A 57194-nucleotide genomic window follows, 5' to 3' on the forward strand; every position below is an offset into this window, starting at 1 on the left:
GCCGCGCTTGGTGTCGTGTGTGGAGAGGGCGGTCATCGCATGCGGCCACGACGCCTGGCGATCCGCGCGCGCCGCGTGGAACTGTGCGGCCGACAGCGAGAACACCGAAGGGTCGCCGCCGACCTCGGTGAGCGACCCGAGCCGGCTGTAGCGGTAGAACGCGGTGTCCTCGACGCCCTTCGCCATCACGGGGCCGGTCGTCTGCTGGAACCGCCGCGACACCTCGGTGTCGGCGTCCTTCAGGACGGACAGCAAGCCCCCGATCGCCGCGGCGAGATCAGGGCGGCGAGCGGATGCGGTCCGCGCTGCCGCATCGAGATGCTCTTCGCCGGCGGGAAGGTACGAGCGGTACACCGGGAAGCCGGCGAGGAGCTCCGAGAACGCGTCTGCTGCGCCATCGACCGACTGCGGCAGGGCACGGACCAGTCTCTGGACCTCGGCAGCCTGCGTCGTATCGGCGACGGCGCGCTTCGTGTCGTGGATGAGGTCACCCCATTCGAGTGGTCCACCGCGCAGCTGTGCATCCAGATCTCCCAGAGGCAGGTCCCCTGCGGGATCCACCAGCACGCGGTCGATCTCAGCGAGCGCGTCGTAGCCGGTGGTGCCATCGGTCTCCCACCATGCGGGCAGCACTTCGCCGTGCTCCAGGATCTTCTCCACCACGACGTAGGCTCCCCCGGTTGCCGCCGCGAGCTGCTCGAGGTAGCCCCCGGGGTCCAGGAGGCCGTCCGGATGGTCGACCCTGAGTCCGTCAGCGAGACCCTCGCGCACCCAGCGCAGGATCTCGACATGGGTCTCGGCGAAGACCTCCGGCTCCTCGACGCGCACGCCCGCGAGTGTCGTGACGGTGAAGAAGCGGCGGTAGTTCAGCTCCGCCGCCTCACGGCGCCAGAACACGGCCTCGTAGTGCTGTCGATCGAGCACCGTGCGCGCATCTGCCCCGTCATCCGCCGACCCGGGCGCGAGCGGCAGCACATGGTCGAAGAACCGCAGTGTTCCGTACGGGGCGGCTGCAGTCGCTTCCGCTTCGATGCGGATGTCGCCGATCACCTCGTCGAGCGTTCCGCCCAGGATCGGCAGCCGCACCTTGCCGCCCCCGAAGTCCCAATCGATGTCGAAGGCGGCGGCGTAGCGCGACGAACGGCCATGGGTGAGAACGTCCCACCACCAGGGATTGGCAGCGGGCACCCCCACGCCCGTGTGGTTCGGAACGATGTCGATCAGTATGCCGAGCCCGGCCGTTCGCGCGGCCGCGGCGAACCGATCCAGCCCCTCCTTGCCACCCCGAGCCGGGTCCACCGTGCTCGGATCCACGACGTCATACCCGTGATCCGACCCCGCGCCAGCCTTCAGCAGCGGCGACAGGTAGGCCCACGACACTCCGAGATCGCGCAGGTAGGACGTCACCGCAGCTGCGGCATCCAGGTCGAAGTCCTGCCGGATCTGCAGACGGTACGTCGACAGAGGGCGGCTGGTCATCGCCCGAGCTCAGGTTTCGGTGCCTTCGAAGGGAGGTCGTCGGGGTGCGTCGGCGCTGCCTGAGAGGTGAGGGATGCCGCAACCGAGTGGTCGCCGTCGGACTCGGGCACATTGTGTTCGGACAGCAGAACCAGTGACTTCGCCGCCAGCGAGATCGTCGCGCCCGGTTCCACGGGGGCATCGTCGGTCAGCAGTCCCGCCGTGTCGACGAGCACGTCCCACTCGGGGCTGAATCGCGGCGCCGGGAGGTGGAAGTCTTCAGGTTCGTCGCCCGCATTGAACAGGATGAGGAAGTGCAGATCTTCGATGGGCACGCCCCGGCGATCGCGTTGGCGGATCCCGCCACCGTTCAGAAACACGCCGATCGCGCGGCCGAAGCCGGAGCCCCAGTCCTCGGGCTGCATGACGGTGCCGTCGGGGCGCAGCCATACGATGTCGGGGATCGGCGCGCCCTCCTCCATCTTCACGGGTCGACCATCGAAGAACCGGCTCCGGCGGAAGGTCGGATGCGTCTTTCGAAGTCGCGCCAGCGCCGCAGTGAACTCCACGAGCGGTTGATCTACGGTGCTCCAGTCGACCCAGGTCGTCTCATTGTCCTGCGCGTACCCGTTGTTGTTGCCCTTCTGGGTCCTGCCCAGCTCGTCCCCGTGCACCAGCATCGGCACGCCCTGCGACAGCAGCAGCGTCGCGATGAAATTCCGCTGCTGACGAGCCCGAAGAGTAAGGATCTTCTGGTCGTCCGTCGGGCCCTCAGCACCGAAGTTCGACGACCTGTTGTGCGATTCGCCGTCCTTGTTGTCCTCGCCGTTGGCCTCGTTGTGCTTTTCGTTGTACGACACCAGGTCACGCAGTGTGAAGCCGTCGTGGGCCGTGACGAAGTTGATGGATGCCACGGGACGGCGACCTGAGTGCTCATAGAGATCGCTGGACCCTGTCAGTCGGGAGGCGAATTCACCGAGTGACTGCGCTTCGCCGCGCCAGAAGTCCCGCACCGTGTCGCGGTACTTGCCGTTCCACTCGGTCCACTGCGGCGGGAAGTTGCCGACCTGGTACCCCCCGGGACCCACATCCCACGGCTCGGCGATCAGCTTGACCTGAGAGACCACGGGGTCCTGCTGCACGAGCTCGAAGAAGGTCGCGAGTCGGTCCACCTCGTAGAACTCGCGCGCGAGCGTCGAGGCGAGATCGAACCGGAAGCCGTCGACGTGCATCTCGAGCACCCAGTACCGGAGGGAGTCCATGATGAGCTGCAGGGTGTGCGGATGGCGCACGTTGAGGCTGTTTCCGGTGCCCGTGTAGTCGGTGTAGTACCTGGGGTCGTCGTCTTCGAGGTGGTAGTAGGCCGCGTTGTCGATGCCGCGCATCGACAGCGTGGGGCCGAGATGGTTGCCTTCGGCGGTGTGGTTGTAGACGACATCCAGGATCACTTCGATGCCGGCCGCGTGCAGCGCCCGCACCATTCCCTTGAACTCCTGCACCTGCTGACCGCGCTGGCCCGTCGACGAGTAGGTGTTCTGCGGTGCGAGGAACGCGATCGTGTTGTAGCCCCAGTAGTTCGAGAGCCCCTTGTCCTGAAGGGTCGCATCGTTGACGAACTGGTGCACCGGCATGAGCTCGATCGCCGTCACGCCGAGTCTCGTGAGGTGGTCGATCACAGCCGGATGAGCGACTCCGCTGTAGGTGCCACGGAGTTCTTCGGGAACGTCCGGGTGAAGCTCGGTCAGCCCTTTCACGTGCGCTTCGTAGATGAAGGACTCCGAGTACGGCGTCTTCGGCTGCCTGTCTCCGGACCAGTCGAAGAACGGGCTGACGACGACGGCCTTCATCATGCGTGCGGCAGAATCCTCGTCGTTGCGCGAGTCGGGGCTCCCGAAGTTGTAGCCGAAGACGGGCTGCCCCCACTTGACCTGACCTTCGACAGCCTTCGCGTAGGGATCGAGCAGGAGTTTGTTGGGATTGAACCTCAGTCCCTTGGCGGGGTTGTTCTCGCCGTGCACGCGGTACCCGTAGCGCTGGCCCGGCTGGACGTTGGGAAGATACGCATGCCACACGAACGCGTCGATGTCGACGAGGTCGACACGGGTCTCCCGGCCACGGTCCCCGAACAGGCAGAGTTCCACGCGCTGAGCGCCTTCGCTGAACAGTGCGAAGTTGGTGCCGCTTCCGTCGTACGTCGCTCCCAGGGGGTACGTCGATCCTGGCCAGCTTTCCATGAGACTCCATTCAGCGAGGGACTTTCACGATAGCGGGCGCGCGAAGAGCACCCTTCACCGCAAGAAGGGGTTGACAATCGCGCCATTCACCCGGTCGTCACAGCGACGGCAGCCCGCACCGCCTCGACCGCGCGGTCGACGTCATCCGTGGAGTTGTACAGGTAGAAGCTCAATCGGCAGCTGGCAGGCGGATCGAGGCCGAGATCGTGGTGAGCGAGGGTCGCGCAGTGGCATCCTGCGCGGGACTCGACGCCGCGGGTGTTGAGCGCGGCTGCGATCGCGAACGGGCTGAGTCCCTCGACGGTGAACGCCACCAGCGGGGCGCGGACCTCACCTTGTGGCACCCCGAAGACCCGCAGTCGGGGAATCGTCGAGAGCGATGCGATCGCGCGCTGGGTGAGGCTCGTGGTGTGTGCGGCGATCCGGGCCATCGCCGCACCCGAAATCGCTCGCGGGATGCGGTCTGCCGACCGGAACCACGTGCGCCCTGGATCGGCACCGGTCAGGTCGATGGTGAGCCGCAGCGCCTCGGCCGATGCGACCACGCCGAGGATGTTCGGCGTTCCTGCGGAGAACTTCCACGGTAGCGCGTTGTACTCCACGCGGTCCGGCGTGACGCGTCCCTCGGCGATCATGTCGCCTCCGTACAGGAACGGAAGCGACCCTCGGCGCAGGTGCTCCTTCGCGTACAGCACGCCCACCCCGAGCGGGGCGAGGAACTTGTGGAACGAGAAGGCCAGGAACTCGACATCCAGCGCCTCGACGTCGACGAGAGCGCTCGGCACGAGTTGAGCGCCGTCGACCAGAAGCCACGACCGCCGTTCGCCGTTCGGCTGCGGGTAACCGCTCGAGTCCGCGATCCGGCGCACTTCTGGGAGCGGGGGTTTCGTGCCGAGAAAGTTCGACGCGCCCGTGCAGCACACGAGCTTGGTGCGGTCGTCGACCAGCTCAGCCAGATCGTCGAGGTCCAGCGCACCTGTTTCATGGTCGAAGCGCGCGATGCGGCATTCGACTCGACGACCGAAGCGCGGAAGGATCTCGTGGCAGAGGGCGTACCAGGGGACGTAGTCCGAGTTGTGCTCCATCATGGTCGTGACGACGTTGTCGCCGTCGCGGAACTCGGTCAGCAGCGTGTACATGACGAGGTTGATCGCCTCGGTCGTGTTGCGATGGATGGAGATGGTGCGACGGCTCGGTGCCCCGATCCAGTCGGCGATCGTGTCGAATGCCGCTTCGAATCGTGCCGTCATCCGGACCGAGGCATCCGACTGTCCGCGGTGCACGTTCTCGTACTGCGGCACCAGCTCGCCGTAGAGCTGCAGAAGCTCGCGCGGCAGCTGCGTGCTGGCCGCATTGTTGGTCGCGACCCGGCCCTGCCCCACGAAATCGAATGACGACCGGACACGCTCCACATCGAACGGCGGAGTCCCGTCCATGAGCTCTCCTCGTGCATGTCCCCACATGCTCGACTCACCAGTCTCCTCCTTCCCGTCGCGCACCTCAATGCACGCGCAACCCCGAGACGAGAGCGGGGAGCGTAGCCGGCCGGAGCCGCGGAGCCCCGACCTCACATCGCCTGCCACCCCGGTGTGAGGGGAAAGTTCGCTGGCCTTAACCGAATGCGGCCGGGCGGCGAAACACCGCGCTCGTAGCGTTTCCGGCATCGAGAGCTCACCGATCGAGCAGGAGCCGTCATGACCGAGGCAACGCCCCGTGTTCCGAAGAAGCCGCGCCGCCGTACTGTCGAGAGCCCGAAACACGGCGCTGACTCGGACGCAACATCGCCCGCGTACCGTGACGACATGAGCGCCTCAGACGCCGCCCGGCCCCACGTGGTGGTCGTCGGCGCCGGAATGGTGGCGCATCGTTTCGCCGAGAGTCTGCTCAGTCGCGCCGACGCCGGCTGGCGCGTCACCGTCGTCGGCGAGGAGGACCGGCATCCGTACGATCGCGTCGGGCTCACCGGATTCTTCGGGGGTGCGACGCCCGCTGACCTCGAACTCGATCGGTCCGTCTTCGATGACGAAAGAGTGAGGTTCCTCCGCGGCGACGCCGTGGCTCGCATCGACCGCGCGGCGCGGCGGGTCACGACCAGGCGGGGGCTCAGTGTCGCCTACGACCGTCTGGTGCTCGCCACCGGCTCGTATGCAGCCCGCCTCGCCGTCGACGGATTCGGTCTCGACGGCTGCTTCGTGTATCGCACCCTCGACGACGTCGAGCGCCTCCGTGAGTTCGTCGCGGCCCGCGCCGCGGAGCTGGGGCGACCGCTCACCGGGACGGTGATCGGCGGTGGGCTCCTCGGCCTCGAAGCTGCCGGCGCCCTGCAGGGACTCGAGGTCGCGTGCACGGTGGTGCAGTCTTCCGACCGGCTCATGTCGGCGCAGCTCGACCTGAGCGGTGCGAATGCTCTCAAGCGTCTGATCGAGGCCCGCGGCATCCGGGTCCGAACGGGAACGAGCACGACGAGACTCGATCCGGACCGGTCGGGACAGGTCGCGGGCCTCGAATTCCGCGACGGGTCTTACGAAGGCACCGATGTCGTCGTCTTCACCGTCGGCGTACGTCCGCGTGACGAACTCGCCCGCACGGCCGAGATCGAGGTCCACCCTCGCGGCGGCGTGCTGATAGATGCGGGCTGCACGACATCGGATCCCCGGATCATGGCGATCGGCGAGGTCGCCAACTTCGACGACCTCTGCGTCGGCCTCGTCGCTCCCGGCTACGCGATGGCCGAGGTTGCGGCGACGCGGCTCCTCGGCGGCGAGGCGTCCTTCCCCGGCTACGATCTGTCGACCAAGCTCAAGCTTTCGGGCGTGGATGTGGCGAGCTTCGGCGATGCGTTCGCAACGACGCCCGGCGCGCTCGATGTCGTGTACGCCGACCCGGTCGCGGGCGTGTACAAGAAGCTGGTGCTCTCGGACGACGCCAAGACCCTCCTGGGCGGAATCCTCGTGGGCGACGCGTCGGCCTACGGCTCGCTCCGTCCGCTCGTGGGCGGTGCACTCGGTGGCGACCCCGCGGCATACCTCATGCCCGATGGGGGCGTCACGGCACCGACCGGCGATCTTCCCGATGACGCACTCGTGTGCTCGTGCAACAGCGTGACGGCGGGCACCATCCGCCACGCGGTCCACGAAGAGGGGTGTGCTGACGTCGCAGCCGTCAAGTCGTGCACGAAGGCCGGCGCGGCCTGCGGCTCATGCGTGATGATGGTCAAGAAGATCGTCGGCACGGAGCTTGCGAAGTCCGGTGCGGCACTGAGCAATGCGCTGTGCGAGCACTTCGACATGTCGCGGCGCCAGCTGTTCGACGCGGTCCGCGTGTCGGGGCTCACGACCTTCACCACGGTCATCGAGCGATTCGGAACCGGGCGCGGCTGCGATATCTGCAAGCCCGCGCTTGCCAGCATCCTGTCGACGCTGGTGGGCGCGCACGTGCTGGACGGCGAGAACGCGACGCTGCAGGACACGAACGACCACGTGATGGCCAACCTGCAGAAGGACGGCAGCTACTCTGTCGTTCCGCGCATCCCGGGCGGCGAAGTGACGCCAGAAGGTCTGCTGGCGATCGGGCAGGTGGCGAAGGACTTCGCCCTGTACACCAAGATCACCGGCGGGCAGCGGATCGACATGTTCGGTGCGCGCCTGGAGCAGCTGCCCGAGATCTGGCAACGCCTCGTCGAGGCCGGGTTCGAGTCCGGTCATGCGTACGGCAAGTCGCTGCGTACCGTGAAGTCGTGCGTCGGGTCGACGTGGTGCCGATACGGCGTGCAGGATTCGGTGGGCATGGCGGTCGAGCTCGAGCTGCGCTACCGCGGGCTGCGGTCGCCGCACAAGCTCAAGCTCGGAGTGTCGGGCTGTGCCCGTGAGTGCGCCGAGGCGCGCGGCAAGGATGTCGGGGTCATCGCCACTGAAGCGGGCTGGAACATGTACGTCGGGGGCAACGGCGGGTTCACGCCCCGGCACGCGGTGCTGCTCGCCGAGGGGCTGAGCGACGCGGAGCTGCTCACTGCCATCGACCGGTTCCTGATGTACTACATCTTCACGGCCGACCGTCTGCAGCGCACGGCACCCTGGTTCGAAGACCTCGAGGGCGGCATCGAAGGACTCAGGGCGGTCATCTTCGACGACAGCCTCGGCATCTGCGCAGACCTCGACGCCGCGATGGCGACCCATGTCGGCTCCTATCAGGACGAGTGGAAGGCGACTCTGGACGACCCCGAGAAGCTCCGTCGCTTCGCGTCCTTCGTGAACGCGCCGACGACCCCCGACCCGTCCCTCGCCTACGTCGGAGAACGCGGCCAGCCCCGTCCGGCGACCGATTCCGAGCGCTCCGATGCGGCCGTGCTCATCGCGGGGACAACCCTGGAGGTGCGCAGATGACCATTGTCGATCGCGCCCCCACCGAGGCCCTCCGGCTGCCGACGGGCTGGGTGCGCGTGTGCGCAGTCGCCGATCTCGAGGTGGAGCGAGGCCGGGCGGCTCTCCTCGGTGCCACGCAACTCGCACTCTTCCTGCTCCACAGCGGTCGAATTCACGCCGTGTCGAATCTCGACCCCTACAGCGGTGCGCACGTGATCTCACGCGGCATCGTCGGCACACGGCAGGACGCACCGACGGTCGCCTCGCCGATGTACAAGCAGGTCTTCGACCTCCGCACGGGACTCTGTCTCGACACCCAGGGCAAAGAGCCCAAGAGCCTCGAGGTCTGGCCCGCGACAGTCGCCGACGACCAGGTCTACGTGCGCTGGGAGGGCGACTCATGACGACGATGCTCGGAGTCTCGCTCACCGGACGCACCGTGGTGATGGTGGGCGGTGGCGACGTCACAGCCCGTCGTCTCGAACGCTTCCTGAGCGAGGGCGCTCTGGTGCGCCTCATCGCGCCCGAGCTGTCGGGTGCGGTCGCAGCCTTGGTCGATGCGCAGCGCGTGGAGTGGATCCCGCGGCGTGCGCGGCGGAGCGATCTCGCGGGCGCATGGCTCGTCCACACCGCGACAGGCGACCCGCGAGTCGACACCGACATCGCCGCAGCGTGCGAGCGTAGACGCATCCTGTGCGTGAACGCGTCGGACGGCGCGCACGGCTCGGCGCGGCTTGCGGCCGAGACGCACGCCGGCGATGTGGTGGTCGGCGTCGTCTCGGATGCCGGAGTCGACCCACGCCGCGCAGGACGCCTGCGTGACGCCGTCGCCGCATTGATCCGCGACGGCTCTCTGCCGCTTCGCCGCCAGCGGCCCACACGCTCCGGTCGCGTCGATCTGGTCGGCGGCGGACCGGGGCCTTCCGATCTCATCACGGTGCGGGGGCGGCGCCTCCTGGCCGAGGCCGACGTCGTGATCGCCGACCGGCTCGGACCGACAGACGTCTTGTCGGAGCTGGATCCCGACGTCGAGGTGATCGATGTCGGAAAACGCCCAGGACATCATCCCGTTCCGCAGGATGAGATCAACGCGCTGCTCGTCGCACACGCGCAGGCGGGACGACGGGTGGTCCGGCTCAAGGGCGGCGATCCGTTCGTCTATGGCCGCGGCGGCGAAGAGGTCGCGGCCTGCCTGGCGGCGGGTGTGCCGGTCGAGGTCGTGCCCGGCCTCACGAGCGTCGTCTCGGTGCCCCAGGCGGCCGGCATCCCGATCACACACCGCGGCAGCGCGGCATCCGTGCACGTGGTCAACGGTCAGGCGGACACATCGGAGTCCACACTCGCGGCGCTCGCCGACGACACCGTCACCACCGTGGTCCTGATGGGTGTGGCGGGGCTCCCCCGTCTCATGGCAGCGGCCGCCGCCGCGGGCGTGCCCGCCGACCGCCCGGTGGCGATCATCGAGCGCGGACACACTCCCGACCAGCGGACGACCTGGACGACCATCGCGGCTGCCGTCGATGATGCGACGGCAGCCGGGGTTCGCAATCCGGCGGTGATCGTGATCGGAGAGGTCGCGCGCGCGGGACTGCTGCTGCCGGACCGAGAGATGGCAGGTGATCGCAGGCATTGACCAGCCCTTCCCGCCCCACCCTGTCGGCCGCTCTCGAGGGCTGCACGATCGTCATCGCCGTCGATCGCCGCTCCACCGAGCTTGCGGCCGCGCTCGAGCGGCACGGCGCGCATGTGCGCCCGGCTCCGGCACTGACGATCGTGCCGCACATCGACGACGAGGCTCTCATCGCCTGCACACGCGAGCTCATCGCGCATCCTCCCGACGTCGTCGTGGCCACCACCGGCGTCGGCTTTCGGGGCTGGATGGAGGCTGCGGACGAGGCCGGGCTCCTCGACGAGCTCCACGCAGCGCTCTCGCGCACTCAGATCGTCGCCCGCGGGCCCAAGGCGCGCGGCGCGATTCAGCAGGCAGGGCTCACGGCGGATTGGGTCGCCGAGTCCGAAACCTCCACGGAGCTCGGCGAGTATCTGCTCGCGCAGGACGTGAGCGGCCGTCGGATCGCCGTCCAGCATCACGGCTCAGGGGCGGATGGTCTGGACCAGCTGTTCCAGGCGAGCGGAGCGGATGTGGTGAGCCTCACGGTGTACCGATGGGGCCCGCCACCGGACGAAGCCATTCTCCGGCGGTCGGTCGCCGCGACCGCTGCGGGCGAGATCGATGCCGTGCTGTTCACGTCCGCACCGGGCGCGGCGGAGTGGCTCGCGGCCGCGCGGCGCGAGAACGTGCTGGACGATATCCTCGGGCTTGCGCGCTCAGGCCGCGTATTGATGGCGGCCGTAGGGCCCATCACTGCAGGACCCCTCGAGCGGCTCGGCCTCTCGCCGCTGTATGCCGAACGCGGACGCCTCGGATCGCTCGTGCGCGCCGTCGTCACCCACTTCGGCGGTGGTCACGCACCGTCGCTCGAGACAGCCGCGGGTCGCCTCGAACTGCGCAGCACCGGCGCGGTGCTCGACGGCTCACACATCCCGTTGTCACGCACGGGCGTCGACCTCCTCGCCGCGCTCTTCGATGCCGCCGGCGGGGTCGTCTCGCGGACCCGCCTGCAGAGCACGCTGCCGCGTTCGGGCGAGAACACCCATGCGATCGAGATGGCGGTCGCCCGCGTGCGTGAGGCGATCGGCGCGCCGGAGCTCATCAAGACCGTTGTGAAGCGCGGGTATCGCCTGAACGTGATCGAGCCGGCCGACGCAGCGGTCTGAGCACCCGCTTCAGGGCAGCAGGTCGGGCCGGTGCAGCCTGGTGCGCTCCAGACTCTGCTCCTGTCGCCACGTGGCGATCGCACCGTGATTGCCGCTGAGCAGGACCGGTGGCACCTCGAGGTCGCGCCAGGTGGGCGGCTTCGTATAGCTCGGATATTCCAGCAGCCCGTCTTCGTGGGACTCCTCGACGAGGCTCTCCGGATTGCCCACGACGCCAGGGACGAGCCTCGACACCGCCTCCACGATCGCCATCGCCGCGACCTCGCCCCCGTTCAGCACGTAGTCGCCGAGGCTGACGAGCCGTACCCGCCGCCGTGCCGAGAAGTGGTCCACCACCCGCTGGTCGATGCCCTCGTAGCGTCCGCACGCGAACACCAGGTGGCGCTCCTCGGCGAGTTCGCGCGCCATCCGCTGCGAGAAGGTCTCACCGGCAGGAGACGGCACGAGCAGGACCGACTCCGAGGTGAGCAGCCCGTCGAGAGCCTCACCCCATGGCTCCGGCTTCATCACCATGCCCGCCCCACCGCCGTACGGGGTGTCATCCACGGTGCGATGGCGATCGTGGGTCCAGTCGCGCAGATCATGGACGTGCATGTCCAGGATGCCGCGGTCCCGTGCCTTGCCGATGAGCGAGACATCGAGCACATCGAAGAACGCCGGGAAGATCGTGACGATGTCGATGCGCATGGGTTCGAGTGTAGGCATCCGGTCATGTTTCGGCCGTGTGACGGAGACCTAACCGACCCCCGTCTCCGCCCGTGACCACCCGGTGACGCAGGGTTTACGCCCAGGGGCCAGGCACCGAAACACCCCGGACATAGCTTCGAGCCAGGATCAGCTACGAGGAGGCGCCATGAGCACGACCGTCACATCGTCCGGCACGGATGTCGCAGCACCGGCATCCGGCGTCTCATCAGTCGTCCTGACCAGGCGACGCGGTCGCTGGGTCGACGGCTGGAATCCCGAGGACGCGCACTTCTGGGTATCCGAGGGGCGAGGCATCGCGCGCCGCAACCTCCGCTGGTCGATCTTCGCGGAGTTCCTCGGGTTCATCATCTGGCAGCTGTGGAGCATCGTCGTCGTCATGCTCCCGGCCGCGGGGTTCGAGCTGTCGAGTTCTCAGCTGTTCTGGCTCATCTCGCTGCCGAGTCTCGTCGGCGCCACCTTGCGCTTCCCCTACACGTTCATGGTCGCGATCTTCGGCGGTCGCAACTGGACCATCATCTCAGCGGGCCTCCTGCTCGTCCCCGCGACGCTCCTCGGCATCGTCGTATCCAATCCCGACACGCCGTTCGGAGTCTTGCTGCTCGTCGCGGCGCTCGGTGGCGTCGGCGGCGGCAACTTCGCCAGTTCGATGGCGAACATCACGTACTTCTTCCCGCAGAAGGAGAAGGGCTGGGCGCTGGGCCTCAACGCCGCGGGCGGAAACCTCGGCACCGCGGTGGCTCAGTTCGCGGTCCCGATCGTCGTGACGATCGGCGCGGGCGCAACCCTCAACATCGCGCTGGCTGGCTGGATGTGGATCCCGCTGATCCTCGTCGCGATGTGGGGTGCCTGGCGTTACATGGACAACCTCTCCTCAGCCAAGGCCGATTTCGCAGGCTCTGCTGCGGCGCTGCGAGAGCCGCACCTGTGGCTGATGGCACTTCTCTACATCGGCACGTTCGGATCCTTCATCGGATTCGCAAGCGTCTTCCCGAAGCTCATCGCCGATCAGTTTCCCGCCTTCTCGACGATCCAGATCGGGCAGGCGGCCGTGTCGCTCGCATTCCTCGGTGCTCTCGTGGGCTCACTCGCGCGCCCCTACGGTGGACGGCTTGCGGATAGGTTCGGCGGGGCCCGCGTCACCGTCGGAGCGTTCGCGGTGATGGCACTCGGTGCGCTGGCGCTGGTGACGGTCATGCCGATGCAGAGCTTCTGGGCCTTCCTCGGCTGCTTCCTCGTGCTCTTCGCCGCCACCGGGGTGGGCAACGGCTCGACGTATCGCATGATCCCGAGCATCTTCGCGGCGCGGGGCATCGCGACCCGTGCCCTGCCAGGCACTCCGGCGGGTGTCAAGGTGCAGCGAAAGGCTGCGGCGGCACTCGGCCTCGTCTCCGCGATCGGCGCGTACGGCGGGTTCCTCGTTCCGCAGGTGCTCAACGCCTCGCAGCTGGCGACCGGTGGGTACACCGCAGCGTTCTACGGCTTCGTGATCGCGTACGTCGGACTGATGGTCCTGACCGTCCTCGTCTACGTCGTGCCACGGCGGTCGCTCGCAGGGCAGCGGATCTGACGCCGATGACCCACCGCCCGTCGCTCCGCGTCGTCCTCGTCGGCTTCGGCCCCGTGGGGGCCCGATTCGCCGAAGAGCTGTTGCCCTCGGTGGCGGCCGGTGAGGTGGCCCTGACCGTGGTCGGGGCGGAGCGGTGCGACCCGTACAACCGGGTCATGGTCGCCGAGTATGCGGTCGGCGAAGCCGAGCGGGATGAGCTCGAGCTCGTCGACTCGGAGTCCCTGACAGTCGCGGGGGCCGTCATCCGCACCGGTGAACATGTCGTCGCGATCGATTCGGCCGAACGTTGCGTGCGACTGGACGACGGCTCGACTGTTCCATATGACCGGCTCGTCCTCGCGACGGGTGCGCGGTCGCGGGTCCCCGTGCTCGATGGTCTGGAGCACACCTCCCCTTCCTTCGCCGGCCATGACGGCGGGCTCACCGCCGGTGTGTGCGCGCTCCGAACGGTCGACGACGCGCAGCGGGTGCGCGAAGTCGTAGAGGGCGGCGGACGCGTCGTCGTGCTCGGGGCCGGTGTGCTGGGCATCGAGCTCGGGATGCTGCTGGCGAAGGCCGGCGCGTCACCGAGTATCGCCCACTTCGGCCCCATCCCCATGCCCCGCCAGCTCGATCGGGCCTCGGCCGCGATCCTCGCCGCCGCGCTCGAGGCCGCGGGGCTCCACGTCATCCCGCACACCCGCGCCGAAGTGATCGTGGTGCGTGTCGACGAGGACGGCGAGCGACGATTCCACGCCCTCGTGAGCTCTGACGGACGGGTGACCGAAGGCGACCTGCTCGTGCTGTCGTGCGGAGTCGGGGCACGCACGGAGCTCGCCACCGACGCCGGGCTCCGCGTGGGCGCGGGCATCCTCGTCGACGATCGCCTTCGAACGTGGACGGATCCGTCGATCCACGCGATCGGTGACTGCGCCCAGATCGCCGATCCAGCGCTTCATCTCCACGACCCATCCGTTCCCGGCGGGCCGAGCGGCCTCATCGGTCCCGGCTGGCGGCAGGCGGAGTGGCTCGCGCAGTCGCTTCTGTCCGAGCTGCGAGGCGAGGCGATCGGCGCATGCGAAGAGGAGCTGCCGGGTGTCGTACTGCTGAAAGCGGATGGCGTCGATCTCATCTCCGCCGGAGACGTCTCGGCTGAGCCCTTCACCCCGGTGCCACGGGGCGAGGTCGCACCCGGTGTGGCGGTGTGGGCCGATCCGGAGCACGGCACCTATACGAAGATGGTCACGCGGGAAGGCGTACTCACCGGATTCGTGAGTGTCGGGATGCCACGCACCGCCGCCGAGCTGAGCGTGCTGTACACGCGGCGCGCCGAGCTTCCGGCCGACCGGTCCCTGCTGCTGCGCCTGGACGCCGCCGATGACGCGGCACCGCGACTCACCGGACGTGACGCGCCCGTCTGCATGTGCAACGCGGTGGCGGCGGGAACGATCGAGGACGCGATCGCGGATGGCTGTGTCACCGTCGGCGAAGTCGGCGCGTGCACGCGGGCCGGGACCGGCTGCGGCGGGTGCCGCGCCCGCATCTCAGACATGATCGCGGCCTCCGCACGTGAGGTGGCGCCGACGTGACGACCGCGACCCACTGCCCCTACTGCGCGCTCCAGTGCGCCATGGCGTTGACGCCGACGGCCGGTGCACGTCTGTCGGTGGAGGTTTCGGGGCGTGATTTCCCCACCAACCGGGGTGGGCTGTGTAAGAAGGGGTGGACCTCAGCCGAGCTGCTCGCCTCGCCGGATCGCCTCACGACGCCGCTGAGCCGCGGCGACGATGGCGAACTGCACCCGATCGAGTGGGATGCCGCACTCGATCGCCTCGCGGACGAATTACGCCGTCTCCGCATCGAGCACGGCTCGGATGCGGTGGGGGTGTTCGGCGGTGGCGGACTCACGAATGAGAAGGCGTACCAGTTGGGCAAGTTCGCCCGGATCGCGCTGGGTACGTCGCGCATCGATTACAACGGTCGCTTCTGCATGTCGTCGGCTGCCGCCGCCGCGAATCGCGCGTTCGGCATCGACCGGGGGCTCCCCTTTCCCCTCACCGACCTCGACACCGCCGACACCGTGATGCTGCTCGGCTCGAACGTCGGCGACACGATGCCGCCGTTCCTCTCGCACCTGCAGAGCGCGCGTGCGGCAGGCGGGCTGATCGTCGTCGACCCGCGGCGCAGCACGACCGCACGACTCACGGACGAGGGCGCCGGCATCCACGTCCAGGCCGTGCCCGGAACGGATCTCGCGCTCCTCCTCGGGATCGCGCACGTCGTGCTCGCGGAGCGGCTCCACGACGCGCCGTATCTCGAGGAACGCACCGTGGGGCTCGCGAGCCTGCGCCGCTCGGTCTCGGCGTGGTGGCCAGAGCGCACCCAGTCGGTCACCGGGGTCCCGGCGGCGACTATCCGCCAGCTCGCGCGCCGACTCGCCGCGGGGCGGTCGGTCTACATCCTCACCGGACGGGGTGTCGAGCAGCACGCCGACGGCACCGACACCGCGACCGCCGCGATCAACCTCGCGCTGCTGCTCGGCCTTCCGGGCACTCCCGGCAACGGATACGGCACGCTCACAGGTCAAGGCAATGGTCAGGGCGGCCGTGAGCATGGGCAGAAATGCGATCAGCTCCCCGGCTATCGCAAGATCACCGACGCCGCAGCTCGTGCGCACGTCGCATCCGTCTGGGGCGTCGCCCCGGATCTGATTCCCGGTCCCGGAATCCCGGCTGTGCAGCTGCTGCAGTCAGCCGGGATGCCGGGTGGCGTGCGTGCTCTGATGGTGCACGGGTCGAATGTCGTGGTTTCGGCACCGAACGTGCAGACGGTGCGTGATGCGCTGGCGCGCCTCGACCTCCTCGTGGTGTGCGACTTCTTCCTCTCCGAGACGGCGCGTATCGCCGATCTGGTCCTGCCCGTACTGCAGTGGGCTGAGGAGGAGGGCACGATGACGAACCTCGAGGGTCGAGTGCTCCGCCGTCGCCGTGCCGTCGACCCGCCCGCCGGCGCGCGCAGCGAGCTGTGGATCATGGCCGAGCTCGCACGGCGGCTCGACGCGCCTGGCGAGTGGAGCACGATTCCGGCGGCCGTCTTCGATGAGCTCGCTCGCGCCTCAGCCGGCGGCTTGGCCGACTACTCCGGGCTGAGCCACGCCCTGCTCGACGAAGAGGTCGAGGCGCACTGGCCGTATCCCGTCGGCAGCACGGGGACTCCGCGCCTGTTCCAGGACCGGTTCGCGCACGGCGACGGGCGCGCCCGACTCATCGCGGTGCGGGCTCGCGACCACCATGAGGTTCCCCATGCTGCCGAGCTCACGCTGATAACGGGACGACTGCTTGCGCACTATCAGAGCGGTACGCAGACACGACGGGTGCCGGAACTCGCTGCCGCCCATCCGGAGCTCGTGGCGCAGATCCACCCCACCACCGCCAAGGATCGCGGACTGGATGACGGGGGGACCGTCCGGCTCTCGAACGCGCGCGGAAGCATCGACGCCCGCGTGGGCCTGAGCTCGGACATCCGGCTCGACACGGTCTTCCTGCCGTTCCACTACGGTGACGAAAGGAGCGCCAACCTTCTCACGAGCGACGCACTCGACCCGATCTCGTCGATGCCGGAGTTCAAGACCGCGGTCGTGCGGGCTGAGAACGTCGTCACCACCGCGCACACGGCCTGATCCGAGGTGTGACGGGAAGCTGTCGGGTGATTCCAGGCGCCTGCCATCGGCGCGCCGTGCGTCAGTCGCCGGCTTCGGCCTCGGGGTCCGGCTCCGGTTCGTCGTCGCCGGTCAGCTCCTCGAAGAGCCCGGCGGGCGGGGTCACCACGACACGGCCGCCTTCGATGTCGACCTCGGGCACGATCGCAGCGACGAACGGCACCAGCACCTCGGCGTCCGAACCTGTCGAAAGACGCACGATGAGCAGGTCCTGTGCCGGGAAGTGATCGACGCGGATGACGCGTCCGACGACCTCGCCGTCACGGACGACGTCCAGGCCGACGAGCTGGTGGTCGTACCAGGCATTGTCGTCCGGTGTCGTGGCTGCGGCATCCTGATCGATCCACAGGATCGCGCGCACGAGCTCCTCGGCGGCATCCCGGTCCTCCACGCCCTCGAAGAACGCCACCGGGTGGCTGTTCATCCAGCGGAATTCGCGGACCGTGAGCGGCTTGCCGTGCCACGGCGAGGACTCGGGCACCTGAAGCGTGAAGGTCGCGCCCGGCACGAAGCGCCCGTCGGGATCGTCGGTGTAGAGCTCGAGCTTGAGCGCGCCCTTGAGTCCGTGCGCCTTGACGAGCCGGCCGACGCGCAGCTGCGTCTTCGGGGACGGGCGAGAGGTCTCAACCCGGTCCGGGTTGACGGCGTCCCCCGATGTGTCGGAGCCCGCCACCTCAGTCGTCCGCGACGTCGACGCGGACGCGCCGCCCGTCGGCGAGCGCGCTGATGAGGGTGCGGAGCGCCTTGGCCGTGCGGCCGCCGCGCCCGATCACGCGACCCCGGTCATCGGCGTGCACGTGAACCTCGAGGACGTCACCGCGAGGGGACGTGGACGAGTCGATGCGCACGTCGTCAGGGTGATCGACGATCCCCTTGACGACGTGCTCGAGTGCGGCGGCCAGCAACGGACTACGCTCCGGCGGACTCGGCCTCGTCGGCCGTGTCGGCGGCCTCGGCCGGAGCCTCGACCTTCTTCTCGGCCTTGGGCTTGACGACCGACTTCTTGGCAGCGTCGATCTCGAAGTCGGGCTTCGGCTCGGCGGTGCGCACGGTCGAGACGGCGTTCTTGTCGCCCTTGTAACGACCCCAGTCGCCGGTGAGCTTGAGCAGTGCGGTGACCTGCTCGGTCGGCTGTGCGCCGACGCCCAGCCAGTACTGCGCTCGCTCGGAGTCGACCTCGATCAGCGAGGGCTCCTCGGTGGGGTGGTACTTGCCGATCTCCTCGATGACACGACCATCGCGCTTGGTGCGCGAGTCGGCGACGACGATGCGGTAGTACGGCGCACGGATCTTGCCCAGGCGCTTGAGACGGATCTTGACAGCCACGATTCTCCTGAATGTGTGGAAGTGGACGAACTGGTCGCCTGGAGCGTGGGGTGCACACCCGGCGGAAGCTCTGAAGGAGGACCACGATGCTGGATAGAGGGTCGAGCATCAGGTCCGACCCTCCATTCTTTCATACCGCAGGAGATCCCGCGAACCCCGCCCTCTCTCACATTGCTCCGGATGCCGCGAACCGGCCGACGCGGCGCCGGGTGCAGACATCCGCATGCCACAATGTGCCCATGACGGTGCCGTTTGCGACATCCGCCCGCTCCACAGTGGGTCTGGAGTGGGAGCTGATGCTGGCTGACGGCGAGACGGGTGACCTCGTGCCGCGCGCCCCCGAGGTCATGGAGGTGCTCGAGGAGCAGACCGCCCTCGAGCGATACACCGTGACAGGCGAGCTGCTCACCAACACCGTCGAGGTCACCAGCGGCGTCGGAGCCACGGTTGCGGCGGCCGTCGATGACATCGCCGATTCGATCGCCGCGATCCGCACCGTGACCAACCCCATGGATGTCGAGCTGCTCTGCGCCGGCAGCCATCCGTTCGCGCAGTGGTACAACCAGGGCATCACCGACAAGACGCGCTATCACAAGCTCATCGAGCGGACGCAGTGGTGGGGGCGCAACATGATGATCTGGGGCATCCACGTCCACGTCGGCGTCGAGGACGTCAACAAGGTTTTCCCGATCATCAATGCCCTCGCGGGCTACCTCCCGCATCTCCAGGCGCTGTCGGCATCGAGTCCATTCTGGGCCGGTGAGCGAACGGGCTACGCGTCGAACCGCGCCCTCGTCTTCCAGCAGCTGCCGACGGCGGGACTGCCATGGCCACTTGAGAATTGGGCGGAGTTCGAGGGCTACCTCGACGACATGGTCGGCACCGGAGTCATGGAGGACGCCACGGAGGTGCGGTGGGACATCCGCCCGGCCCCTCGCTGGGGCACGATCGAGGTGCGCGCGTGCGATGGCATGTCGACACTCCCCGAGCTCGCCGCCGTCGCGGCGCTCGTGCAGTCCCTTGTGGAGGAGTTCTCGCGACAGCTCGACGCGGGCGAGGAGCTCCTCGCGCTGCAGCCGTGGTTCGTCCGCGAGAACAAGTGGCGTGCCGCCCGGTACGGGCTGGATGCCCGGATCATCATCGATCGCGAGGGCACGCAGGCGCCCGTCCGTGAACACCTGCTCGAGACCCTGGACCGCATCCGCGACATCGCCGTCGAGCTGAAATGCGCCCGTGAGCTCGCCGCGATCGACACGATCCTGACCCAGGGTGCGAGCTACGAGCGACAGCTGATGGTGGCCGATGCCGCGGACGGCGACCTCCGCGAAGTCGTGCTGCACCTCATCCGGGAGTTCCGCGCCGGCCCGACGCTGCGCGACCACCTCGCCTCGCTCGGCCACTGACCCGGCTTGCGCCTGGGTCCGTCGACGGATTCAGGACGATCGACGGATTCAGGGCGTTTGGGCGACATCCGTCCTGAATTGGTCGATCCTCCTGTTCTCGTCGACGGACGAGGGGGCTGGATGCCGCGGCCCGGGGTTCCTGCACAGCTGCGAGCAAGCGTGAGCTCTCCACACATCCTCGGACAACCCTCACTTCCGGTGCGCTTGACGGCCATGCTCGCGGCGTGACGAAGATCGATCGCGAGGAACGCACGAAGAAGCTCCGCGCCTGGACTCGTGCCCAGGGCGGCGTTGCGCACTCGATCGAGGCCCGCGCAGCCGGGTACTCTGCGCACGACCTCGCTCTCGCAGTCGCGGGCGGTGATCTGGTGCGGATCCGACGGTCATGGGTGGCGACGACCGACTGCGATCCGACGCGCCTCCGCGCAGCATCCATCAGCGGGCGAGTCACCTGCGTCAGCGCGGCGAAACTGGAGAAACTGTGGATCCCTCGGCTCGACGAGAAGCAGCAGCATCCTCACATCGCTGTTCGACCGACGAGCTCACGATTCGACGCGAGCGGATTGAACGTCCACTGGGCGAAGGGTCCCGTGATCGTGTCTCGCACGGTGGTCACGGACCCGATCGTGAACGTTCTCTTCCACATCGCCCGTTGCTTGCCGCGGCTCGATGCACTCGCCGTCTGGGAGTCCGCGATCCGAAAGGGCTTGGCGGATCCGGTGGTTCTCGCCAAGGTCGAGTGGGGCAGCTCGCTAGCCAAGGAATTGGCGGAGATGTCCTCAGCGCTCTCGGATTCAGGTCTCGAGACCATCTTCATCGCGCGCCTGCGCGACCTTCCGCTTCAGATTCGGCAGCAGGTGCGAATCGACGGGCACCCGGTCGACGCGCTGATCGGCGAGCGACTGGTGACTCAACTGGACGGATTCGAACATCACCGAGCCAAGGATCGGCGCCGAGATCTGCGCGCCGACGCCAGGCTTGCCCTGCGGGGCTACACCGTGCTGAGGTTCGATTACCAGCAGGTCTTCTACGACTGGCCCTTCGTCGAGAGCACGATTCTGACAGCGGTCGCGCAAGGGCTGCACCGGGCGCGTCGCTGAGTTCAGGAGGATCGACAGATTCAGGACGAACCACCGGCATCCGTCCTGATCCGGTCGAAGCTCCTGTGCTCGTCGCCGCCCGCGAGGGGCGATGGCTGCGGCACGACGTCACTTTCGTCAACGATTGCAGGACGATCGACGCATTCAGGACGATCCGCCGGCATCCGGCCTGAATTGGTCGAACACCCTGTTCTCGTCGAGCGGGCGCCACACGCCCGAGCGACGATGCCGCGGCTCAGCCCTTGCCGAGCAGCTTCTGCAGCTCGGCGAGGTCAGCTTCGCTGGGCGCGCCCTTGGCGCCGCCTCCCAAGCCGAATCCCGACCCGGTCGGCGTGGCGGGAGCGGCGGCGATGCCGGCGTTCTCGGCCGCGCGCTTGGCGGGGTTGCCCGACCGCGAGCCCTGCGCCTTCGGCTGCTTGCCGCGCTTGGCGGACGCGCCCGGACGCGACCCCGGAATCGGCCCCATGCCCGGAATGTTCGGCGTGCCGCCGCGGGCGACGGTCTTCATCATCTTCGCCGCCTGTTCGAAGCGGTTGACCAAGGCGTTGACCTCGGTCACGGTCATCCCTGAGCCGCGCGCGATGCGCAGGCGCCGTGATCCGTTCAGCACCTTGGGATTGCGGCGCTCCCCCGGTGTCATGGAGCGGATGATGGCCTCGGTGCGATCTATCTCTCGCTCGTCGAAGTCCTCGAGCTGCTGCTTCATCGAGCCCATGCCCGGCAGCATCCCGAGCATCTTCTTCATCGAGCCCATCTTGCGCAGCTGCTGCATCTGGTCGAGGAAGTCCTCCAGCGTGAAGGTCTCGGTCGCGAGCTTCTCGGCCATTTTCATGGCCTCTTCCTCATCGAAGGCCTGCTGGGCCTGTTCGATGAGGGTCAGGATGTCGCCGAGGTCGAGGATGCGCGACGCCATGCGGTCCGGGTAGAACGGCTCGAGGTCGTCGAGTCCCTCGCCCGTGGACGCGAAGATGATCGGCCGGCCGGTGACCGACGCGACGGACAGCGCCGCGCCGCCCCGTGCGTCGCCGTCGAGCTTCGACAGCACGACGCCGGTGAAGTCGACGCCCTCCTGGAAGGCCTTGGCCGTGTTGACGGCATCCTGGCCGATCATGGCGTCGATGACGAACAGCACCTCGTCCGGATCCGTCGCCTTGCGGATGTCGGAGGCCTGCTTCATCAGCTCGGCGTCGACACCGAGGCGTCCGGCCGTGTCGATGATGACGACGTCGTGCTGCTGGCGCCGGCCCACCTCGACGCCGTCGCGCGCGACCTGCACCGGGTCTCCGACGCCATTGCCGGGCTGGGGGGCGTAGATCGCCGCACCCGCCTGGCGAGCGACGACCTGAAGCTGGTTCACGGCGTTCGGACGCTGAAGATCGGCTGCGACGAGGAGCGGCGTGTGCCCGTCCTTCTCGAGCATCTTCGCGAGCTTGCCTGCGAAGGTCGTCTTACCCGAGCCCTGCAGCCCCGCCAGCATGATGACGGTCGGCGGGTTCTTCGCGAACTGCAGGCGGCGCTGCTCGCCGCCGAGGATCGCGACGAGCTCCTCATTGACGATCTGCACGACCTGCTGGGCGGGATTGAGCGCCTTGTTGACCTCGTCACCGAGTGCGCGTTCTCGCACCTTCGCTGTGAACTCCTTGACGACGGGCAGCGCCACGTCGGCGTCGAGCAGAGCACGCCGGATCTCTCGGACTGTTCCGTCGATGTCCGCCGGGGTCAGCTGACCCTTCTTGCGGAGGTTGCGGAAAGTCTCGGTGAGTCGGTCGGAGAGGGTGCCGAAAGTCGCCATGATGCGCCAATTCTACGCGAGCGGATGCCGCGGCCCGCCCTCGGCGCATCTCTCACGCGTGCGCGTCAGGCGTCCACCGCGACGCCCAGCGCCGCGCGCAGCTCGTCCTTGGCGCGCGCGTAGCGCCCGCGGGCAGTGGATGCCGGAATCCCGGTCAGCTCGGCCGCCTCTGCGAGGCTGAAGCGCTCCCAGTGCACAAGCCGCACCAGCTCGGCGAGATCAGGATCGAGTCGGGCGATGGCGTCTCTCACCTCCGCACCTTCGTCCGCGGGCGGGGCCGCGACATCCGCCCCTGCATTCCAGCGGATGCGATCGGCGAGAGCCCACCGCCGGCGTTCACCGCGCGCATGATTCAGGAGGGTTCCCCGCGCGATGCCGAACAGCCACATCCGCGCCCGCTCGGGCTCGGCCGGCAGGTCAGCGACTCGGCGCCACGCGACGACCATCGTCTCGCCGAGCAGGTCCGGAGCGTCATCCTGCCCGACACGTCGTTGCAGATAGGCGAGGAGGTCTGCGGATGCCGCGGCCAGCGCCGAGGTCAGCTCACGGTCCTCGCGCCTCACGACCCGGCACCCGGCACGTAGGGTCGACCGTCGAGATCGAGGCATTGGATCTGGCCGCTGCGCTCGCTGCCCACGAGCCGCTCGTCGGGGACCGTCAACCCGGCATCCCGCAGCGCTTGCGTCTCGAGGTCGCCGATGACCCACTCCCACGTCATCCATTCGTCCGTCCATGAGCGGTGCTCGACCTCCTCCGCCCGGGCTTGCGGAGTGAGTTCCGACATGTCGGCTCCCGCGTCCAGGGCCGCCGAGTCGGCACCCATCGCGGCGATGTGCTCACGCGCGGCAGGCAGGAGGGGTTCTGCGTCGCCGAGGACGTCGGCCGACCGGTACCAGTCCTCGAGTATGCGGTTGACCTCGGCGACGTACGCGGGGTCCGCACCGCTCGTGTACGACGAGAACCGGAGCTCGCACTCGAACCCGTTCGCCATCTGGAATGCCACGGCGCCCACCGGATCCTGCGCCCACGGCGCCCACGAGAATCCGTCGGTCGCGGCAGCGACGCCGGCTCCCCCGACGAGCACGAGCGCGAGGGCGCCCGCGAGGGTCGCGATCCGCCTGCGTCGCGGGCGTGGAACCTGTCGCCGGGCGTCAGCGATCATGGCGTCGAGGTGCGCGTCCGTGATCGACCGGGTCGCAGGCGCGGAGCGTTCGAGCAGATCGTCGAGGGGATCGGTGGTCATGGTGCCTCCATCGTCAGGTGCCGTCACTGTGTACGTGTCCGGCATCCCGTGAAGTGTCCGTGGATCGGTCGATCTTCTGGTCCTCGGCTGAGCGCCCGAACCCGCGAGCGGCGGGCTATCGCGGCCCGAGCTCCTGAAAGAGGGTCAGCTGAAGGCCGGCTGCCCCACGGAGACGGGCGTTGAGCGACCGCCACGGCGTCAGACGAGGGGATGCCTCGAGCTCGGCGCCCGCATCGGTCAACCGCGCGGCGACGGCTGGGGTGTCGTCCACCTCGAGCGCGATCCTGATGCGGTCGCTCGGCGCGTCGCCGCCGGTCTCGACGCGATCGATGAACGCCACCTGCTCGGGGTTCGCCAGCTCGAGCGTTGCCCGACCGGCATCCAGGATGACCACGCGCGCGCCGCCGTCCGCCTCATACGCCTCGGCCTGCGGCATCCCCACGGCATCGCGGTAGAACGCGACCGCCGTGTCGAAGTCCGGGGCCTGGACGACCACGCGCAGCTGCCGCACCGCGCCACCGGCTGCCGCGGTGACCGCGTCGGCGGTGACCGTCGCGCGTGCGAAGAACCGCACGAGCGATGTGCGTCCAGGTCCGTCGTGCGCCCACGCCTCGAGCGCCGCGAGCACCGCTCCCGCCCACGCGGATGCCGCGACCTCGGAGTCGATGCGCTCGGCTCCGCCGCGCCGGAGGCGGTCGGCCACGGCGCGCGCAATGCGGGAACGCCGGACGGACGCCTCCCGCTCGAGTTCGTCCTCGAGGCCCATCGCCGTCGCGTTGACCAGCGCGAGAGCGAGACTGTCGGGTGCGAAGCCGACCGCGATGGCTGCTACCGCCGTCCGGACGTCTGCTGCGGCAGGCGCTCCGTCGGTGAACGCGAGACGCTGCTCCAGCAGAGCGATCCGGTCATCGAGAGCTGCCCACAGCACGTCGGACTTGGATGCGAAGTAGTTGAAGAAGCTGGAACGGCTCACGCCGGCGCGCGTCGTGATGTCCGCGATCGAGGTGGCCTCGAACCCTTTCTCGAGGAAGAGCTCGCAAGCCGCCTCGGCGAGGGTCTCGCGCGAGGATGCCTTGGGTCTTCCTGCCCGCGACTCTGACGACATGCCCCCAGCGTACGATCCGCCACCGTGTCGGCGTATTGTTGGACGCGATACAGCAAGTTCCGCTATCGCCACGAGCGAAGGAGCAAACCGTGCTCGACGTCCAGACCGTTGGCCTCTCCCCCGACTACGTCCCGTTCCTCGACGGGTGGGCGCTGCAGCGTCGCATCCACACCGAGGTCGTCGAGGGCACGAGGCCCGACACGCTCCTGCTGCTGGAGCACGAGCCGGTGTATACGGCGGGTGCGCGCACCGCACGCCATGAGCGCCCGACCGATGGCACACCGGTCGTCGACGTCGACCGCGGCGGAAAGATCACGTGGCACGGTCCCGGCCAGCTCGTCGGCTACCCGATCGTGCGCCTGCCCGAACCACTCGACGTGATCGCCCACGTGCGGCGCCTCGAGCATCTGCTCATCGATGTGCTGAGTGAATACGGCGTTGAGGGCTACCGCGTCGAGGATCGGAGCGGGGTGTGGGTGCGCCGACCGCTCGGCGAAGACAAGGTCGCCGCCATAGGCGTTCGCGTGCAGCGCGGCGTCACGATGCACGGCTTCGCGCTGAACTGCGACAACTCGACGGCGCCGTTCCGCGGCATCATCCCGTGTGGAATCTCGGATGCCGGTGTCACGACGATCAGCGAGCTCATCGGTGCAGACATCACGCCGCGAGACGTGCTGGACACCGTCGCTCGCGCGTTCACCGACGACTTCGCCGGGGTGCCCGCGTGAGCGTCGCCGCCCCGGGCGGGCGCAAGCTGCTGCGACTCGAGATCCGCAACGCCGAGACCCCGATCGAGCGCAAGCCCGAGTGGATCAAGACGCGAGCGAAGATGGGTCCCGAATACACCGCTCTGCACGAGCTCGTGAAGGATGAGGGGCTGCACACCGTCTGCCAGGAGGCCGGCTGCCCCAATATCTACGAGTGCTGGGAGGATCGCGAGGCGACCTTCCTCATCGGCGGCTCGCAGTGCACGCGCCGCTGCGACTTCTGCCAGATCGACACCGGCAAGCCCGCCGACTACGACATGGACGAGCCTCGTCGTGTCGCGGAGAGCGTCGTTCAGATGCGCCTGCGCTACGCCACCGTCACCGGTGTCGCGCGTGATGATCTGCCAGACGGCGGGGCGTGGCTGCACGCCGAGACCGTCCGGCGCATCCACGCCGAGAACCCCAACACGGGTGTCGAGATTCTCGCCACCGACTTCAACGGGGATCCCGTACTGCTTGGCGAGGTCTTCGACTCCCGCCCTGAGGTGTTCGCTCACAACGTCGAGACCGTGCCGCGCATCTTCAAGCGGATCCGCCCCGCGTTCCGCTACGACCGTTCGCTCGGGGTTCTCACGATGGCGCGCGATGCGGGTCTCATCACCAAGTCGAATCTCATCCTCGGGATGGGCGAAGAGCCCCAGGAGGTCGTGCAGGCGCTGCAGGACCTGCACGATGCCGGCACCGACATCATCACGATCACGCAGTACCTGCGTCCGTCCCCTCGGCACCTGCCGGTCGACCGCTGGGTGAAGCCCCAGGAGTTCGTGGAGTACAAGGAAGAGGCCGAGCGCATCGGATTCCTCGGCGTGCTTGCCGGGCCACTGGTCCGCTCGTCCTATCGCGCGGGGCGACTCTGGGCGCAGTCGATGCTCTCGAAGGGGCGCGACATCCCGGCCGATCTCGCGCACCTCGCACAGGACATCGCGATCGAGGGGAACGGGGCGTTCGCGCAGGCGGTGTGACCCGCCCGTCGCATGAAGCCGAGAGGGCTAGTCTGCGCTCGTGACCGACAGCACGTCTCCGTCGGAGTCGAGGTTGACGAGCAGCACGTCGTCCGTCGCATCCGGGTCGAGCGCGTACTCGAGAACCGCGAACGGATCCGCTCCGCCATGCTCATCGGCGAGGATCGTCATGCTCATGAGCTGCAGTGATCGGATGATGTCGATGTGCGTGTCGCCCGAGACATCCACGAGCAGCTCGGTGAGTTCATCGCCGAGCGACGCCTGCTGCTGCAGGATGTACTCGATCACCTCGCTGGTGCGATCGTCGAGCTCGGCGACCATCGCGTTCCGGGCGCTGCGGTCGATGGTCTCGATGGCCGAGATGAGGCCCGCCGCGACGTCGAGAGCCGCCTCCGAAACGTCGTCCTGGTCGGGCGCGGTGAGGTCGACCGTCACGGTCTGATCCCCCAGCTCGACGTTTTCGGACCAGAAGATCGACCCGTCCGGTCCGGACTCGAGAAGTCCGAAGAAGTCGTGCTCGATCGCCATGTCCCCATAAAACCAGCCTGCGGGCCGGTGCGATAGTCCTGGTGCGACGGATGTCGCAATCAGTCGACGAGGGATGCCGCGAACACGTGCGGAGTGAAGCCCGTCAGGTCGCCGATCCCCTCGCCCTGGCCGAGGAGCTTGACCGGAATTCCGGTGCGTTCCTGGACCGCGAGGACGAAGCCGCCCTTCGCCGATCCGTCGAGCTTCGTGATGACGAGCCCCGTCACTCCGGCGTGCTCGAGGAAGGCCTGAGCTTGCATCACGCCGTTCTGGCCCGTCGTGGCATCCAGCACCAGCAGCACCTCGCTGATCGGCGCCTGCTTCTCGATCACGCGCCGGATCTTGCCGAGCTCGTCCATGAGGCCGCCCTTGGTGTGCAGGCGCCCCGCGGTGTCGACGAGCACGATCTCGGTGCCGGTCCGCTTGGCATAGTCGATCGTCTGGAAGGCAACGGATGCCGGATCCTGGCCCGCCTGCTGCGGCCGAACGATCGCGGCTCCGCCGCGCTCCGCCCAGGTCGCGAGCTGGTCGACGGCCGCGGCGCGGAACGTGTCTGCGGCGCCGACCACGACCGACCGCCCGTACCGCTGCAAGAACTTGGCGAACTTGCCGATCGTCGTCGTCTTGCCGACCCCGTTGACTCCGACGACCAGCACGACGGCGGGGCGTTCGGTGAGCCGGAGGGTCGTGTCGAACTTCGCGAAATGCTCCTCGAGGGTCTCCTTCAGCATCCGCTGCAGGTCTCGCGGATCGGTCGTGCGATACCTGTCGACCTTCTCGTGGAGCTCGTCGACGATCCGCTCGGTGATGTCGGGGCCGAAGTCGGCAGTGAGAAGCGCCGTCTCGAGGTCGTCCCACGTCGTCTCATCGATCGTGGGTTTGACGAACACGCCGCGCAGCGCGCGACCGAGCGACCAGGAACTCTCAGCCATGCGACCAGCCTAGGCGTGCCGCACCTGGGTCCATCGCGGCATGATGAAGCCATGTCATCGCAGGGCAGCGACGAACCCGTCATCCGCACGCCCGATCAGCGACTGCGGGTCTTCGTCAGCTCGACACTCGCCGAACTCGCCGAAGAGCGGGCGGCTGTCGCTCGCGCCATCACGTCTCTGCGGCTCGCGCCCGTGATGTTCGAGCTGGGAGCTCGACCGCATCCGCCACAGGAGCTCTATCGCGCGTACCTGGCGCAGTCCGACATCTTCGTAGGTCTCTACTGGCAGAGCTACGGCTGGATCGGGCCGGGCATGGACATCTCAGGGCTGGAGGACGAATTCCGCCTGTCTGAGGGCCGTCCGCGACTGCTGTACCTCAAGGCCCCTGCACCCGACCGGCAGCCGGAGCTCAGCGCCATGATCGACGAGATCCGATCGCAGGGGGTGGACGCCTATCGCACCTTCCACAGCACGCGGGAGCTCGGCCGTCTCGTGCGAGACGACCTCGCCGTGCTGCTGAGTGAACGGTTCGCCGATAGCGCTCGCCACGACACCGGTCCCGCGACACCGCCGGCGACTCCTCTCCACGACCGGCGTTCCATCCCGGTGACCTCGACCTCGCTGATCGGTCGGGAAGAGGATGTCTCGGCCGTCGTGGGGATGCTGGAGTCCTCCGGCATTCGCCTCGTCACCCTTTCCGGAGCAGGCGGAATCGGAAAGACCCGCCTCGCCATCGCCGTCGGCGAGTCTGTGGACGAGCGTGTTGCCGCCCGGGTCGTGTTCGTGCCGCTCGCGAACGTGACCGAGCCTTCGTCGGTGCTTGCGCGTATCGCGGCGGCCGTCGGCGCCAGTGTCGAGGGAACCGGCTCCGCGCTCGAGGCGCTGGTCGAGCAGTTCGCCGAGACGCCCGTCGTGCTGATACTCGACAACCTGGAACAGGTGATCGATGTCGCGCCAGATCTCGATGACCTGCTCACACAATGCCCGCGCGTGAAGATCCTCGCCACGAGCCGTACTGTGCTGCGTCTGCGTGCTGAGCACGAATACGTCGTGCCGCCGCTGTCGGTTCCGGCTCTGCCGGAAGAGGCGGACGACGCGGCAGTAGCGCGCATCGCATCCCTGCCGGCGGTCCGGCTGTTCCTCGACCGCGCCCGTGCCGTGCACCGTGACCTGGCTCTGACACCCGACAGCGCCGTGGCTGTCGCCGAGATCTGCCGCCGTCTGGACGGAGTGCCGCTCGCGATAGAGCTCGCGGCCGCTCGGACGAGACTCCTCGAGCCCACCGCGCTTCTCAGCCGGCTGGAGTCCGTGCTGGACGGCCTCGGGAGCGGACCGGTGGATCTCCCTGAGCGCCAGCGCACGCTCCGTGCGACGGCGGAATGGAGCGTCGGGCTGCTCGCCGACTCCGAAGCCCAGTTGCTCGCCACCCTGTCGGTGTTCGCCGACGGCTGGACGATCGCGGCTGCCGCGGCGGTCGCAGCGACCGACGAGTTCGACGCGCTCGATCTGCTCGACGCCCTCGCCGGCCACAGCCTCGTCACGGTTGACGCGTCGGCATCCGAACCGCGTTTTCGCATGCTGACGACAGTGCGCGAGCTCGCGGCCGAACACCTTCTCGCTCGTCCGGAGCGTCCCGCCGTCGAGCGGCGTCATGCCGAGTACTTCGCCTCGATCATCGACACGGATGCGGTGCCGACCGATCTGACGACACCGTGGGCAGACCGCCTCCGTGTCGAGGAGGAGAACGTCCGCGTCGCGATCGCGTGGTTCTTCCGCAACGACATCACGCGCCTTCCCCATCTGCTGCGTTCGCTGTGGCTCTATTGGCAGACGAACGACCGCTTGGTCGAGGGCCGCGAATGGGTGAGCGACTTGCGTGGCGTCGCCGGCAGCGCGTCGTTGGACGATCGTGCGCAGGCCGAAGTGCTCTTCACGGAGGTCGTGACAGCTGTCGCCGTGGGCGATGACCAGGGTGCCGTCGCCGCGGCGTCGACCATCCCGCAGGTCATCGACCGCGTCGCCGAGTCGGCGCTGCGGAACGCACTTCACCTGGCCCTTTCGTGGAGTCTTCCCATCGCGGACGACTTCGACGGCGCACTTGTGGAGGCCACTCGCGCCTATGACGGGTTCGCCGAACACGACGACGCCGTCATCGCGTTCGCGGCCCTCACCGTCGGCATGCTTCGCACCGCGCTGGACGAGGACGACGCGGGCCGGCGCTTTCTCCGCGAAGCCGCCGACCTCGGCACCCGCTTCGGCAATCGATGGCTCACGGCGGGAGCGCGCACTCAGCTGGTCATCCTCGACGTGCGCGCCGGATCGCACGCGGATGCACGACGACTACTCGCCGAAGTGCTTGACGACATCGATGGACCGCAGCTCGGAACGATCCTCGCGTGCTTCACCCTCATCGCTTACGCGGAACTGGCCCTCGCCGAAGCAAGACCAGTGGACGCAGCGACCGCGCTCGCGGCTGTTGCCGGCCTGCGCACTCGCGGCGGCCTGCTCGCCTGGCCGATCGCGCGCCCCGCCGAAGCAAAGCTCCGTGACAGGATCGCCGCTCTCCTCGGTCCCGATCAGCTGATCACCGCGCATGAACGCGGCAGCGAACTTCGCGCACCCGACGCGTTGTCGCTCGTCCGCCGCGCGATCGCCTGACCCGCAACAGCTCAGCTCGCGACGCGCTCGCCCACCCGCTGACCGACGACGGCCGAGACACCGTCCTGGCGCATCGAAACGCCGTAGAGGGCGTCGGCGATCTCCATCGTGCGCTTCTGATGGGTGATCACGATGAGCTGGCTGCTTTCACGCAGCTGCTCGAGCACACCCAGCAGCCGGCCCAGGTTCGCATCGTCGAGCGCGGCTTCGACCTCGTCGAGGATGTAGAAGGGGCTGGGGCGGGCCTTGAAGATCGCGACGAGCAGCGCGACAGCCGCGAGGGAGCGCTCCCCACCCGAGAGCAGGGACAGACGCTCGATCTTCTTGCCGACCGGTCGAACGGCGACTTCAATGCCGGTCGTGAGCGGTTCGTCGGGATTCGTGAGCGAGATGCTCCCGGTTCCGCCCGGGAAGAGCACGGGGAAGACCTCTCCGAATGCGGTGCGAGTGTCTTCGAACGCGGCGAGGAAGATGACCTGCATCCGCTCATCGAGCTCTTCGATGATCGTGATCAGGTCCTTGCGCGTCTGAGTGAGGTCGGCGAGCTGCTCGGTGAGGAATTGGTGGCGCTGTTCGAGCGCGGCGAACTCCTCGAGTGCGAGCGGGTTCACACGTCCGAGCTGGGTGAGCTTGCGCTCCGCGTCCTGCAGGCGCCGCCGCTGCTGTGCGCGGTCGTATGCGACGGACGCCGCGATGGCATCGGATGCGGCATCCGGCACCTCGTCATCGGAGCCAACGAGGGCATGAACGACGGGAACCGGCTGATCGGGACCATATTCCGAAACAAGAATCTGTTCATCGAGCCCCAGCTCCGATGCCGCGCGCTCGAGCAGTCCGGAAACGTGCAGCCGCTTCTCATGGATCTGAAGCTCGAGACTGTGGACGCTCTCCGTGAGACCGGCGAGTCGCTCACGAGTAACCGACTCGCGCTGCCGGAGCTCTCCGAGTTCGGCGCTCACGGCCGTTCGCGCGGACTCGGCCGTGGCGAGCTCGACCCGCGCCTGCGAGACCGATCTGTCGATCGAGTCCAGCACGGCAGGCAGCTGTCCTGCGATGCCGGCTGCAATCTCCCGCTGAGCTCGGCGCAGCACCGTGCGCCGTGCCGCCTCGGCGGCAGCATCCCGCTCCCGCTCGCGCTGCCGCTCGAGCTGCACCACGCGGGCCTCGCCGGCCCGGATCCTCTCGCGGAGAGTCTCGACATCCAGCCGCGCGCGCATCTCGCCGTCCCGCGCCGCCTCGAGGGCGCCCAGCATGCCCTCGCGGGCCGACGCGTCGAGGATCGGCCGCGGCGCCTCGAGCGCAATGTCGAGCTGATGCTGTGCGGACCGTGCTGCAGCCTCAGCCTCGTCGACCGCCGCAGTGGCCTGCGCGACACCCGCCGCGAGACGCTCGCACTCCGCCACGGCTGCCTCGTACCGCACGGTCGCACGATTCACCTGCTCGGTGTGGGCGGCAAGTGCGGCGTCGTGCTCGCGCAGCGTCGAGAGGGTCGCCTTGGCACGCTGACGTGCCGAATCGAGCACGTGTGCGGCATCAGCGAGGCCCTCGCGCAGCGAGTCGGCCACGACCCGCATCTCGTCGTTGCGGTCCGCCGCGGCATCCCGTTCCGCCGCGAGCTCGAGGCGTGAACGGCCCTGCCCCGAACCGGCGCGGACCGTGTGGGCGGTGACGACCTCGCCCGAGCGGGTCACGATCGTGACCGATCCGGCGATGCCGGCTCGTTCGATCTCGGGGGCAGCAGCCAGGGCGGTGTCGAGGTCATCGGCGATCAGCACGTGCGACAGGATGCCGAGCACTCCATCCGGCGCCGCCACCACGTCGCGTGCCGGCACGATTCCGGCAATGGCCGGAAGCGCGCGTCGCTCATCGCTCGCCTCGGCGATCGCGATGTCCACGACGCCGAAGTCGCCGTCTCGGGCCATCCGGGCGGTGGCGAACGCATCCTGGCGAGTGCTGACCAGCAGGCCCTCGACCAGCGGGCCGAGAGCCGCGGCGATCGCGGACTCGAATCCGACCGTGATCTTTACCGCGTCGCCGAGCAGGCCTCGCACTCCCGATCCGCCTCGGGCGAGCAGCTCGGCTGCGGCGTTCTTGACGTCGAGCGCACGTCCGAGTGCGGTCGTCTGGGCGGTGAGCGCTTCGATCTCGCGCTCCGCAGCATGGAGCTTCTCGCGGAGCGCTCCCACTCTCGACTCGGCCTCGGTCGCGTCACGCTGCGACCGCTCGTACGCCGCCGCGTACTCCGCGGCTGACCCCTCCGGCACCAGGTCGGGATCCACGCCCGCCAGCGTCTCCTGTGCGTCGGCCCGGCGCGCGTTCGCCGCGTCGAGCGCGCGCTGCTGACGATCTACGCCCGCCTGGACGGCGGCGAGGGCGGATGCCGCCGCCTCAGCCGAACCGCGCAGGGCGGTGATCCGCATGTCGTGCTCCGAGACGAGCGCACTCTGTGCGGCGATGTCGGTGTCGAGGGCGTCCAGCTCTGCGCGGGCGCGCATCACGTCGCGGGATGCCTCGCCCGCGGCATCCTGGGCGGTTCCCAGTCCCGCGGCGATATCGTCGATCTCGGCGCGTGCCTCGTCGATCATGGGCTGTGAGACCGTCGTCCCCTGGACGCGATCGTCGTCCTCGGCCTCCCCGAGCAGTGCGAGGCGCTGGCCGGCGAGGCTGTAGAGGCCGCGCAGGCGCTCCTGCACCCGCTCGAGTCCGAACGCCACGCGGCGCGCCTCGTCGACGGCCTCGGACTGCTGCTGGGCTTCGAGCTGCTCGGTGCGCGCACGCGCATTGTCGAGCTGATCCTGCAGCACCAGCCGCTCGGTGTGGCGTTCCTGTTCGCTGCGGGCGTGGCTCGCCAGCTGCTCGCGCAGTCCCACCAGTTCATCCGCCAGCAGCCGGGCCTTCGCGTCGCGGACGACCGCGGCGATCGTGGCGGCCTCGCGGGCGATCTCCGCCTGACGGCCGAGCGGTTTGAGCTGCCGGCGAAGCTCACCCGCGAGATCGCTCAGCCTCGTGAGGTTGGCCTGCATGGCATCGAGCTTGCGGAGGGTCTTCTCCTTGCGCCGTCGGTGCTTCAGGATGCCGGCGGCCTCCTCGATGAACCCCCGGCGCTCTTCGGGCGACGCCTGCAGCACGCTGTCGAGGCGGCCCTGTCCGACGATCACGTGCATCTCGCGCCCGAGGCCTGAATCGCTCAGCAGCTCCTGTACATCCAGAAGCCGGCAGACGTCGCCGTTGATCGCGTACTCGCTGGCTCCGTTGCGGAACAGCGTTCGGCTGATGCTCACCTCGGCGTACTCGATCGGCAGCGCGCCGTCGGTGTTGTCGATCGTCAGCTGCACCTCGGCTCGGCCGAGGGGTCCGCGGGTCGCCGTTCCGGCGAAGATGACGTCCTCCATCTTGCCGCCGCGAAGCGTCTTGGCGCCCTGCTCGCCCATGACCCAGGCGAGTGCGTCGACGACGTTCGACTTGCCGGATCCGTTGGGCCCGACGATGCACGTCACGCCTGTCTCGAAGGCGAAGGTGGTCGGCTGGGCAAACGACTTGAACCCTTTGAGCGTCACGCTCTTCAGGTGCATCTAGGCGTCCTCCACCCCGGTCGGCTACCGCCATACGCTACCGGAACGACCCCCGTCTTCTGCGCAGGCGAGCCGGGACGAACGGATGCCGCGACACGCCCGTCGTCACCCGAATCTGCGAGAACGCTTGACATCCGCCCGCCGACCGCGCTAGCGTCACTCTCCGCGTCCCGAAGTTGAGAGGAGGTCCCCCGATGATGCACATGAACCCCACTGGAATCACCACACCAGATGGCGGCGTTGCGCGTGCGTTCGCTCTGGGGACCGGCTCCTTCGGCGCCTGCCAGAACAGCCGCGCTCACACCGCCATCTGACCCCCGCACAGGAGGACTCCGCCCACCATCGGGCGATCCTTCGAAGCGCCGCCTCGATCCGAGGCATCCGCTCTCCCGTGCGACTCCGTCCCCCCGCCGTGCTGCGGCACGACAACCCCCTGCCGGCATCCATCCGGATCCGGCGTCCGACCCATCCGGGCTCGGGCACCACCCTCCCTCGAAAGAGAACCATCATGAGTACACTCCTTGCGCCGCAGCGCCCATCGGGCATCCCCGATACGCAGCGGCTCACGAGCCGCCCTCCGCACACGTCGCTCCTTGACCGCATCGCGCTCCACATCGGACTGCGACTGCTCATCTGGAGCACCAGGAGCCCTCGGCTCACGCTCGACCGCGAAGAGCACTCGCGGTCCTACCGCACTCACACGGCTCGCGCCGCTCGTGAGCACGGATACACCCGCGAGGCTCTCCTCGCACCCCGGCTGTGACGGCCGCCCGGGGTCCGTCGACCGACATCCGGTCGACGGACCCCACCCCGAACATGTACGACTCATCCCAAGGACGCATCATGAGCGACACCCTCACCCAGATCGAATTCCGCCCCCTCGTCATCCCCGAATCCGTCGACGCCGAGAATGCGGCCGACTTCCGCGAGATGGTGCGGGTGCGCAACCTCGTCTACCGAGAGATCTCCGGCCATGACGACGGCTCGGTGCCCGCCGACGAGCTGCTGCCCAACCTCAAGCCCGACGAGTACCGTGTGCTGTTCGCGTGGGTCGTCGTCGACAGCGGCCGGATCGTCGGTCGTGCGATGGTGGAGCTGCCCAACGAGAAGGACTCGAAGGTCGCCTTCTGGCGCGTCGAGCTGCTGCGCGAAGTGTGGGGCCGAGGCATCGGCTCGGCGGCATACGCGCTCATCGAGAACACCGCTCGCGAGCACGGCCGCACGATCCTCCAGTCGTGGGCCGAGCATCCCGCAGCCGAAGGCCCTCGCATCGCGCCACCGACCGGCTTCGGCGAGATCCCCGAGGATCACGCCGCTCGGTTCTTCGAGCACCACGGTTTCTCGCTCGAGCAGGTCGAGCGCAACAGCGTGTTCGACCTCGCCGGCTCGTTCGACGACGTCGCCCGGCTGCTCGCCGAGGCGGAGGCGGCTTCGGCCGACTACCGCGTCGTGCAGTGGTCTCCCCCGACGCCGCCCCAGTTCGTGAGCGGCTACGCCTGGATGAAGTCGCGCATGATCACGGATGCGCCGGCAGCCGACCTCCAGTTCGACGAGGAGGTGTGGGATGCCGAGCGTCTTGCGCAGCACGATGCGAGGTACACCGACGTCGGAAGGCTCATGCAGGTCACCGCGGCTCAGCACATCGCGACAGGCGAGCTCGTCGCATTCAACGAGCTGGTTATCGGCAAGGACCGCACCGAGGCGACCCAGCAGGAGGACACGCTCGTGCTCAAGGAGCACCGCGGGCACAAGCTGGGAACTCTCGTCAAGTGCGCGGGTCTGCTCTCGTGGCGCGAGATCGCTCCGCAGTCACCCCGTGTGGTGACGTACAACGCCGAGGAGAATCGGCCCATGCTCGACATCAACGAAGCCATCGGCTTCGTGCCGATCGCTTACGAAGGTGCGTGGAAGAAGGTGCTCGATGACTGACACGAAGGATGCCGGCATCCTCACGATCTCGCCGCTGCGCGTACCGGAATCGCTGGATGCTCCCGACGCCGGGCGGTTCCTCGACCTGGTGCGACTCGCCAACGCGCTGTGCCTGGCGGATGCCGGACACGACTACCTGCACGAGGAGCCCGAAGAGGCGCTCGGCTTCTGGCAGGACCAGGCCGACTGGATCCAGCTCGGCTTCCTGGCCGAGCGTGACGGGATCGTCGTCGGGGCCGTCAAGATCATGATCGCCCGCGAAGAGGGGACCACGACGCTCGAGTTCGATCTCATGCCCGACCCCACCCGCTGGGGCGAGGGCATCGAGGACGCGCTGCTCGCCGAAGTCGAGCGCGAAGCGCGTGAGCGCGGGATCACCACGATCCAGACGTGGACGCTGCATCGACCGACGACTCCCGGACCGAGGCTCGCACCGCCGACCGGGTGGGGGTCGATTCCCGCCGAAGACCGGCAGACGCGATTCCAGCTCGACAACGGCTTCACTTTCGAGCAGGTCGAGCGCAACAGCGTGTTCGACCTCACGGGTGACTTCGCACCGGTGGAGAGGATGCTGGCCGACGCGGTTCAGGTGGCCGGAGACGAGTACCGCACGGTGATGTGGACCTCGCCGACGCCACCGGACTACCTCGACAGCTTCGCGTATGTGATCTCGCGAATGTCGACGGATGCGCCCACGGGCGGAATGGTCGTCGAGGAGCAGCACTGGGATGCCGCACGCGTCCAGCGACGTGACGCCCGGCACAGGGCTCAGGGTCTGACCGTGTCGGTCGCCGCGGTCGAGCACGTGCCGACCGGCACGATCGCGGCGTACAACGAGCTGGTCATCGCCGACGACCACACCGGCGCGACACAGCAGTACGGCACTCTCGTGCTGAAGGAGCACCGAGGCCGCCGTCTCGGCACGATCGTGAAGTGCGCGAACCTCCTGCGCTGGCACGAGCTCGTGCCCGAGTCACCGCGTGTCTCGACTTTCAACGCCGAGGAGAACCGCCACATGCTCGACATCAACGAGGCCGTCGGCTTCGTGCCGGCGTCGTACGCAGGCGCATGGAAGAAGGTGCTCGGTGACTGAGATGACGGATGTCGCGACCCTGACCGTGGAGCGGATCCCAGTGCCGTCGTCGGTGGATGCCCCCGATGCCGGCGCGTTCCTCGCGATGGTGGCGATCGGCAATGCGCTGTGCCGCCACGACACCGGGCACGACTACTTCGACCAGACCGCCGAGGAGCAGCTGCCGTCGTGGCACGACCAGACGGATCGCCTGCAGATCGGCTTCACCGCGCAGCGCGACGGTGTGTCCGTCGGGGCCGCGACCATGATGGTGCCGCTCGAGGATGGCGCCACCTCCCTCGAGTGCGACATCATGCCCGACCCCGACCACTGGGGAGAGGGCGTCGAGGAAGCCCTGCTCGAGGCGATCGAGAAAGAGGCACGCGCGCTCGGGCGCTCGGTCGTGCAGACCTGGACGCTGCACCGGCCCGACGCCGTGGGCGAGCGTCTGGCGTCGCCCACGGGCTTCGGGTCGATTCCGGCGGAGGACAGGCAGACCCGGTTCATGCTCCGAAACGGCTACTCGTTCGAGCAGGCCGAGCGCAACAGCGTGTTCGACCTCACAGGCTCTTTCGATGTCGTGGAGCGGATGCTCGCCGAGGCGCTCGAGGTCGCGGGGCCGGACTACCGGGTCGTCAACTGGCTCGCGCCGACGCCCGACGAGTACAAGGAGGGCTTCGCGTACGTGATCTCGCGGATGTCGACCGACGTACCGACCGGCGAGATTGTGTGGACCGAAGAGAAATGGGATGCCGCTCGCGTCGAGCGCCGCGACATGCGTCTGCTCGAAGGCGGTCACACGGTCTCGGTGGTGTGCGTGGAGCACGTTCCGTCTGGTCGCATCAGTGCGTACAACGAGCTCGTGATCGCCGCAGATCACACCGCCGCGACGCACCAGTGGGGCACGCTCGTGCTCAAGGAGCACCGCGGGCGGCGGCTCGGGGCGATCGTCAAGTGCGCGAACCTCATCCGCTGGCGCGAGCTCATGCCGCACTCGCCGCGCGTCTCGACCTTCAACGCCGAAGAGAATCGCCACATGCTCGACATCAACGAGGCGATCGGCTTCGTACCGGCCTCGTACGCGGGCGCGTGGAAGAAGGTCCTCAGCGCGTGATGCGCGGTGCCCGCTGACAGTGCGGGCAGTAGTGGCTCGACCGGTTCGTGAACGACACCCTGACGATGGGGCGTCCGCACCGCGGGCAGGGCTGACCGGTGCGGCCATAGGCGTTCAGCGAATGTGCGAAGTATCCGGCCTGGCCGTTGACGTTCACGTACTGGGCGTCGAAGCTGGTGCCCCCCTCAGCCAGCGCCTTCTCGAGCACGGCACGCACCTCGGTGAGCAGCCGGTTCACGGCACGCGTGGACAGCACACGCGCCGTCACCTCGGGATGGATGCGGGCAGCCCACAGCGCTTCATCGGCGTAGATGTTGCCGATGCCGCTCACCTCGCTCTGGTCGAGCAGCACTCGTTTGATCGCGGAGTCCTTGCGCGCGAGCGACGCACGGAATCCGGCATCCCGGAAGGCCGGATCCAGCGGATCGCGGGCGATGTGAGCCACCTGCGCCGGAACCGTGGCTTCTGTCGTGCCATATCCGCCAGGCGCGGCATCCGCTGCCGGCACGAGCGGATCGAGAGCGAGCGAGCCGAACGTGCGCTGATCGGCGAAGACGACCGTCAGCTCGCCATGGTCGGGGTGATGGATGTCGAGCCGCACGCGTTCGTGGCGCTCGGGCGGCGCGCCAGGAGCGCGGAGGAGGATCTGCCCGCTCATTCCGAGGTGGGCGACGACCGCTTCGACGGGTGCCGCCTCATGCTGTGCGACGAGGGCGTCGGCGACGGGAAACCACAGGAACTTCCCGCGGCGCGCGGCGCCGACGATGCGGCGACCGGTGAGGGCCGCTTCGAAATGCGCGCCGTCGCCTCTATGACGAGTCAGCGCACGCTCGTCGAGGACGGTCACGCCCAGCACCGTCGCGCCCGTGAGTGCGGGAGCGAGGCCGGCGCGCACGACTTCGACCTCGGGCAGCTCAGGCACGGTCGCTGAGCTCGTGCCATGCGCGCAGGGCGGCAGCCATCTCGGCCTGCTTCTTGCTGGTCCCGGTGCCCTCGGTCGTGACGACGCCGACCTGCACGGTCGCGACGAAAGTGCGGTCGTGATCGGGTCCGGTCGCCGTGACCGCGTAGACCGGCGGCGGGGCGCCGAGCCGCGCCGCCAGTTCCTGAAGGCTGGTCTTCGGGTCGATCGCGGCGCCGTAGCGGTCGGGGTCGTCGAGGAGCGGATCGACCAGGCGCAGCACGAGCGCCGCGGCCGCATCGGCTCCGACCGAGATGTACGTCGCGCCGAACACGGCTTCCATCGTGTCGGCGAGGATCGAGTCCTTCTCGCGACCGCCGCTGAGAGCTTCGCCGCGACCGAGTCGGACGTAGGCCCCCAGCCCGATCCCTCGCGCGATCTCAGCGAGCGCCACCGTCGAGACCACGCTTGCGCGACGTTTCGCGAGTGATCCCTCATCGAGATCCGGATGCCGCGTGAACAGCCGGACGGTGACCGCCTGGCCCAGGACCGAGTCGCCGAGGAACTCGAGGCGCTCGTTGTGCGGGGCCTGGCCGTGCTCGTATGCCCAGGAACGATGGGTCAGCGCCAACTCCAGAAGCTCGGAGTCGATGTCGACTCCGAGCTTCTGTGAGAGGTCGGCGAGCGCGCTGCGCCCGGCTGTGACGTCCGTCACGTCTGGCCCCAGAGGGCTATCAGACGTCGGCGACCTTGCGGCCCTTGTACTCGAGGAACAGCTCGGTGCCCTGCGAGTCGGTGACGACCTTCGCCTGGTGGGGGCGGCTGTAGACGACCTTGCCGTTCTCGACCGTGGTGGTCAGCGTGATGGGCGCCGCCTTCCACTGCGCGCGACGCGAACGGGTGTTGGAGCGGGAGACCTTCCGCTTCGGGGGGTTACCTGCCATGGCTAGCTCTCTTCTGTGTTCTCGCCGACTCGGCTGCGCGAGGCGCGCGGGGCTTCGTCGTCGTGGTCTGAGGTGTATTCCTGGAGCGCGGCCCATCGTGAATCCGGGGGCATACTCTGCTCTGCTCCGGTGCTCACGGCGCGCCGCTCGCCCGTAGCCGGATCGAGGCCGGGGCAATCCGGCTCGCACACCGGCTGAAACGGAAGCGCCAGGACGGTCGCATCCCTGACGAGAGTTTCAAGATCCACGTGGTCGTCTTGAACCTCGAAGTCAGTTGCTTCCTCTCCAGGATACGCGAAAAGCTCCTGAAACTCGACTTGGGCGCGCTCGGCGATGTCGTCGAGGCACCGCCCGCAGACTCCGGTGTACTCGGTGTCGATGGTTCCGGAGGCGAGGATCCCCTCGTGAACCGACTCGAGGCGCACGTCCACGAGGACCGGCTCGCCCTGCTGGACCGATACGAGGCCTTCGCCCCACTGTTCGGCGGCGGGCACCGCGAGCGACGTCTCACGCATCTCGCCTGGGTGCTGCACGATGTCACGCACGTTGATGCTGAAGGGCCCTGGCCTGCGTTTTCTCACGAGGGTCCATGCTACCCGTGCCCCGGTGCGCGAGGGCTGGACTCAGGCGGGGCCCACACCCAGGAAACGCGCGACGGCGGGCGGGACGAAGGGCGACACATCCCCGCCCAGCGACGCGACCTGACGCACCAATGAGCTGGAGACCAGCGCGTGCGCCGGGTCCGGCAGCAGGAAGACCGTCTCGACGTGAGCCAGGTGACGGTTGACGATCGCCATCGGGGTCTCGTAGGCCACATCGATCTGAGAGCGGATCCCTTTGACCAGCACGCCGGCTCCGACATCCGTCGCATAGTCGACCAGCAGCCCCACGCTCCACGACGCGACCACGACGTTTCCGTCGATGTCGCTCTCTGCGATGGACTGCTCGAGCAGCGCGAGCCGCTGCGCGATCGGGAGCATCGCCTCTTTGCCGGGGTTGTGGACCACGAGCACGTGGAGCTCGTCATAAAGGGATGCTGCGCGGCTGATGACATCGAGATGCCCGAGGGTCGGCGGGTCGAATGATCCGGGGACGACGGCGATCCGGCTGCTCATGCGGTCAGCCTAGCGGCGCCCTCTGCGACGCTGCGTCAACTCTTCGCCAGGGCCGCGCGCTCTTCCATGCCGACGCGCCGCTCGAGCGCCTCGGCGATGCCCGGATGCCGCGTCAACGCGGGATCCTCGGTGAGGAGCTGCTCGGCGGCGACGCGCGCCTCGGCGATCAGATCGGCATCCTTCACCACACGCAGGAGTCGAAGTGAAGACCTCGCCCCCGACTGCGCGTCGCCGAGCACATCGCCCTCACCGCGCAGCCCGAGATCGACCTCTGCCAGTTCGAAGCCGTCGAGCGTGGCGGCGACCGCATCGACGCGCTGCCGAGCGGGCGAGCCGGCGGGCGCCTCGGTCACGAGCAGGCAGAGTCCCGGCACCCCGCCTCGACCCACTCGGCCACGCAACTGGTGCAGCTGTGAGACGCCGAAGCGATCGGCTTCGAGGATCGCCATCGTCGATGCGTTCGGCACGTCGACGCCGACCTCGACGACCGTCGTCGCGACGAGCACATCGACCTCGCCGCGCGCGAACGCCTGCATGACGGCGTCCTTCTCGTCGGAAGGCATCCTGCCGTGCAGGATCTTGACGCGGATGTCGTCGAACGCGGGCAGCCGCGACAGCACGTCCGCGACCTGAACCACGCCCCAGCGCGAACGTGGCGCACCGCCCTCGACCGGGGCGACGGGTTCGTCGGCCGTGTCGTCCTTCGTCGCGGCGTCGGCGTCGATCGCGGCGCACACGACGAACGCCTGCCGCCCCTGCGCCACCTCTTCGGCGATCCGCTCCCACACCCGTGCGAACCAGCCGGGCCTCTCGTTGAGCGGGGCGACGAAGGTCTCGATGCCCGCGCGTCCCTCGGGCATCGTCCGGATCGTCGACACGTCGAGGTCGCCGAACACGGTCATGGCGACCGTGCGCGGGATGGGGGTCGCGGTGAGCACGAGGGCGTGCGGCGACGAGCCTTTCGCACGCAGCGCCTCACGCTGCTCGACCCCGAACCGGTGCTGCTCATCGACGACGACGAGCCCGAGATCCGCGAACGTCGTCGTGTCACTGAGGAGCGCATGCGTGCCGATGACGATCCGCGCCTGGCCGGATGCGGTGCGCAGCGCGGCCTTGCGCCGCTCGGCGGCGGTCATCTGGCCTGTCAGCAGCGTCGGCATGAGCTCGGGCGCCAGTTCAGGCCCGAGCATCCGGGCGATGGAGCGGACGTGCTGGCCGGCGAGCACTTCGGTAGGGGCGATGAGCGCCGACTGGCCGCCGCTCTCGGCGACCTGCAGCATCGCGCGCAGGGCGACGAGCGTCTTGCCCGAGCCGACTTCGCCCTGCACGAGCCGGTTCATCGGCCAGTCGCCCTCGAGGTCGCGCGCGATCTGGTCTCCGACTGAGATCTGGTCGGGTGTCCGCGCGAAGGGCAGCTCCGCGTCGAAACGGTCGAGCAGTGCGCCCGGCATGCGGCTGGTCGCCGCAAGCGCCCGCACGAAGGCGCGCTGCTGCAGGAGGGCGACCTGCAGCACGAACGCCTCGTGCATCCGAAGGGTCGCACGAGCCTGCTCGATCTGGTCTTCGAAGTCGGGTCGATGCATGCGCTCGAGGGCGGTACGGGCATCGAGCAGACCATGCCGCACGCGCAGGGGTTCGGGGAGCGGGTCTGGCACCGGGCCCAATCCGTCCAGCACCATCTCGACGATCTTCGTGAACTGCCAGCTGGCGATGGTGCTCGTCGCGGGATAGATCGGGATGGGCAGATTGGCGTTGGCCTCAGCCGTCAGCCGGGCCGTCTCTTCGTCGTCGAAGAGCTCGTAGTCGGGGTGCGCCAGCTGCTTCGCGCCGCGGTACTCCCCCACTTTGCCGGCGAAGATGCCCCGCCGCCCAGGACGGAGGTCCTTGACGCGCCACGTCTGGTTGAAGAACGTCAGCGACAGGTCGCCCTGGCCGTCGCTGATCACGATCTCGAGGATCGACCCCTTGCGGTTCTGCATCCTGCGCTCGTTGACGCGTTTGACCTCGGCGACGATCGTGACCGGCTCGCCGACCGGCAGCGAGGAGATGGGTGTCAGTTCGCCGCGTCGTGCGTAACGGCGTGGGTAATGCGCGAGCAGATCGCCCACCGTGCGCATGCCGAATGCGCGCTCGAGTGCCGACGCAGTCTTGCCGCCGACGGCGCCGTCCAGGCGCGACTCGAGGCGGAAAGTCGGCATGGCACGAGTCTATTCAGGGCGGAGGACGCCCCGCCTGGCGGGCGGCCGTTTCGCTCGGCATGCAGCGGCGTGGCGTACGGTGGCGTCATGGTGCGAAGGCTGCTCTCTCGGCTCTATTGGGCGTGCAGCCGATGGGCACTCGTCACCGAGGCGGCGCCGAGTCGGCCCGCGGTGCTGCTGGGGGCGCCGCACACGTCGAACTGGGACTTCGTGCTGATGCTCGGCATCGCCTGGCGCCTCGGCATCCCGGTGCGATGGCTCGGCAAAGCGAGCCTCTTCCGTGGGTGGCGAGGACCTGTCATGCGACGGCTGGGCGGCATCCCCGTCGATCGTGATGACGCGTCGCGCGTCGTCGCCGACGTCGTCGCACGGATCAGGGCGGGCGATGTCTTCGGGCTCGTCGTGACGCCCGACGGCACGCGCGGCAGGAGTCCGTATTGGAAGTCGGGCTTCTACCGCATCGCCCGCGAGGCAGGCATGCCCGTCACGCTGGGCTACGTCGACCGCACCACGATGACCACGGGTCTCGGACCCACGGTCGAGCTCACGGGCGACGTGCACGCCGACATGGAGGTCATCCGGGCGTTCTATGCCGACAAGGCGGGTCTGCGGCCCGAGCTGCGCACCGAGCCCCGCCTGCGTGACGAAGACCCCGCGCCCACCGCGGCGTAGTGGGACCCGCGGCTATCGTGGGCGTGTGACACGCATCATCGCCGGGCGCGCGGGATCCATCACGCTCGAGGTTCCCGATGCGGGCACGCGCCCGACCAGTGATCGCGTCCGCGAGTCGCTCTTCGGTGCGCTGGAGTCGGCCGACGCCCTCCGCGGCGCGGCGGTGCTCGACCTCTACGCGGGTTCGGGTGCGCTCGGCCTCGAAGCCGTCAGCCGTGGTGCGACGAGAGCAGATCTCGTCGAGAAGTCGTCGCGCGCGGCATCCGTCGCCGAACGCAACGCGACCCGCGTCGCGAGAGCCGTGGGGAGGGATGCCGCGATCGTCGTGCATCGCGTGTCGGCCGCGGCGTATCTGCACGCTCCACGCGGACCCTTCGATCTCGTGTTCCTCGACCCGCCGTACGACCTGCCCGAATCCGAGCTCACGCACGCCCTCGAACTGCTCGTGCCGGCACTTTCACCGCACGCGACCGTCATCGTGGAGCGGGCAGCGCGATCGCCCGAGCCGACGCTGCCGCCGGCGCTCATCGCAGATCGGTCGAAGCGCTACGGCGACACGACGCTCTGGTGGGTGGCGCCCGAAGCGGCGACTTCCGGCTGACCGCGGCGAGCGTCGCCGTTCCAGACATCCGGCCCGTCGAAGCCGACATCGCGCGTGATCGCGAGGTGTCCGTTCGCGGACACCTCGAACCGGAGCGTCGTCGCATCCTCGAGCATTCGGACCTCCATCGAGACCGAACCACCCTCGTCGATCGCGACGGAGGTGAAGCGCTTGCTCACCGAGTAGATCGCGTGGGGAGTGTCTCACTCACACGGCGGACGCGCGAACTCCGCGATCACGCTGCCGTGGCGCGCGCCAGCGAGGGCCGTCGACAGCGCGCGTCACGGCATCCGGCTCAGGTGCTCGTGCACGATGAGCCATCGGCCGTCGCGACGCTCGAGAACGTTCGTCCCGCGCCCCTCGCCCGAGGCCTCCCGGCCGTCCCACAGCCCACGCCAGGTGTATCGGAAGACGGCAGTGGCGGCATCCGGTGCATCTTGGACCCACTCGATGTCGTGGACCTCGTACACCTCGTCGACGATCTGTCGCCAGGTGCTCTCGAAGTAGATCCGGACCTCGGCGGGGGTGCGGCACGTGGCGTCTCCGAAGAAGTAGACGCAGTCGGCGGCGAGGAGCGGCTCGACTGCGTCGAAATCATGCCGGTTCGTGGCCGTGACGTACTGGGCGAGGGCTAGGGCGGCGTTGTCCATGCCCGCAGGCTACCCGCCGTGCGCGTCCCAGTCGCGGTACGGATCCCACCCACCGGTGCCGGCGTGCGTGTGGCCGTCGACCAGCACCGCGTGCTCGCCGGCCGGCTCCACGCGACCGATGGGGTGGAACCCGACGGGGAGGACATCGGGACGGGCGAACGTCGCCAGGAGCGCGTGGTCTTCGCCGCCCGAGAGCGCGAACGCTGCATCCTCGCCGAGTGCCGGGCTGTCGATCCAGATCGAGACATCGGATGCGGCGGCCAGCCGCGACACGTCCAGTACGAGCCCGTCCGAGACATCCATCATCGCCGTCGCCCCCGCGGCCGCCGCGATGGGGCCGAGCTCGAGAGGCGGCCGCGGACGCAGCTGTGCCTCGAGATCGATCCGCTCGGCCGGGCTCAGCGTCGTGAGATCCGCGACGACCGGGTGGCCCGCGGCATCCCGGAAGCGATCGAACAGCAGCGCAAGGCCACGCGACGCGTGCCCCAGCGGTCCGGCGACGGCGAGGACATCGCCCGGACGAGCGCCGCTGCGCAACACGGGGGCTGCGCCGTCGAGCACCCCGAGTGCCGTGACAGCGATCGTGAGGGTGTCCGAGACGGTGAGGTCTCCGCCCTCGACGGCGCAGCCGGGCGCCAATGCTTCGCACGCCGCCCGCAGGCCGTCCGCGATGCCTTCGACGAATGACACCGGTGTGTCGTCGGGCATTGCGAGGGCGACCAGGAGGGCCGTCGGCCGAGCGCCCATCGCGGCGACGTCGGCGAGGTTGACGGCGGCCGCCTTCCAGCCGAGATCGAAGGCAGTCGACCACGCCAAGCGGAAGTCCGGACCGTGGACGAGCGTGTCGACGGTTGCGACCACCCTGCCGTCCGGGGCGGCGATCACGGCCGCGTCATCACCCGGTCCGACGAGAGCGGATGACGCGCCCAGCCGATCCAGGATCCGCCGCAGGATCGCGCCCTCACTCAGCTCGCCCACGGTCGGGTCGGACCCACTCATGGCCTCAGGTTAGCCTGGACGAGTGAGCCGATCCCGACGCCTGCTGGTCCTCGCGATCGCCGCGACAGCGGTCTTCGGAGTCACCGGCTGCGCGTCGACGGTCTCTCTCGAACCCGCGCCCGATTCCAACGACCCGGCGTGCGCCGAGGTCACCGTTCGCCTTCCGGGCGAGCTCGGCGGGCAATCCCGAAGGTGGACGGATGCTCAGGCCACCGGTGCGTGGGGCGATCCGGCCGCGGTGCTGCTCACATGCGGCGTCCAGCCGCCCGGTCCGTCGACGCTCCCCTGCCAGACGGTGAACGGCGTCGATTGGATCATCGACGACGCGGAGGCACCGCGCTACCGGGTGACGACGTTCGGACGGACGCCCGCAGTCGAGGTCTATCTCGACAACGAGGTGGTCTCGAGTGCCGACGTGCTGGATGCGCTCTCGGGGATCGTCGCAGTTCTGCCGACCGACGGCGCGGAGTGCAGCAGCCGCGCCGGCTGACTTCGACTCGCACCGCTGTCGGTTCAGCGCTCGAGCGCGGTGTCGATGAGCTCCGAGATGAGCTCGCCGTACGTCATTCCCGATGCGATCCAGCATTTCGGGAACATTGAGATCGGCGTGAAGCCCGGCATGGTGTTGAGTTCGTTGACGTACACACCGTCGGTCGTGAGGAAGAAGTCGACGCGTGCGAGGCCGCGCCCGTCGACAGCGTCGAAGGCACGCACGCCGAGCTCCTGTACCGCGGTGATCTGGTCGTCCGTCAGATCCGCCGGGCACACCACATCCGCCCCGTCGCCACCGAGGTACTTCCCCTCGAAGTCGTAGAACTCACGTGTCGTGAGGACGATCTCGCCCGGAAGCGAGGCGCGGGGTGCGGCGCCGCCTCGGCCCTCCAAGATCGCCACTTCGATCTCGCGGCCCGAGATCGCCTGCTCGATCAGCACCTTGTCGTCTTCGGCGAAGGCGAGCTCGAGGGCAGCCGCGAGCTCGGTCTCGTCGTGCACCTTCGACACCCCGACGCTGGACCCGGCCCGCGCAGGCTTCACGAAGACCGGTTCACCGAGGGCCGCGGCCTCCGCTCTCACACCCTCGGGATCGCGCTCCCAGCGCGCAGGCGTCACCGTCACCCACGGTGAGACCAGCACGCCTGCCGCCTGCAGCACGATCTTCATGAAGTGCTTGTCCATGCAGAGCGCCGAATCGAGCACCCCGCCCCCGGCGTACGCGAGGCCGAGCGTGTCGAAGAACCCCTGCACCGTCCCGTCTTCGCCGTGCACACCGTGCAGGATCGGCAGCACCACATCGACCGCTCCGAGGTCATCGACGGAGCCGTCGGCGCGCCGCACCCGCAGCGTCCGATCCGGCCCGGGTTCGGGCCACAGCACCCGCGTGCCGTTGTCGACCACCTCGGGCAGCCGGCTGGCGTCGAGCGCGAACTTGTCGGGATCGTCGTCCTCGAGGACGAACACGCCGTCACGCGTGATGCCGACCGGGATCACCCGGAAGCGATCACGATCGATTGCCCGAAGCACCCCGCCCGCCGTCGCGGAACTGATCGAGTGCTCGCTGGATCGACCGCCAAAGAGCACCGCCACCGCCGGCCTGTCCATTCTGCGTCCTCTCGCCCTGGGGGGTGTCGTCGTCTGTGGTCAGGTGGGGCGCGATGTCGCGCGGATTCATCGTGCCGTCGAGCACCATCTTGACCTGCTCGACGATGGGCATCTCGACGCCGACCTCGCGTGCGAGCTGCAGGATCGGCGTGACCGATGCGAGCCCCTCGGCTGTCTGCTGCATCTGCTTCACGACGTCCTGAAAACTGTAGCCCTGGCCGAGCAGGCGCCCCGCCGTGTTGTTGCGGCTGAGCGGCGACTGGCAGGTCGCGATGAGGTCGCCGAGTCCGGCGAGGCCTTGCAGCGTCTCGGGATGCGCACCGAACGCCACCGCGAAGTCCGTCATCTCGACGAGCCCGCGCGTGATGATCGACGCCTTGGTGTTCTCGCCATACCCCACGCCGTCGACGATGCCGATCGCGACGGCGATGAGGTTCTTGAGCACGCCGCCGAACTCGGTGCCGATGACGTCGGTGTTCACGAAGGTGCGGAAGTAGCGGTTGCGGGCACGTCGGGCGACGGCATCCGCCGGCTCCTGGCTCGTCGACGAGATGACCGCGGCGGTCGGCTGCTCACGCGCGATCTCGAGCGCGAGGTTCGGACCCGATGCCACGGCGATGCGCAGGGGATCGCAGTGCAGCTCCTGTTCGATGACCTGGCTCATGCGCAGGCCGGTGCGGCGCTCGACGCCCTTCATCAGTGACACGATCGGAGCGTCGGTGTTCGCCACCAGCGGTCTCACGGCCTTGAGGTTCTGGCGAACGGCCTGACTCGGGATCGACAGGTAGACCTGCTCAGCGCCGTCGAGCGCCTCGGACAGGTGGTGGGTGGCCGACATCTCCCGCGGGAGGTTGATGCCCGGCAGGTATTCGCTGTTGCGCTTGCCCTCGTGGATCTCGTTGGCGAGTTCGGGACGCCGAGCCCACATCGTGACGTTCGCGCCGCCGTCGGCCAGGATCTTGCCGAACGTCGTTCCCCAGCTGCCCGCGCCGATCACGGCGACACGTGGGCGTGAGGCATCCGATCTACGGCTCAAGACGACCCGTCTCTTTCTGGCCGTGATCGGCGGGGTTCCAGCGTTCTCCGGGGGCAGGCTCGTTGCGAAGCTGCGCGAGCAGCCCCGCGATGTCGCCCATGAGCACATCGGTCGCATTCACGAGCGCGGCGGGCTGGCTCTCGCCGGTGCGGAAGACCGTGATGTCGACGGGATCGCCGAAGATGACCTTCACGGGCCGGCGAAGCGGCCACAGCTTGAGCTTGCCGTAGCGCGGGAGCACGGCCTGCGCGCCCCACTGGGCCATCGGGATCAGCGGGATGTCGGCGGCCAGAGCAAGCCGCACTGCACCCGTCTTGCCCCTCATCGGCCACATCTCCGGGTCGCGGGTGAGGCTGCCCTCGGGGTAGACGATGACGCCGCGACCGTGGCGGACCAGGGTCTCGGAGGTCTCCAGCGTCAGGCGAGCGGATGCGGCCGACGACGAGCGGGCAACCGGCACCATCCCGGTGATCCGCAGGATCCAGCCCAGTACCGGCACGTGGAAGAGGCTCTCCTTGGCCATGAAGCGCGGCGGACGCCCGGCCTTCCACACCGCGAGAGCGACAGCGAGCGGGTCGGCCTCGGAGTAGTGGTTCGGCGCAAGGACGTATGCGCCTTCGCGAGGCAGCTTCTCGGCGCCCTCGATCTCGAGCTTGAAGAGCAGCGCGATGAGCGGTGCGATGAAGAACGCGAGGGGCCAGAAGACGCTCGGACGGCGCTTCTCGGTCCCTGCGCGCAGGCGCGGCGACGTTGCGGCCACCGTGCTACCCGATGACATCGAAGTCGGCGCCCAGGGTGTCGAGCTTCGTGAAGAGCTTCTCGTAGCCACGGCGGATGATGCCCACGTTGCGGACGATCGACTCGCCCTCGGCCGCGAGCGCCGCGATGACGTAGCTGTAGCCGCCGCGCAGATCGGGCACCACGACATCCGCTCCGTGCAGCGGAGTAGGCCCGGTGATGACCGCCGCCTGCTCCAGCGCGCGACGGGGCACGCGTCGATTCGGGCTGTCGATCCCCTGCGGGTGCACGACGATGTCGGCGCCCATCTGGACGAGCGCCTCGGTGAACCCGAGCCGGTTCTCGTACACCGTCTCGTGCACGACCGATCTGCCCTGCGCCTGGGTCAGTGCGACGATGAGCGGCTGCTGCCAGTCGGTCATGAACCCGGGGTGGACATCGGTCTCGACGACAACGGGCTTGAGGGGTCCGCCGCGACGGAACCTGATGCCGTCCTCGTGGATGTCGAAGGCCCCACCGGCCTTGCGGTAGACGTTGAGGAAGGTGAGCATCTCCTGCTGCTTGGCGCCGCCGACGAAGATGTCACCGTCGGTGGCGAGCGCAGCGCACGCCCACGAGGCGGCCTCGTTGCGGTCGAAGATGCAGCGGTGGTCGTACCCCTGGAGCGTGTCGACACCCTCGATCAGGATGACGCGATTCGGCTCGTACGAGATGATCGCGCCCATCTTCTGCAGCACGGCGATGAGATCCATGATCTCGGGCTCGATGGCGGCGTTGCGAAGCTCGGTGACGCCCTTCGCCTTGACCGCGGTCAGCAGCACCTGCTCGGTGGCGCCCACGCTCGGATACGGCAGCACGATGTCCGCGCCGTGCAGCCCGTTCGGAGCCGTGATGCGGATGCCTTCGTAGCTCTTGTCGACGATCGCCCCGAACGCGCGGAGCGCGTCCATGTGGAAGTTGATCGGCCGGTCCCCGATGCGGCAGCCGCCGAGGTCCGGAATGAGCGCCTCACCGAGCAGGTGCAGCAGCGGCCCGCAGAACAGGATCGGGATGCGGGATGCCCCGGCGTGCATGTCGATCTCTTCGAAGTGCGCCGACACGGCGCCGGACGGGTCGAAGATGAGCGTGCCCGGCTCGTCGCCGTCGTCCACGGTCACGCCGTGCACCTCGAGGAGGGACCTCACGACCTGCACGTCGCTGATGCCGGGGACGTCGCGCAGGATGCTCGTCGTCTCGCCGAGGAGCGCCGCCACCATCGCCTTGGTGGCGAGATTCTTGGCACCCTTGACCTCGACACGACCGGTGAGCGGCCTGCCGCCCCGAATCGCGAGGGTCTCTCCGGACACTTCCTTCTCTCCTGCCTTGGTATCGGCCGTAACGCTGAGAAGCGACTTCATCCGGTGGACCTCACTTGTGTCATAGAGGGGTGGCTGGCAGACCGCGCGCCCTGGTAGGGCGGTGGTCCTGACTTACGGGACAGGAAGCGTCCGCGGCCGCCATGCCTCACGGCGAGCCTCGAACTGCGCGATCTTATCCGCATTGCGCAGCGTGAGCCCGATGTCATCGAGCCCCTCGAGAAGCCGCCACCTAGTGTAATCATCGATGTCGAAAGCCACGTCCACGTCACCGACGCGGGCGCGTCGCGCTTCGAGGTCCACGGTCATAGAGATTCCGGGTGCCGCCTCGATCTCGGCCCAGATGGCCTCGATGTCCGGTTCGGAGACGACTCCGGTGAGCAGACCCTGCTTGCCGGCGTTGCCGCGGAAAATGTCCGCGAACCGGGGGCTCAGGACGACCTTGAAGCCGAAGTCGCGTAGCGCCCAGACGGCGTGCTCGCGGCTCGAGCCGGTGCCGAAGTCGGGCCCGGCGACGAGGATCGACGCGCCCGCGTAAGCGGGCTGGTTGATCACGAACTCGGGATCCTGACGCCAGCTGGCGAACAGCGCGTCCTCGAACCCTGTCTTGGTGACCCGCTTGAGGTAGACGGCGGGGATGATCTGGTCGGTGTCGACGGCCGAACGCTTGAGCGGCGCGGCGACGCCGGTGTGGGTGACGAACTTGTCCATGTCAGGCCTCCACCTCTACCAGCGCATCGAGATCGCTGGGGCTCGAGAGCGTGCCGCGCACCGCGGTGGCTGCGGCGACCAGCGGCGAGACGAGGTGCGTGCGCCCGCCCTTGCCCTGACGTCCTTCGAAGTTGCGGTTGGATGTCGACGCGCAGCGCTCCCCCGGGGCGAGCTGATCGGGATTCATGCCCAAGCACATCGAGCACCCGGCGAACCGCCACTCGGCGCCGAATTCCACGAACACCTTGTCGAGGCCCTCGGCCTCGGCCTCGAGGCGCACGCGAGCGGACCCCGGTACGACCATGACGCGTACGCCCTCGGCCTTGGTGCGGCCCTTCACGATCGACGCGAAGGCCCGCAGGTCCTCGATGCGGCTGTTGGTGCACGAGCCCATGAAGACCGCGTCGACGGCGACATCCTTCAGCGGAGTGCCGGCCCGCAGGTCCATGTACTCCAGCGCGCGCTGTGCGGCGGCGCGCTCGTTCGGATCGGCGAAGTCGTCGGGGGCAGGCACCACGTCCGACAGCGACACGCCCTGGCCGGGGTTGGTGCCCCACGTCACGAAGGGCTCGAGTTCGTTCGCGTCGAGGAACACCTCAGCGTCGTAGGCCGCGCCCTCGTCACTCGGAAGCGTGCGCCAGTACGCGACCGCCTCATCCCAGTCCTGGTCCCGGGGAGCGTGCGGGCGGCCCTTCAGATACGCGAACGTCGTCTCGTCGGGTGCGACCATGCCCGCCCGCGCACCGGCTTCGATCGACATGTTGCAGATCGTCATCCGCCCCTCCATCGAGAGCGATCGGATGGCGGAGCCACGGAACTCGAGCACATAGCCCTGGCCGCCGTTCGTGCCGATCTTGGCGATGACGGCGAGGATGATGTCCTTCGCCGTGACCCCGGGGCGCAGCGCGCCCTCGACCGTGATCGCCATGGTCTTGAACGGCTTCAGCGGCAGCGTCTGGGTGGCGAGCACGTGCTCGACCTCGCTCGTGCCGATCCCGAACGCCATCGCGCCGAACGCGCCGTGGGTGCTCGTGTGGCTGTCGCCGCACACCACCGTGATGCCGGGCATGGTGAGTCCGAGCTGCGGGCCGACGACGTGGACGATGCCCTGCTCCTTGTCGCCCAGCGAATGCAGGCGGACGCCGAACTCGGCGGCGTTGCGCCGCAGCGTCTCGATCTGGGTGCGGCTGGTGAGGTCGGCGATCGGCTTGTCGATGTCGAGCGTCGGCGTGTTGTGGTCTTCGGTGGCGATGGTCAGGTCGAGACGCCGTACCGGCCGGTGTTCGGCGCGAAGGCCGTCGAATGCCTGCGGGCTCGTGACCTCGTGGACGAGGTGCAGATCGATGTAGATGAGGTCGGGCTCGCCGTTCGCGCCCTTGACGACCAGATGGTCGTCCCAGACCTTCTCTGCCAGGGTGCGCGGATCATCGGGAATGACGGATGCGTCGGTACTGCTCATGTGTTCGTTCTCCTCGAAAGGGGGCTCTGCCCGCCGGGATGAGGCCCGCAACGAACTCCGCGACGAGGGAGGCCTAGAACGAGGTCTCGTCGCGGCTGCTAAGGAGAAGGCGAGCGATCCGCACCCGCCCACGTTACCACCCGCATCACCGCGCCGGCCGTCAGTCGCCCTCCGTCCCGAGGTACAGCCAGACCGAGACGACGTCGCCGCTGAGGATGAACCGCACCACAGTCCCCGTCGGCAGACCGTAGTGCCAGCGGTCTGTCGCGTGGATCGGGACGTCGTAGATCTGCACCACCGGATCCGCTCCCGGTGGCACGCATCCGGTGCCCAAGAGCCTCGAGGATGACCGCTCGAGTGCAAGCAGGCAGGTGTTTCCGACCGCGCTCTGGGCCGACCAGAGCTCGATGCCGCGATAGCGCTCATATGTCCGGAGCGTCGACTTGTCGATCAACTGGTCTCGCGCACGGTCGACCAGCGGATACACGTACGACCCGGGCCGGGTGTCGACGGCCGGCAGCGTCATGTCGGGGCGTGGCGAACCCAGGGCCACGAGCGCCGCGCCCAGCAGCACGACAGCGGCCATCGCCGCAGCGCCGAGGCCGAAGAGCCCGGCCTGCGAGCGTGCCAGAGAGCGCACCCGCGACGCCGCGCGATCGGAGGATTCAGGCGCCGCACCGGCCGTGGCCGGCGGGCTCGAGGATCGCTCCCGCTCGCCGCCGTTCGAATCGATGACGCTCGGCGGCGATGCCTGCTCCGGCGCGAACGATTCTTCCGGCACGCTGTTGACCCATGCCGCGTGCCACTCTTCGAGCTCGGCCAGACGTCCCAGCGCGTCCGGATCGCGTTCGATATCGGCGTCCGCCCCGTAGGCACGCGCACGCAACGCGGCGAGCTCGACTTCGAGCGCGTCATCCGACGGGACAGTCTCTGTCCCCATGACGGGATTATGACAGCGCCGGATGCTCCGGACAACGGCCGCGGACCCCGGCGATCAGGCGGTGTCCTTCTTGGCGACATCCGTGGCCGCGATCGCGGCTCGCTTGTCGCGAGCGGATGCCGCGAGGCTCGCGATCGTCGCAACTCCCATCGCCAGGATGATGACGGCGAGCGACATCCAGGTCGAGATCTCGGGTGCCCACTCGATCGGCTCGCCGCCGTTGATGAACGGCAGCTCGTTCACGTGCATCGCATGGAAGACCAGCTTGAGCCCGATGAAAGCCAGGATGAACGCGATGCCGTAGTGGAGGTAGCGCAGGCGATCCAGCAGATCGCCGAGCAGGAAGTACAGCTGCCTCAGACCCATCAGTGCGAAGAGGTTCGCGGTGAACACGATGAATGCGCTCTGCGTGATCCCGAAGATCGCCGGGATCGAGTCGATCGCGAAGAGCAGGTCGGTGACCCCGATGGCGGCGAAGACGATGACCATCGGCGTCCAGATCTTCTTGCCGTCCACGACGGTTCGCAGCTTGGCACCGTCGTAGTGATCGCTGATGTCGATCATGCGGCGCAGCATCCGAACGATGAAGTTCTCGCGCTGCACCTCTTCGTCATGGTCGCCACCGGGGAACGCCTGCCGGTAGGCGGTGAAGACGAGGAAGGCGCCGAAGATGTAGAACACCCAGCTGAACTGCTCGATGATCGCTGCGCCGAGCAGGATGAAGGCACCGCGCAGGATCAGGGCGATGATGATGCCCACCATCAGCACCTCCTGCTGGTACCGGCGGGGCACGGCGAACTGGCTCATGATCAGCACGAAGACGAAGAGGTTGTCGATCGACAGGCTGTACTCCGTGAGCCAGCCGGCGACGAACTGGCCCGCGTACTCAGGACCGGCGAAGATCCACATCAGGCCCGCGAAGATCAGGGCGAGCACCACGTAGAACACGACCCACAGGGTCGACTCCTTGGTCGACGGGATGTGCGGACGCTTGAGGATGAGCAGCAGATCGGCGACGAGGATGAGAGTCAGCACGACGAGCGAGCCGATCTCGAACCAGAGCGGAAGTTCGAGGTCCATGCGGGCCTTTCGGAGAAGGAGTGAGTACGACGAATCGTCGAAAGTCTCTCCCCCGCGGCATCCGGATCGGCCTGCTGCGGCACGCGCCCGGGGAAGCGTCGATGGCTCCCGTGATGACGGACACGCGATGACGGGATACTCCCCCTCGCTGATCCCACGATACAGGGCGGATACCGCGCCCCGCGCCCATCGGAGTTGCTCACTCCTCCAGCACGGCGAAGACGACGAGGTTGTCGGTGTAATGCCCGACCGCCGAGTCGAACGCTCCGGCGCACGTGATGAGGCGAAGCTCCGGCGCAGGCACAGGGCTGTAGACGTCGTCGGTGGGAAACGCCGACTTGGCCGACTGGGCGGATCCGGTGACGCGGAAGGTCAGCTCGACTCCGTCGGTCCGGGTGATGACGACCTCGTCCCCCGGTGCGAGTTCGCCCAGCCGCGCGAACACCGCGGGTGCGGTCGGCGAGTCGACGTGTCCTGCGATGATCGCGGGCCCGACCGCGCCGGGGACGACACCGCCGGCGTACCAGCCGGCGAGGTCGAAGTCGCGGGGGGCGTCCAGCTTCCCCTCGCCGTCGATCCCCAGACTCTCGAGGGTCGATGTCACGCCGATGCGCGGAATGCGGATGCCGGCAGGGTCCACTTCGGAGAGGACGGCCGCGGGCTTGCGCGGATTCTGCAACCCCCCGGCCGCGAGCGGACTCCCGGTCGGTGATGCGGTTGGAGTCGCACTCTCCTCAACGCCCCCTGCCCGGGCGGGCGGGCTCGCGCACGCTGTCAGCAGCGAACCGAGCAGGAAGGTCGCGAGCAGGAGCGCGGTCAGTGCACGTCTGCCGGGTGACTGCCGTCTCGTGGCGATCATCGCCGTCCCACTCCTTCGCGGTTCGGTGGCTCGGCTACAGCGCGAGATGCCAGCGATCGATCTGCGTCACGTGCGGCGTCGCGCCATGATCACGGGCGAGCCATCCGCCGCCGGTCTGAACGCCTCCGACGGGGACGACCGCCGCGGCCGCGCTGTCGAGGATGGGGAGGATCGTGAGTCCGCCGTCCGCCGTGTCGAGGACGAAGAGCGTGGTGACGCTTCCGGCCGCGACATCCACCTTCGCCTGATCCTCGACACCATCGCCGGTCAGATTCAGGGTCCACTCGCCTGCGGGAACCTCCGCATAGGGGGTTGCCGATCCGGCGCGAGCGTCCTCTGCGATGGGGACTCCGGTCGTCGTTGTGACATCGACCGTGGGCGTGATCGTGGATGCCTGGATGAGGCGGATCTTCGCGTTGCCGGCGCTGGGTGCTGCGAGGTCATCCGCGAACGACTGGAGTTGCAGATCCGCGCTGGGTCCATAGGCCGCGACGGTCGTCGCGGTGTCCGCGTCGACGCTCACCGTGCCCGAGATCGCAAGCTTCGTCCAGTCCCCAGATCCCGCGGCGATCATGCTGATCGCGTACTCGCCATCGGGCAGCGGAGTGTATGACGAAACGTCGCCGTAGCCGACGTCACTCAGTGAGAAGACGACGGTGCCTCCTCGCAGCGCTGACACGCGCACATCGACGGCCTTGGTATCGGGTGAGAAGTGTCCCAGGCGGAGCCAGCCGCCTTCGGCCTGCGCGGCAGTCACCACGGCAGCCGGTGTCGAGGTGGCGGCGGCGGCGACCGACGGAGCAGCAGCGACGGCGAGGCCGACGATCGCGGCCATTGCGACCATCGGACCGGCCCGGTGGAGTCGGGGAATTTTCATGAGGGTTCCTTTCGTGGGGGTGCGATCAGTCGAAGGACGCGTCGATCCAGAGGCCGTAGGTCAAGACGAGGCTCGAGTCGATCGCTTCGGCGTCGTCCGGCCCGAACTGTCCGCGGAGCCCGTCGAGGAGTGTGACCGCAGCCGCGGTCATCTT

53 protein-coding genes (2 of these 53 only partly in view) are annotated in these 57194 nt (G+C 68.4%); 19 read left to right on the forward strand and 34 right to left on the reverse strand.

Annotated features, from left to right (window positions below):
- From treY to ABD188_RS13910, 3 genes are all read right to left on the reverse strand, one after another.
- Positions 1-1479, reverse strand: the 5' portion of a protein-coding gene (gene treY / locus ABD188_RS13900) for a malto-oligosyltrehalose synthase (protein ID WP_344063396.1). The gene continues 837 nt to the left of window position 1, outside the view; the window shows 1479 of its 2316 coding nt (coding positions 1-1479); its start codon is at positions 1477-1479; its stop codon lies off the left edge, out of view.
- On the reverse strand, positions 1476-3692 hold the full coding sequence (gene glgX / locus ABD188_RS13905) for a glycogen debranching protein GlgX (RefSeq protein WP_344063399.1): 2217 nt from the start codon (positions 3690-3692) through the stop codon (positions 1476-1478). Before glgX ends, treY begins: the two co-directional genes overlap by 4 nt.
- An 86-nt stretch (positions 3693-3778) precedes the next feature.
- Positions 3779-5128: an aminotransferase class V-fold PLP-dependent enzyme gene (locus tag ABD188_RS13910; RefSeq protein WP_344063402.1), complete on the reverse strand. Its 1350-nt coding sequence runs from the start codon at positions 5126-5128 to the stop codon at positions 3779-3781.
- A 366-nt stretch (positions 5129-5494) separates the two neighbouring features.
- Here ABD188_RS13910 and nirB point away from each other — a divergent pair, with 366 nt between their 5' ends.
- The 4 genes from nirB to ABD188_RS13930 are packed head-to-tail and all read left to right on the forward strand — an operon-like array spanning position 5495 to position 10831.
- Positions 5495-8074, forward strand: a complete 2580-nt coding sequence (nirB, locus tag ABD188_RS13915; RefSeq protein ID WP_344063405.1) for a nitrite reductase large subunit NirB — start codon at positions 5495-5497, stop codon at positions 8072-8074.
- A complete protein-coding gene (gene nirD, locus ABD188_RS13920; protein ID WP_344063408.1) occupies positions 8071-8457 on the forward strand; it encodes a nitrite reductase small subunit NirD in 387 nt (128 codons plus the stop codon). Before nirB ends, nirD begins: the two co-directional genes overlap by 4 nt.
- Positions 8454-9686, forward strand: coding sequence for a uroporphyrinogen-III C-methyltransferase (gene cobA, locus ABD188_RS13925; protein WP_344063411.1), 1233 nt, complete (start codon positions 8454-8456; stop codon positions 9684-9686). Before nirD ends, cobA begins: the two co-directional genes overlap by 4 nt.
- Entirely contained in the window at positions 9683-10831 is a 1149-nt protein-coding gene (locus ABD188_RS13930; protein WP_344063414.1) for a uroporphyrinogen-III synthase, read from the forward strand. Before cobA ends, ABD188_RS13930 begins: the two co-directional genes overlap by 4 nt.
- 9 nt (positions 10832-10840) lie before the next feature.
- Here the strand turns inward: ABD188_RS13930 and trmD are convergent, their stop codons facing one another.
- Complete coding sequence (trmD, locus tag ABD188_RS13935) at positions 10841-11518, reverse strand: tRNA (guanosine(37)-N1)-methyltransferase TrmD (protein ID WP_344063417.1); 678 nt, start codon at positions 11516-11518, stop codon at positions 10841-10843.
- 166 nt (positions 11519-11684) lie between these two features.
- On the opposite strand from trmD, the gene ABD188_RS13940 reads away from it, so the two are divergent.
- Genes ABD188_RS13940 through ABD188_RS13950 form a run of 3 tightly spaced genes read left to right on the forward strand, consistent with a single transcriptional unit; the run spans position 11685 to position 16764 of the window.
- Positions 11685-13106 (forward strand): MFS transporter, encoded by a 1422-nt coding sequence (locus ABD188_RS13940; protein ID WP_344063420.1) that lies wholly within the window; start codon positions 11685-11687, stop codon positions 13104-13106.
- 5 nt (positions 13107-13111) lie between these two features.
- Positions 13112-14674, forward strand: coding sequence for an FAD-dependent oxidoreductase (locus ABD188_RS13945; RefSeq protein WP_344063423.1), 1563 nt, complete (start codon positions 13112-13114; stop codon positions 14672-14674).
- Complete coding sequence (locus ABD188_RS13950; protein ID WP_344063425.1) at positions 14671-16764, forward strand: molybdopterin oxidoreductase family protein; 2094 nt, start codon at positions 14671-14673, stop codon at positions 16762-16764. Before ABD188_RS13945 ends, ABD188_RS13950 begins: the two co-directional genes overlap by 4 nt.
- Before the next feature lie 61 nt (positions 16765-16825).
- Here the strand turns inward: ABD188_RS13950 and rimM are convergent, their stop codons facing one another.
- From rimM to rpsP, 3 genes are read right to left on the reverse strand one after another with little or no spacing between them, the layout of a single operon-like run.
- Entirely contained in the window at positions 16826-17476 is a 651-nt protein-coding gene (gene rimM, locus ABD188_RS13955) for a ribosome maturation factor RimM (RefSeq protein ID WP_425561351.1), read from the reverse strand.
- Between the two features lies 1 nt (position 17477).
- Entirely contained in the window at positions 17478-17708 is a 231-nt protein-coding gene (locus ABD188_RS13960; protein ID WP_344063428.1) for an RNA-binding protein, read from the reverse strand.
- 4 nt (positions 17709-17712) lie between these two features.
- Positions 17713-18129 (reverse strand): 30S ribosomal protein S16, encoded by a 417-nt coding sequence (gene rpsP, locus ABD188_RS13965; RefSeq protein ID WP_344063431.1) that lies wholly within the window; start codon positions 18127-18129, stop codon positions 17713-17715.
- A 239-nt stretch (positions 18130-18368) separates the two neighbouring features.
- Between rpsP and ABD188_RS13970 the strand changes: the two genes are divergently transcribed.
- Both ABD188_RS13970 and ABD188_RS13975 read left to right on the forward strand, forming a co-directional pair.
- Complete coding sequence (locus ABD188_RS13970) at positions 18369-19532, forward strand: glutamate--cysteine ligase (RefSeq protein WP_344063434.1); 1164 nt, start codon at positions 18369-18371, stop codon at positions 19530-19532.
- A 224-nt stretch (positions 19533-19756) separates the two neighbouring features.
- Positions 19757-20632, forward strand: a complete 876-nt coding sequence (locus ABD188_RS13975; RefSeq protein WP_344063437.1) for a DUF559 domain-containing protein — start codon at positions 19757-19759, stop codon at positions 20630-20632.
- A gap of 235 nt (positions 20633-20867) precedes the next feature.
- On the opposite strand, the gene ffh is transcribed toward ABD188_RS13975, so the two are convergent.
- The 4 genes from ffh to ABD188_RS13995 all read right to left on the reverse strand — a co-directional run bounded on the left by ffh (position 20868) and on the right by ABD188_RS13995 (position 24772).
- Positions 20868-22424 carry a signal recognition particle protein gene (gene ffh / locus ABD188_RS13980; protein ID WP_344063439.1) on the reverse strand — a complete coding sequence of 519 codons (1557 nt, stop codon included), beginning with the start codon at positions 22422-22424 and terminating at the stop codon, positions 20868-20870.
- A 65-nt stretch (positions 22425-22489) separates the two neighbouring features.
- Positions 22490-22987: an RNA polymerase sigma factor gene (locus ABD188_RS13985; protein WP_344063442.1), complete on the reverse strand. Its 498-nt coding sequence runs from the start codon at positions 22985-22987 to the stop codon at positions 22490-22492.
- The gene (locus ABD188_RS13990) at positions 22984-23667 is read right to left on the reverse strand and encodes a hypothetical protein (RefSeq protein WP_344063445.1); all 684 of its coding nucleotides are present in this window, start codon (positions 23665-23667) and stop codon (positions 22984-22986) included. Before ABD188_RS13990 ends, ABD188_RS13985 begins: the two co-directional genes overlap by 4 nt.
- Before the next feature lie 115 nt (positions 23668-23782).
- Entirely contained in the window at positions 23783-24772 is a 990-nt protein-coding gene (locus ABD188_RS13995; protein WP_344063448.1) for a TetR family transcriptional regulator, read from the reverse strand.
- 89 nt (positions 24773-24861) lie between these two features.
- Between ABD188_RS13995 and lipB the strand changes: the two genes are divergently transcribed.
- Together lipB and lipA are read left to right on the forward strand one after the other, a co-directional pair.
- Positions 24862-25500 (forward strand): lipoyl(octanoyl) transferase LipB, encoded by a 639-nt coding sequence (gene lipB / locus ABD188_RS14000; protein WP_344063451.1) that lies wholly within the window; start codon positions 24862-24864, stop codon positions 25498-25500.
- Complete coding sequence (lipA, locus tag ABD188_RS14005; RefSeq protein ID WP_344063454.1) at positions 25497-26501, forward strand: lipoyl synthase; 1005 nt, start codon at positions 25497-25499, stop codon at positions 26499-26501. Before lipB ends, lipA begins: the two co-directional genes overlap by 4 nt.
- A gap of 27 nt (positions 26502-26528) precedes the next feature.
- Here lipA and ABD188_RS14010 read toward each other — a convergent pair whose 3' ends face one another.
- Together ABD188_RS14010 and ftsY are read right to left on the reverse strand one after the other, a co-directional pair.
- Entirely contained in the window at positions 26529-27029 is a 501-nt protein-coding gene (locus ABD188_RS14010; protein ID WP_344063457.1) for a DUF2004 domain-containing protein, read from the reverse strand.
- 59 nt (positions 27030-27088) lie between these two features.
- Positions 27089-27961: a signal recognition particle-docking protein FtsY gene (gene ftsY, locus ABD188_RS14015; protein WP_344063460.1), complete on the reverse strand. Its 873-nt coding sequence runs from the start codon at positions 27959-27961 to the stop codon at positions 27089-27091.
- Positions 27962-28012: 51 nt separating this feature from the next.
- Here ftsY and ABD188_RS14020 point away from each other — a divergent pair, with 51 nt between their 5' ends.
- Positions 28013-30619, forward strand: coding sequence for a DUF4062 domain-containing protein (locus tag ABD188_RS14020; RefSeq protein ID WP_344063463.1), 2607 nt, complete (start codon positions 28013-28015; stop codon positions 30617-30619).
- Between the two features lie 11 nt (positions 30620-30630).
- Here ABD188_RS14020 and smc read toward each other — a convergent pair whose 3' ends face one another.
- Complete coding sequence (gene smc, locus ABD188_RS14025; protein ID WP_344063466.1) at positions 30631-34191, reverse strand: chromosome segregation protein SMC; 3561 nt, start codon at positions 34189-34191, stop codon at positions 30631-30633.
- 508 nt (positions 34192-34699) lie between these two features.
- Between smc and ABD188_RS14030 the strand changes: the two genes are divergently transcribed.
- The 4 genes from ABD188_RS14030 (at position 34700) to ABD188_RS14045 (ending at position 38306) form a co-directional block, all read left to right on the forward strand.
- Positions 34700-34954: a hypothetical protein gene (locus ABD188_RS14030; RefSeq protein WP_344063468.1), complete on the forward strand. Its 255-nt coding sequence runs from the start codon at positions 34700-34702 to the stop codon at positions 34952-34954.
- Between the two features lie 80 nt (positions 34955-35034).
- Positions 35035-36120 (forward strand): GNAT family N-acetyltransferase, encoded by a 1086-nt coding sequence (locus tag ABD188_RS14035; RefSeq protein ID WP_344063471.1) that lies wholly within the window; start codon positions 35035-35037, stop codon positions 36118-36120.
- Positions 36113-37213, forward strand: coding sequence for a GNAT family N-acetyltransferase (locus ABD188_RS14040; RefSeq protein ID WP_344063473.1), 1101 nt, complete (start codon positions 36113-36115; stop codon positions 37211-37213). The genes ABD188_RS14035 and ABD188_RS14040 overlap by 8 nt, the downstream gene beginning before the upstream one ends.
- A 1-nt stretch (position 37214) precedes the next feature.
- Entirely contained in the window at positions 37215-38306 is a 1092-nt protein-coding gene (locus tag ABD188_RS14045; protein ID WP_344067119.1) for a GNAT family N-acetyltransferase, read from the forward strand.
- Here ABD188_RS14045 and mutM read toward each other — a convergent pair.
- The 6 genes from mutM to ABD188_RS14075 all read right to left on the reverse strand — a co-directional run bounded on the left by mutM (position 38296) and on the right by ABD188_RS14075 (position 43464).
- Positions 38296-39228 carry a bifunctional DNA-formamidopyrimidine glycosylase/DNA-(apurinic or apyrimidinic site) lyase gene (gene mutM / locus ABD188_RS14050; protein ID WP_344063476.1) on the reverse strand — a complete coding sequence of 311 codons (933 nt, stop codon included), beginning with the start codon at positions 39226-39228 and terminating at the stop codon, positions 38296-38298. The genes ABD188_RS14045 and mutM overlap by 11 nt on opposite strands.
- Entirely contained in the window at positions 39221-39922 is a 702-nt protein-coding gene (gene rnc, locus ABD188_RS14055; protein ID WP_344063479.1) for a ribonuclease III, read from the reverse strand. The genes mutM and rnc overlap by 8 nt, the downstream gene beginning before the upstream one ends.
- Positions 39923-39941: 19 nt before the next feature.
- Positions 39942-40151 carry a 50S ribosomal protein L32 gene (gene rpmF / locus ABD188_RS14060; RefSeq protein ID WP_028495421.1) on the reverse strand — a complete coding sequence of 70 codons (210 nt, stop codon included), beginning with the start codon at positions 40149-40151 and terminating at the stop codon, positions 39942-39944.
- A gap of 2 nt (positions 40152-40153) precedes the next feature.
- Positions 40154-40666, reverse strand: a complete 513-nt coding sequence (locus tag ABD188_RS14065; RefSeq protein WP_344067122.1) for a YceD family protein — start codon at positions 40664-40666, stop codon at positions 40154-40156.
- A gap of 108 nt (positions 40667-40774) precedes the next feature.
- Positions 40775-41266 (reverse strand): pantetheine-phosphate adenylyltransferase, encoded by a 492-nt coding sequence (gene coaD, locus ABD188_RS14070; RefSeq protein ID WP_344063482.1) that lies wholly within the window; start codon positions 41264-41266, stop codon positions 40775-40777.
- A 35-nt stretch (positions 41267-41301) separates the two neighbouring features.
- Positions 41302-43464, reverse strand: a complete 2163-nt coding sequence (locus tag ABD188_RS14075; protein ID WP_344063485.1) for an ATP-dependent DNA helicase RecG — start codon at positions 43462-43464, stop codon at positions 41302-41304.
- Between the two features lie 87 nt (positions 43465-43551).
- Between ABD188_RS14075 and ABD188_RS14080 the strand changes: the two genes are divergently transcribed.
- Together ABD188_RS14080 and rsmD are read left to right on the forward strand one after the other, a co-directional pair.
- Entirely contained in the window at positions 43552-44136 is a 585-nt protein-coding gene (locus ABD188_RS14080; protein WP_344063487.1) for a 1-acyl-sn-glycerol-3-phosphate acyltransferase, read from the forward strand.
- 25 nt (positions 44137-44161) lie between these two features.
- Positions 44162-44737, forward strand: coding sequence for a 16S rRNA (guanine(966)-N(2))-methyltransferase RsmD (gene rsmD / locus ABD188_RS14085; RefSeq protein ID WP_344063489.1), 576 nt, complete (start codon positions 44162-44164; stop codon positions 44735-44737).
- Here the strand turns inward: rsmD and ABD188_RS14090 are convergent.
- The 3 genes from ABD188_RS14090 to thiL all read right to left on the reverse strand — a co-directional run bounded on the left by ABD188_RS14090 (position 44683) and on the right by thiL (position 46386).
- Positions 44683-44916, reverse strand: coding sequence for a hypothetical protein (locus ABD188_RS14090; protein ID WP_344063492.1), 234 nt, complete (start codon positions 44914-44916; stop codon positions 44683-44685). The two genes, rsmD and ABD188_RS14090, sit on opposite strands and share 55 nt — an antisense overlap.
- Positions 44917-45018: 102 nt before the next feature.
- Positions 45019-45387, reverse strand: a complete 369-nt coding sequence (locus tag ABD188_RS14095; protein ID WP_344063495.1) for a YybH family protein — start codon at positions 45385-45387, stop codon at positions 45019-45021.
- Between the two features lie 9 nt (positions 45388-45396).
- Positions 45397-46386, reverse strand: a complete 990-nt coding sequence (gene thiL, locus ABD188_RS14100) for a thiamine-phosphate kinase (RefSeq protein ID WP_344063497.1) — start codon at positions 46384-46386, stop codon at positions 45397-45399.
- Between the two features lie 22 nt (positions 46387-46408).
- Here thiL and ABD188_RS14105 point away from each other — a divergent pair, with 22 nt between their 5' ends.
- Positions 46409-46876 carry a DUF3515 family protein gene (locus ABD188_RS14105; protein WP_344063500.1) on the forward strand — a complete coding sequence of 156 codons (468 nt, stop codon included), beginning with the start codon at positions 46409-46411 and terminating at the stop codon, positions 46874-46876.
- A gap of 23 nt (positions 46877-46899) precedes the next feature.
- Here ABD188_RS14105 and ABD188_RS14110 read toward each other — a convergent pair whose 3' ends face one another.
- From ABD188_RS14110 to ABD188_RS14160, 11 genes are all read right to left on the reverse strand, one after another.
- Positions 46900-47985 (reverse strand): D-alanine--D-alanine ligase family protein, encoded by a 1086-nt coding sequence (locus tag ABD188_RS14110; protein WP_344063503.1) that lies wholly within the window; start codon positions 47983-47985, stop codon positions 46900-46902.
- The gene (locus ABD188_RS14115) at positions 47885-48982 is read right to left on the reverse strand and encodes an NAD(P)H-dependent glycerol-3-phosphate dehydrogenase (RefSeq protein WP_425561376.1); all 1098 of its coding nucleotides are present in this window, start codon (positions 48980-48982) and stop codon (positions 47885-47887) included. The genes ABD188_RS14110 and ABD188_RS14115 overlap by 101 nt, the downstream gene beginning before the upstream one ends.
- Before the next feature lie 28 nt (positions 48983-49010).
- Entirely contained in the window at positions 49011-49799 is a 789-nt protein-coding gene (locus ABD188_RS14120) for a lysophospholipid acyltransferase family protein (RefSeq protein WP_344063509.1), read from the reverse strand.
- Positions 49786-51156, reverse strand: coding sequence for a UDP-N-acetylglucosamine 1-carboxyvinyltransferase (murA, locus tag ABD188_RS14125; protein ID WP_344063513.1), 1371 nt, complete (start codon positions 51154-51156; stop codon positions 49786-49788). The genes ABD188_RS14120 and murA overlap by 14 nt, the downstream gene beginning before the upstream one ends.
- Positions 51157-51228: 72 nt before the next feature.
- Positions 51229-51825 (reverse strand): 3-isopropylmalate dehydratase small subunit, encoded by a 597-nt coding sequence (gene leuD / locus ABD188_RS14130; RefSeq protein ID WP_344063516.1) that lies wholly within the window; start codon positions 51823-51825, stop codon positions 51229-51231.
- A gap of 1 nt (position 51826) precedes the next feature.
- Positions 51827-53284 carry a 3-isopropylmalate dehydratase large subunit gene (gene leuC / locus ABD188_RS14135; protein ID WP_344063519.1) on the reverse strand — a complete coding sequence of 486 codons (1458 nt, stop codon included), beginning with the start codon at positions 53282-53284 and terminating at the stop codon, positions 51827-51829.
- Between the two features lie 160 nt (positions 53285-53444).
- Positions 53445-54224 (reverse strand): hypothetical protein, encoded by a 780-nt coding sequence (locus ABD188_RS14140; protein WP_344063522.1) that lies wholly within the window; start codon positions 54222-54224, stop codon positions 53445-53447.
- A gap of 54 nt (positions 54225-54278) precedes the next feature.
- On the reverse strand, positions 54279-55304 hold the full coding sequence (locus tag ABD188_RS14145) for a TerC family protein (protein WP_344063525.1): 1026 nt from the start codon (positions 55302-55304) through the stop codon (positions 54279-54281).
- 199 nt (positions 55305-55503) lie between these two features.
- A complete protein-coding gene (locus tag ABD188_RS14150) occupies positions 55504-56163 on the reverse strand; it encodes a class F sortase (protein WP_344063527.1) in 660 nt (219 codons plus the stop codon).
- 34 nt (positions 56164-56197) lie between these two features.
- On the reverse strand, positions 56198-57040 hold the full coding sequence (locus ABD188_RS14155) for a DUF4397 domain-containing protein (RefSeq protein WP_344063529.1): 843 nt from the start codon (positions 57038-57040) through the stop codon (positions 56198-56200).
- Between the two features lie 25 nt (positions 57041-57065).
- Positions 57066-57194, reverse strand: the 3' portion of a protein-coding gene (locus tag ABD188_RS14160; RefSeq protein WP_344063531.1) for a hypothetical protein. The gene runs 1335 nt beyond the window's last position; only the last 129 of its 1464 coding nucleotides appear in the window; its start codon lies off the right edge, out of view — the gene reads right to left on this strand; it ends in the stop codon at positions 57066-57068.

It is taken from the genome of Microbacterium pumilum (genome assembly GCF_039530225.1).
Lineage (GTDB): Bacteria > Actinomycetota > Actinomycetes > Actinomycetales > Microbacteriaceae > Microbacterium > Microbacterium pumilum.

Excerpts from the sequence above, each read along its gene's own strand:
- ABD188_RS14030 (WP_344063468.1), top strand. The coding sequence starts at position 34,700 with ATGAGTACACTCCTTGCGCCGCAGCGCCCATCGGGCATCCCCGATACG.
- ABD188_RS13910 (WP_344063402.1), bottom strand. The coding sequence starts at position 5,128 with ATGGACGGGACTCCGCCGTTCGATGTGGAGCGTGTCCGGTCGTCATTC.
- ABD188_RS13940 (WP_344063420.1), top strand. The coding sequence starts at position 11,685 with ATGAGCACGACCGTCACATCGTCCGGCACGGATGTCGCAGCACCGGCA.
- ABD188_RS13945 (WP_344063423.1), top strand. The coding sequence starts at position 13,112 with ATGACCCACCGCCCGTCGCTCCGCGTCGTCCTCGTCGGCTTCGGCCCC.
- ABD188_RS13995 (WP_344063448.1), bottom strand. The coding sequence starts at position 24,772 with ATGTCGTCAGAGTCGCGGGCAGGAAGACCCAAGGCATCCTCGCGCGAG.
- ffh (WP_344063439.1), bottom strand. The coding sequence starts at position 22,424 with ATGGCGACTTTCGGCACCCTCTCCGACCGACTCACCGAGACTTTCCGC.
- rpmF (WP_028495421.1), bottom strand. The coding sequence starts at position 40,151 with ATGGCAGGTAACCCCCCGAAGCGGAAGGTCTCCCGCTCCAACACCCGT.
- ABD188_RS14155 (WP_344063529.1), bottom strand. The coding sequence starts at position 57,040 with ATGAAAATTCCCCGACTCCACCGGGCCGGTCCGATGGTCGCAATGGCC.
- ABD188_RS14145 (WP_344063525.1), bottom strand. The coding sequence starts at position 55,304 with ATGGACCTCGAACTTCCGCTCTGGTTCGAGATCGGCTCGCTCGTCGTG.
- thiL (WP_344063497.1), bottom strand. The coding sequence starts at position 46,386 with ATGAGTGGGTCCGACCCGACCGTGGGCGAGCTGAGTGAGGGCGCGATC.
- ABD188_RS14045 (WP_344067119.1), top strand. The coding sequence starts at position 37,215 with ATGACGGATGTCGCGACCCTGACCGTGGAGCGGATCCCAGTGCCGTCG.
- ABD188_RS14080 (WP_344063487.1), top strand. The coding sequence starts at position 43,552 with ATGGTGCGAAGGCTGCTCTCTCGGCTCTATTGGGCGTGCAGCCGATGG.
- ftsY (WP_344063460.1), bottom strand. The coding sequence starts at position 27,961 with ATGGCTGAGAGTTCCTGGTCGCTCGGTCGCGCGCTGCGCGGCGTGTTC.
- murA (WP_344063513.1), bottom strand. The coding sequence starts at position 51,156 with ATGAAGTCGCTTCTCAGCGTTACGGCCGATACCAAGGCAGGAGAGAAG.
- ABD188_RS14040 (WP_344063473.1), top strand. The coding sequence starts at position 36,113 with ATGACTGACACGAAGGATGCCGGCATCCTCACGATCTCGCCGCTGCGC.
- ABD188_RS14110 (WP_344063503.1), bottom strand. The coding sequence starts at position 47,985 with ATGGACAGGCCGGCGGTGGCGGTGCTCTTTGGCGGTCGATCCAGCGAG.
- ABD188_RS14095 (WP_344063495.1), bottom strand. The coding sequence starts at position 45,387 with ATGGACAACGCCGCCCTAGCCCTCGCCCAGTACGTCACGGCCACGAAC.
- ABD188_RS14150 (WP_344063527.1), bottom strand. The coding sequence starts at position 56,163 with ATGATCGCCACGAGACGGCAGTCACCCGGCAGACGTGCACTGACCGCG.
- ABD188_RS14065 (WP_344067122.1), bottom strand. The coding sequence starts at position 40,666 with ATGCGTGAGACGTCGCTCGCGGTGCCCGCCGCCGAACAGTGGGGCGAA.
- ABD188_RS14120 (WP_344063509.1), bottom strand. The coding sequence starts at position 49,799 with ATGTCATCGGGTAGCACGGTGGCCGCAACGTCGCCGCGCCTGCGCGCA.
- coaD (WP_344063482.1), bottom strand. The coding sequence starts at position 41,266 with ATGAGCAGCCGGATCGCCGTCGTCCCCGGATCATTCGACCCGCCGACC.
- trmD (WP_344063417.1), bottom strand. The coding sequence starts at position 11,518 with ATGCGCATCGACATCGTCACGATCTTCCCGGCGTTCTTCGATGTGCTC.
- nirD (WP_344063408.1), top strand. The coding sequence starts at position 8,071 with ATGACCATTGTCGATCGCGCCCCCACCGAGGCCCTCCGGCTGCCGACG.
- smc (WP_344063466.1), bottom strand. The coding sequence starts at position 34,191 with ATGCACCTGAAGAGCGTGACGCTCAAAGGGTTCAAGTCGTTTGCCCAG.
- ABD188_RS14020 (WP_344063463.1), top strand. The coding sequence starts at position 28,013 with ATGTCATCGCAGGGCAGCGACGAACCCGTCATCCGCACGCCCGATCAG.
- leuC (WP_344063519.1), bottom strand. The coding sequence starts at position 53,284 with ATGAGCAGTACCGACGCATCCGTCATTCCCGATGATCCGCGCACCCTG.
- ABD188_RS14140 (WP_344063522.1), bottom strand. The coding sequence starts at position 54,224 with ATGGGGACAGAGACTGTCCCGTCGGATGACGCGCTCGAAGTCGAGCTC.
- leuD (WP_344063516.1), bottom strand. The coding sequence starts at position 51,825 with ATGGACAAGTTCGTCACCCACACCGGCGTCGCCGCGCCGCTCAAGCGT.
- glgX (WP_344063399.1), bottom strand. The coding sequence starts at position 3,692 with ATGGAAAGCTGGCCAGGATCGACGTACCCCCTGGGAGCGACGTACGAC.
- ABD188_RS13970 (WP_344063434.1), top strand. The coding sequence starts at position 18,369 with ATGACGGTGCCGTTTGCGACATCCGCCCGCTCCACAGTGGGTCTGGAG.
- ABD188_RS13990 (WP_344063445.1), bottom strand. The coding sequence starts at position 23,667 with ATGACCACCGATCCCCTCGACGATCTGCTCGAACGCTCCGCGCCTGCG.
- cobA (WP_344063411.1), top strand. The coding sequence starts at position 8,454 with ATGACGACGATGCTCGGAGTCTCGCTCACCGGACGCACCGTGGTGATG.
- ABD188_RS14010 (WP_344063457.1), bottom strand. The coding sequence starts at position 27,029 with ATGGCGATCGAGCACGACTTCTTCGGACTTCTCGAGTCCGGACCGGAC.
- ABD188_RS14035 (WP_344063471.1), top strand. The coding sequence starts at position 35,035 with ATGAGCGACACCCTCACCCAGATCGAATTCCGCCCCCTCGTCATCCCC.
- ABD188_RS14075 (WP_344063485.1), bottom strand. The coding sequence starts at position 43,464 with ATGCCGACTTTCCGCCTCGAGTCGCGCCTGGACGGCGCCGTCGGCGGC.
- nirB (WP_344063405.1), top strand. The coding sequence starts at position 5,495 with ATGAGCGCCTCAGACGCCGCCCGGCCCCACGTGGTGGTCGTCGGCGCC.